Below are 56,079 nucleotides of genomic sequence, written 5' to 3'. Positions count from 1 at the left end.
GCCGGCTTCCACGCTGCACTCGAACGGCTAACCAGACGCGAAGAAGAAGAGATTTCCTCAGCTGCGCAGCGGCTCTTGTCCGAATTGCACTAACGCCCTCTCGCGTTGAAACGATAACGGGGCCGGAACCAATAGCAGCGGTCCCGACCCCGTCGATCGAAGGATCCCCCGTCGAAACAGTGGATAGACAGGCTCAACGCGTTAGCGACGATTCCGGTCCACCACCCCCGTTATACGGTTCATCCTCAATTTCCCATGAACGAGCCGTTCCGGCCGTTCCGCTCGCCATACGGCACGCCACCCGAAGAACTTCACCCGAAGGACATCAACCCCGAAGTGACATCAACATGACCGTCATTGCACTCTCGGCTCATCGCAGTTCGCTCGCGTCATTCGAGAACGCCTACGCCGTCGCCATTCAGCTTCGCGAAAATACTGGAGTCGACCAGTTTGTGGTCCGCACCGACAATCCCATCCAGCCCTTCCGTGTCTCCCGGTGCCGGCCACACCACCCGGAGAGTCTTCTCGCCCTGGTCGCCTGACCAGGTTTCCGTTGTCAGCCGGCGCTCGACACATTGGTTATGATCTGCGCGGCCGTGCGGCCTTCACACAGTTCAGCGTTCGTCGCGTACAGCACCGGTAGCTTCTGCTCGCGCATAACGTTGCACATCCGGCCACGACGGTACGTCAAGCTCTGCAGCCAGGCCAAATCGGTGATCGCCTGCTCGATCGGCGTGTCGTACAGCAGATACCAAAGGCGCATCTGGTACGGGTTCTTGTCGCGCAGGATCTCCTCGATATCCTTGTAGCCTTCACCGTATCCCGTCGTGTTGCGGACGTCGCTCGCGAGCGCGGTAAACGCCTCCTGCAACTCCGTGATCGCGAGATAAGCGACGTCGAGGCCGATGCCGACCGTGGCGCCTGCAAGCACCCTGCGATCGACCGACACCTGCGGATCGCCGTTGTCGTCCTTCTCGTTGTTGTTCAGCACGTCGAGCAGCGGCAGGTCGTAATCGTACCCCCGCATCATGTCCTGGACCTTCATCATATTCTCCTTCGGGTGAGGCCTCGGACTTCCTCCGACCGTCACGCGCCCTGTTTCATGGCCGCATGACGAACATTGACAAATCCGCCACCTACGGCAATGTCTGTATGTCACGACAAATAAGGTCAGCCCGAAATGCAAACTTTTTCCAGTCGCGACTTCAATCGCGAACCGGGGCGCATCAAGCGCGCGGCCGTGGACGGTCCCGTCATCATCACCGAGCGCGGTCGGCCGATCATCGCGGTGATGCCGTTCGCCGAATATGAGCGGCTGAAAACACCCCCCGGCAACATCCTCGACGCGCTGGACATGGACGAGGTCGGCGACATCGACGTCGACTTCACGCGACCGCAGTCCTTCCCGCGGCCGGCAGTATTTGACTGATGTACCTGCTCGACACCAACGTCCTCTCCGAGCTGCGCAAGCGTCGCAGCGGAAAGATCAATCCGGCTGTGGAAGCATGGGCCGGCAGCGTCGATCAGGCCGACATGTACCTCTCGGTCATTACGATCATGGAGGTCGAGCTCGGCATCGCGCTTCTTGAACGACGCGATGCCAGGCAGGCCGGCGTGTTACGGCTCTGGCTTCACGAGAAGGTTATGCCAGCGTTCTCCGGTCGCGTCCTGCCTGTAGACACGACGATCGCCCGGCGCTGCGCGCGGCTGCACGTCCCGGAAACCAAAAGCGAGCGCGACGCGTGGATCGCGGCGACGGGGCTTGCGCATGATCTGACAGTCGTCACCCGAAACATCGCGGACTTCACGGGAACCGGCGTGACGCTCCTCGACCCCTGGACCTTCGCCGACTGAACAACTCCACTCCGAGATACGCAGACCCAAGGGTTGCGACGCGGATCCGGCGCACGCTTTTGGAAGCGTTCATCAAATGCCATCTAATCTCGATCAAGGTATTGGAGGTTGGATGACTGACGCGCTTCCGGACTCCCCTTTTACCGATCGGCAGCCGGTGGATGTACCGCTGAACCTGATGAAGATGGCACTGGTGGTGCTTGACCAAGAAGTTGGGGCGACGCTCGCTGCAGCTCGCCTTGCGGAGGCCATCGAGGTAGGAAGTCGAGCTATGAGAGGAAAAGGGCATCAGCAATAATAACTGGCCCGTTTTGCCGGCTGTCGTGTTCTGTCTAAATGACAACCTCCACAGTCCCCTACCGCCGCTAACGCGGCCGCTTCGCGGTCCCTGACCCTCACCAATCCGGCCGACGGTCGGACTTCGTCATGATGACCATAGGAGGACGAAATGCAGGTCGCGTTGTTCAGAGCACTGAAATCGGCTAATATCGACGACGACGCAGCTGCAAAGGCAGTCGTCGTCGTCGAGGAGCAGATCGACATGGCCGTGGGTCGCGCAATTGAGCCGTTGAAGCAGCAAATCGCCGGGCTTGAGCTCAAACTCGATCAGCGGATTGCCGGACTGGAGGTCAAGCTGGATAGCGGCCTCAAAGGCATGCAGACGTCGATCGATGGGCTCAAATGGTACATCATCGGGCTGGGCTCGCTGATGACTGGCGCGATCGCAGTTGGGGCAGCGCTTACGGCATACGCTCAGTTCATCAAATGACCTAGGGAGGGGCTACGGCCCCTCCCCTCACCATCTCACGACTATAGGGCCATCCGGGCAATCGGGTGGCCCTTTTCCGTGCCCTATTACACGGCCCCGCCCGACCGGCGCGCTCGCGTCGGTTCGGCCCCTACGGGCCTCCCTTGCTACGCATCGGCCGGAGGAGCGCCAGTGCGGGCATCGAGCCCGCCCCGGCGCTGCTGCCGCACCCCGCCGATCAGGCCATTTCCACTGCCCGATACGTCTCGCTCGCCTACGCGCAGCGGCCCTTGGGCCGCGCGCTGGCTACGCCTCGCCGATCGGGCTGGCGTGCGTGATTGTCAGCGTCCCGCATCCTTACCGGAGAGGAGGGAGGGAAGAGTTCGCGGTTTCAATGAAGGATGTCAGCATGACCATCACATTTCGCGTCGAAGACGGCCGTTCGATCCTACCGCCAAGCGCTGCCGTCATCACCCCTGACCAGTTGGCAGCGTTTCGTGATATGCTTGCCGAACAGGCGTTTCGGTTGGGCTTTGCGTTGCTCCTACCCGTCTACGGCGTGACGGGTGATCCGTGGTTCGAGTTCGATGCGCGCGTCTGTCATCTGTCGCTGGCAACGGTCGCGCGATGCTTCGATCACGATCCCTCCGTGATCGCGATTCTAGACGAGGCGCAGTTCCTTGGTCGACGGGTCCGGATCGCTCAAACCGACCGGGCGCGCGACATCGAGATGCGGTTGTCCCTGAACCCAGATGCGGCCCCGGAAATCGCTCTGGCGAACCCGGCCGCGCTCACACTGTTGGAGGGCCTTGGCATCGATCGAACGATCGCCGGAATGGTCCCAATGACAGAACTGCGGCAACGCCTGATGGACCCGCGGATCCGGCGACGCCTCGATGCCGATCCGGGGATAGCCGATTGCGTTGAGACACTCTCCAAAATGGCGGCACTGAAGCCCGTGGACGGCGAGTATCTGCTGGCTTGGATCTGATCGCCTGCCACAACGAAACAGGACGCAAGGGACGCCCAGCCTAACGGCTGGCGCGTCCCTTTTTTTGCTTGATACCGCCAAGCCGGCTTCGCCGCTTTCCGGCTGAAAGAGAATGGCCGCACAGGGTAGCAAACCCGTGCGGCCATTGAGGCGGGCCTCGGCCTCGAAACGTCGCCGGCTTACGCCGTCAGCCGCTTCTCGACCTCATCCACGCCCAGCGTCTTCACCGCCTCCATAATCCGCTCCAGTCGATCCAGTGGGAGCTTGAGCAACCCTACCTTCTCGACCTTGTCGATCGCCGTTTCCCGCAGCTTCTTCAGATGCGCCTTTCGACGATCTGCCAGCTTGCGTTCCTCGGCCTCGATCGCGGCCATTTCAGCGTCCAGTGACTTCGCCATATTCTTGCCTTTTGGTCAGGCTGATCGGGCTCTGAACAAACCCGGTATAACCGCCACTCGACCGATAGAAAAGGCCGAGACCAAGGCTCCCAGCATCACCCACGGAGACCCCGATGACGATCATCGAAGAACGGACCCAAGACACCCGCGCGGAGCGCAGGATCGGACAAGCTTTCCGCCGGCATGGCGGGGCCTTTTCCCGTGGATCACCGGAGGACCTTCACATCGAACCGGACGCACGAGGAGATCAGAGCAACAATGATGGATCGGGACTACAGTAGAGCACACCCTTGCAAGCTGCGCTTGCTTTTCCCGTGGCTTTTCAGTGGCTTAGGTTAGAGAAGGGCGCGCACCGGTGCGCACTCGTTTAGCAACCGCTTCGCACCGCTTTGAAAAAGCGCGGTTTTCCGCCAATTTTTACGGTGCGAAGCGGTGCTTATTTTTGCACTCGCCCACCACGCATAATTGCCAAGAGGCTTCCAGTAGCCTATCAAATCAACCGTCGAAGCGCTCACCATCCTCCCTGCTAGGAGGTTGGTTTGAAACTTTCCAAATATGCTCGGACCGTTCGGTTCGAGCCTGAGCATTATGCCCGCCTAGAGAAGCTTGCCCTTGACCAGGGTAAGTCGATGGCCGAGCTCGTGCGTACCGCAATCGTCAGTTTCCTCGACGGCCAGCCGAAGCTTTCTGCAAGCGAACGGCGCCATCTGCGAGTGACCGAATACATGCAGGTCGCCCTCGACGCGATCATCCGGGAAAACCACCCGGAACTGCGCGAAACGCTCGTCCTCGAAACCGACCGTCGTATGAAGCTTCATCATGGCGCGTGATGACCCCAAAGCGCCCCGCCAGGACATCCGCAACGACAAGCGGCCGATCCCCCAGGAACACCATTCAGCCCGCGGCGCTGCACCGCGCAATTCCGGCAACTTCACCCGCGGGAGCCAGCTGCTTAATACGCAGGTGCTCATGTGGCTGCAGGGCATCAAGATGCCGGTCTACATGTGGCTCGGCGTGTTCGTCATCGCGTACACGGCGATCCTGTCGCTCAATCGCACTTCATGACGCTCGGCACCACCGGCTTAGGTAAAACAACCGTGTTCCGCAAGCTCCTCGCCCAGATGCGAGAGCGTGAAGATACCGCCGTCGTTTTCGACCTGACCGGGGCATATGTAGAAGCGTTCTACGACCCCGAACGCGACACAATTCTAAATCCGGCAGATGCCCGTTGCCCGGCTTGGACGATCTTCAACGACTGCCATTCCTATAGCGATTTCACCGCGGCAGCCGGTGCGCTGATCCCGTCCGATGGCGGGGCGGCTGACCCCTTCTGGGCGCTCGCTGCACGGACCCTGTTCATCGAAATGTGCATGAAGCTCATCGAGAAGAAGCTGACGTCCAACAAGGCTTTGGCAGACAACCTGATGACCGCTGATCTGAAGCTGGTCCACAAGCACCTCGCCAACACCATCGCCGACCCCATTACCGCCCCGGAGGCGGCCAAGGTGGCGGAGTCGATCCGCGCCGTTTTCAACACGAATGCGCAGGTCCTCCGCTTCCTGCCCGATGACGGTCCTCAATACTCAATCAGGGACTGGATGACGTCGGAGAAAAAGCCCGGTTCGATCCTCTTCATCACGTCGAATTATACGGACCTGGAGATGAACCGGGCGCTACTCACGCTGTGGTCGAACCTCGCCATCCACTCGCTGATGACCATGCGGAAAACGCGCGATCTGCGCACCTGGTTCGTGTTCGACGAACTCGGTGCACTGCATCGTCTGCCTGCGATCGAGAACGGCCTTCAGACCGCCCGAAACTTTGGTGGCGCGATGGTGCTTGGACTGCACTCATTCGACAAGCTTGTGCAGGTCTATGGTGAGGAAAACGCGCGCAACCTATCGTCGCTGGCGCGGACAAAACTGATCCTCGCCGCGGCCGACCTCGACACCGCGGAACAGGGCTCTCGCTACATCGGCAACAGCGAGATCCGGCAGATGGATGAGGGCTACAGCTACGGCTACAACAACACCCGCGATGCCTCAACTCTGACACCACGCAAGCAGATCGAGCCACTGGTCATCCCTGACGACATCATGAACCTGCCCAGCCTGCATGGGTTCGTGAAGTTTCCTGACGGCTTTCCCGCTGCGCGCATCCGTCTTGAGTGGGAGCATTACCCCACCGTCACTGATCGCGACTATATGCGTAATACGAACACGCAATGGGGTCGAGCCACTCGCCTGAACGCCGCGCCGACCGACGGCATCATCCTCGAAGCAAATATGGGTAGACCGAGAGCATCCAACCCTCGGCCTCGGCGCCGACGGATAACCATGCTGGTGCTGTGGTTAACTGGCGGGACGGCAGCCTTCACGGTCCTATGGGCGATCGCCTGCGCGATGGTCGGCGCACAATGGCAGGGCCAAGGCACGACATTCAGGCCCATCGACGTGCAAGACAAACCAACCATCGTGGGGAACAACCATGGAGCACGCTAACCGGGAAACGGCTTCGGCCGAGCCGACAACCCCAGATGTAATATCCGAAAGTGATTTGGCGGACAGTCTTCGAACCCAGTCATTTCACCTAATGCATGAGCATCCGATCGCGGCTGCGCACCTGGTACTGGCAGCCGCTTCGATCGCTCCGACGTGTGACGCCGAACAGGACGTTGCGGACCAATTCTCCTACGTCATTGTCGACTTTGCCCAGCGGCTAGGCGTCCTACACCGCCGTGCGGTTAAGCGACCATTGACGCTTCTACGGATGGTAGGTCGCCAAGGACTGTACCGACTTTGCAACGTGATCGACGTCATAGGGGCAATCTACGGCATCTCGACGTCCCTCCTGATAATGACCTTCATCATCTTCGACATGGATGCGAAGACCTTCGCGAAAGCGGTAACGATTCTGCTTTTCGTGGTAGGCTCACTGCTCGCAGTCGACGGGACGCTGAGCTACCGCACAGGGATAGACCGGACGTGGAATGTGACGCGTCGAGGGTCCGTCGCTACGCTGATGGTCCTTTGTAAGATTGCTTCTACGGTCTTTGGCCTTTGGTTGGTGGTGATCGGCGTACGACTTTGAAGGTTGGGAGGATGCTAGCATGTGCTACCTTGAGCTAGCTTGCCTAAACCAGCTTAGCGGGAAACAGGTTAGCATATGCTATCCCGTGCTAGCATCAGATATCGAGACATAGCCCAAGCTACGACAAGCTAGGATAGCGTAGGAAATGATATCATAGCGTAGGATATTGTGCGCTAGCGTAGCCTACGATACGAAACCGTAGGATATTGGGGCGTAGCACGTGCTAGGAAATGCTATCAGGAGGGGCCGATGGCCGTTGTGACGTTTGCAAACTCGAAAGGCGGATCGGGAAAAACTACCTCCGCCTTGATCTTGGCATGTGAGCTAGCGGAGCATGCCAGCGTCTGCCTGATAGACGCAGACCCGAGACGACCGCTGACAACTTGGTCGACGCTCCCGGGAAAGCCCAAGCGTTTGACGGTAGTAACGAACGCTTCCGAAAAGACGATCTTGGACGAGATCGATGCGGCGAGCGCTGACAACCAGTTTGTCATTGTGGACCTGGAAGGAACGGCATCACGCCTGACAAGCTACGCCATCAGCCAGTCGGACTTAGTTGTGATCCCAATGAAAGAGCAGCAGCAGGACGCGCTTGCCGCTATCGACGTCATTCAAGAGCTCAAGCGAGACATGAAGGCGGTGCGGCGCGATATCCCGTTTGCGGTGCTTTTCACTCAAACTCGCGTCGTCGCAAAGTCGCGTACAGCTCGGTTCGTATCTGGGCAGTTCAAGGCAAATGAGAAAACACCCGTATTTGCCACTGAGATTCACGACCGCGATGCCTATTCAGCGCTGTTTTCAGTCGGCGGTGGCCCGCGCGGGTTGTCCGCAAAAGATGTTAACAATGTCGAGGCTGCAGTCAGAAACGCGGCCGACTTCGCGGCCGAGGTCGTAACCATGCTGCGCTCTCATAGCGCAGGTCAGAAGAGGGTAGCATGACGGACTCCGCACGGAAGGCCCTGGACTTTGGGAGCCTAGACGACTTTCAGCCGAGTCGACCGATCGCACGGCCAGAGGCGTCGGTTGACGAGCAGCGTCGGGTTGTTGATCGGGCGTCTGCATTCCCCAGCCGTGAAGCTGACGCAGAAGGGCAGCTGAACATTCGGGCACCGAACGACATGCTCACGCGCTTCAAGGCGGCTGCCAAGAAGGAACGGTACACCTACGGTGCCTTCCTCGAGATCCTGCTCGATCGTTACGAAAAGGGTTGAGAGCTAGCGAGCCAAGGCTGATCCAGTGACCTTGGCTCGCTAGGCAGGGGCTGGCTATCCCGGACTTGGCGCCGACCGACGCTGCACCTGCGTGGTAGCGATAAGCGTAATTCCTGCTACTACGGAACGCTGCTGAGAATCCGGCTTTAGCGGATGCGGAACAGTGATTGTCGATTTGCCGACTGGGTAAGTTTCACACTGCCGGCGTCCTTCAGCTCTACCTTGCGCGGAAGATCACCATCGGCGCACGAAAGGCTCGCGGAATCGCAGTAGCCTCGGACGACGAGGGGATCGAGGCCTACGGGCACAGCGTCGAATCCGAACTGGCCAGGCCCCTACAGCCTCATCCAGCAAAGGATCTAAACGGCGCTGAAAGGCCGGATCGCTACGGCGTCAAGGGCAGGGGCCTTTGCCAAGGCGCGGACAGACAGATCACCACCCCTTGGCATCAGCCCAGAGAGCGGACCGTCGTCGAAAGCACGAAGTCGTCGGCGCACAGCAGGACCGCCGTGGCTTGGGCTATCGGATATGCTCAAGCTTCAAGTTCTTGACCTTCACCTTCTTCCATTCGCGATCGGCGGTGAGGGCAGGGACTCCCAGCTGCACAGCGAGAGCGAGACAGGATCGGTCACCTAGCCCGCGGCCGTATTGACGTGTCTGGGCATGCAGAGCAGCAGCGGCATAGGCCGCTTCGGAATCGTGGGCGCGAACGTCTAGACGAAGCTCGTCAAGCAGTTCGCGGGTAGTCACTTCGTCGAGGCCGCTGAGCAGCAACTCCTTGATTACCTCCTGAAGGTTGACTGCTGAAACTGCAGCACGCCCAATGTGGGGAGCAACCTTGTCGGCACCGGGCTCATCTCGGACTAGAGCCAGCACCGCGGATGCGTCGAGAACGACGGATGTCATTATGCGTCTCGATTCACGGCGTCGGGCGCGACCTCCCCGAGATCAGCCGCAGCTTCCGCCTTTCGCTCCTCGAGGAAATCGTCAGTCGTGCGCGCATGCTTGGCATGTGCCCGATAGAGTGCCTGCGCACGCGATACACCATGCCCGATCGGCGACAAACGAACCTGATCATCCTCAACTGTTAGAATGATCTTCGCATCGCCGTGCAGGCCCATCGCTTTGCGCACTGATGCCGGAAGAACCATCCGCCCATTACTGGCAACGTTGATATCTATGGTTTGCGTGGCCATTGCTGCAATCCTCTCGCCTGTGACTTAATCGCCATATGCCAGAGTTAGGGATATGCCACAACCTGATGAGGGCTATCGGGCTCGGAGTGGCAGTGCCCCTTATGTGGTGAACCTTTGAGGCACGAGTTGAGGAACGGCACTCCCAATGGCTAGAATGGGCTGGTCAGCTTGGCTAGGCTATCAGAGGTCGCTACTATCGGTTTGTAGCTATGACCGATCTGTTTGGCTACTGTGGGTATACTCATGGGAGCCGAGAGCGATGAGCGAACAATCGAAACGAGATACGATCTGCGCAGCGAGGGTCTATTTGCGGGTAAGTACCGATGAGCAAGACCTGACGCGACAAGAGGCAATCGTGGGGAGCGCGCGGGCGGCTGGTTTTTACGTCGCCGCGGTCTATCGCGAAAAAGCCTCGGGCGCGCGACCGGATCGCCCCGAACTGCTGCGCATGGTTGCTGACCTCCAAGCCGGTGAAGTGGTAATCGCCGAGAAGATAGATCGTATTAGCCGCTTACCGCTGGCCGAGGCAGAGCTTCTGGTCTCGACGATCAGGGGGAAGGGGGCTCGCCTTGCTGTGCCAGGCATCGTCGATTTGTCGGATCTGGTCGAGGACAGTTCAGGCGTAGCCCGGATTGTGTTGGAAGCGGTGCAGGATATGCTGCTGCGTGTTGCGCTGCAAACTGCTCGCGATGATTATGAAACTCGTCGTGAGCGGCAACGCGAAGGGATTGAACTCGCGAAGCGGGCAGGGCGCTACACAGGGCGAAAGCCGGATCTGGCGCATCACCGGCGCATCATCGGCCTGCGAGATGCAGGCATGAGTATTGCCAAGACTGCAGAGTTGGCGGGTTGCAGCATTGCCCAGGTCAAGCGCGTAACCGCGATCGCCCGTGCCACACGTGCTGCATCGTCTTCGGCAGGTGACCCCATCTAAGATTGATCAGCGATTAATTGGCCGATTTATAGCGTAACCCACGTTCAGCGCCCGCGCTTAAGCTATAAAGCCTACAGTACATTCGAAGCGCATATTCGGATGGGTCGTAGGGTGTTGCGGCACCAGCCTTAATCGTAAGGCACTCGATTACTGTCCTCCGTTGGTAACCGTGAAAAACTCCTTGCCTTGACGCCGTTGCCGTAGAGGTTCATCAGACTCTCGGTTGCTCTTGAGGAGCCACGCTATGTTAGTCAGATCTACGATGAGTTTATAAATGCCCTCTTACATATTCAGTTTTGCTGGACGCGAGAAAGCGTACAAGACATTCAAGTGTGAATCTCTGTCACATGCACGAAATGAAGCAGTTAAGTACTTAGGCTCATATCTTGTTGACCATCCCGGTTTTGCAGATGACGGCCACTGGCGGGTGAACGTTGAAGACGAGGCTCACAATGAGCTTTTCCATATTATCGTGGCGACAGTCACTTCACGGCACGCCAAGCGGTTAAATAGCTCTGCCGACTTATGATCATTTAAACTTATGCACTAAACGGGGGTGCCGATCGGACGAGGTGGATTGGCCGATCGGCGTGACCATGCTTCTAGTTAGTAATTGGATGTAGCGCCTTTTTCGGTCGATAACGCAGCGCCGCGCCGATGACCCCAAAGCCCATAAGCATAATCAGCCAGCTTTGCGGCTCTGGCACCGCTTGCGCCATCGTCAGTCCAAACTTGCGGTCCATGTCTTTGTAACCAGCAGCTTGCACTGCTGCTGTTACGTGTACTCCGTCAAACGAGAAGAAGCCCGCACACCCATTCGATTGCGCGCCGGCTGCAACGCAGTTGGTGTCAAAACGCAGCGGAGGAAGATCGAGCGAGGCGGGATTGGTGAGGGCTCGTTGGTTGAGATCGCTGAGACTGTACTGGAACAGATCCGTGCCAGTGCTCAGCGTCAGGCTCTTAAGCGCCGTATTGAGATAGCCATTAGCTTCGATTGTAAGCGGGTCGCCCGCCAGAGGGAAATCGGTAAACAGGATGTTTCGAGCGCCGAGGTCGTTGAGCTCCTGGATCCCGCTTACATATTGCTGGGCAGCTGCCTGCAAGTAGCTGCTAATATCAGGGTATGATCCGATCGCACCCACTGGGCCAAACACCCCTTTTGCGCCAAAGACATCGTTGCCGCCAAAGTTCAGGATATACAGACCGTTCGCGTCGAGGCCGCGCGGGGACAGCTTGAAGGCATTGATCTGCGCCTGCAGGTCAGGGATGCTGTCGCCCGTATCAACGATACGAGCGCCACCAAATGCATAATTGCTGCCACCCCTTAGAGACGGGGTAGTCGGCTTTCCAAACAGATCGATCGACAGCAGGTCGGGGTAGTCATAGCCGTTGGTAAAGCGGTGCTCGAAGTACCCGAGAGCCGGATCAGGCCGGGTGCCGCCGTTCGCAATAAACAGGTTTCCTGCGTCTACCAGGCTGTCACCGAACACCGTCAGCGACGTATAATGTTCCGTAGTTCGACCGGCAGAGGCGGGGGTGGCTGCGAGGATACCCAGGATACCAACTGCGAACGCCCACTTTTTTGCCATCTGCGTATCTCCTGACGATCAACCGGTTAACCCTAAGGTTAACGCGATGGTCGAAAATCAAAGGTTTGAACAGCGTACAGAGGTGACGCCGTGTCGATCACGTCAGAACTGTCTGCAAATTGTCACGGTCGACGTCGAACGATGGCTACGGGCACGTCACCTTTGCGTCATGGCATAGCAATTTGGGTCGCAAGGGGTACCTCATGAGGCACTGCCGTTGCCGATAGGTGAGTAGCCCCTAGATTTCTGGACGCCTTCGATCCTAATTTTGAGGACAGGAGGCGACGATGGGGAAGCCCAATTTCAGCGATGAGTTCAAGCGTGACGCGGTGGCCCAGATCACCGACCGCGGGTATCCGGTAGCGGAGGTTTCACAGCGGCTCGGCGTCAGTCCGCATTCGCTCTATGCTTGGAAGCGGCAGCTGGCGGGTCAAGTGTCGGGCGATGCTGGCAAGGATGCGCAGATCCGCCAGCTGAAGCGCGAGCTGGCCCGGGTGACCGAGGAGCGCGACATCCTAAAAAAAGCCACCGCGTATCTCGCTCGAGATGCAAAGTGAGATACGCGTTCATTGCTGAGCATCGCGATTGTTTTGGCGTACGGGCCATGTGCCGGTGCCTCGCTGTGCAGCCAAGTGGCTACTATGCATGGCAAAAGAGCCCGCTGGCTCAGCGGGCTCGGGAAGATGCTCGGCAGACGGAACTGATCCGGCGGGCCTGGAACGACAGTGGCAAGGTCTATGGCTACCGCAAGCTGCACGACGACCTGCTGGATCACGGCGAGACCTGCTGCCCGAACCGGGTCGCCAGATTGACCAGGCTGGCGGGCATCAAGGCGCAGATCGGCTACAAGCGCAGGCCCGGCGGCCATGGCGGCAAGCCGTCGCTGGCGGTCGACAACACGCTGGACCGTCAGTTCGACGTGGCTGCGCCAGACCGGGCTTGGGTGACAGACATCACCTACATTCGCACCTTGGAAGGCTTCGCCTATCTGGCTGTCGTGATCGACCTGTTTTCCCGCCGCGTGGTCGGTTGGTCGATGCAGAGCCGGCAGACCACCGATGTGGTGCTGCAGGCGCTGCACATGGCGGTATGGCGCCGTAAGCCGAAGCAAAGGGTACTGATCCACTCGGATCAGGGTTCGCAGTTCACCAGCATGGACTGGGCTGCCTTCATACGCGCTCACAATCTTGAGCACTCGATGAGCCGCCGCGGCAACTGCCATGACAACGCCGTCGCCGAGAGCTTCTTCTCCTCGCTCAAGCGCGAACACATCCGGCGGCGAACGTACAAAACCCGCGAGGAAGCCCGCCAGGACGTGTTCGATTATGTCGAGATGTTCTACAACCCGGTGCGCAAGCAGGTCAGGAACGGGATGCTGTCGCCCGTCGCGTTCGAACGGCAGCAGATTTTGAAAGCTGAAGGCGTCTAAAAAACTCGGGGCTACTCAACCGGCTGAAATAAGGGGGACTGCAACGTGGAGAACGTGAGAACGAGCCGCTGGCCTCTTCTAGCCATGACTCCGGAGATGACGGGCAAATCGCCTCTACATGTCGGGATGCTGGCGTTTCCGGGCTTTACCCTTCTTGATCTGGTCGGTCCGCTTACCGTCCTTCATGGCCCCATGCGGACGCATCTCGTCTGGAAGACGAAAGGCCCGATCGAGTCAGACATCGGGATAAAGGTCGAGGCGACGATGTCCTTCGATCAAGCGCTGGAGTCGTTCGACATCATCTTCGTCCCTGGCGGCCCAGGTCAGATCGACGTCTTCAAGGATGAAGAGACACTCGACTTCCTCAGGCATCATGGCGCGCGTGCGAAGTGGGTCACGGCGGTCTGCACTGGTTCTATGATCCTCGGCGCCGCAGGACTGCTGAAGGGCTACCGTGCGACCACTCACTGGGTGGGACGTCAGATGCTACCGCTCTTCGGTGCCGAGCCAATTGCGGAACGCGTCGTCATCGACCGGAACCGCATCACGGGCGGGGGGGTGACGGCGGGCATTGATTTCGGTCTGGTTCTCCTGAACACGATCTTCGGCGATCATGTCGCGAAGACCACGCAGCTCCTCATGGAATACGATCCCGCTCCCCCGTTCAACGTCGGCGATCCTGACCGAGCCGGCGAAAAGGCCGTAGAGGCCGCCTTCGAGGTGCTGGCGCCAGTTGCCGAAGCGTCCCTGGCCGCTTTGGAAGGTCGGTTCGGAGGCTGAACAGCAAGTGAGCTACCCGGCTTGACCCGAGTCGCTCAACGATGCGGGGTTGCGAGGCAATCATTGAAACGAACGGCGGTTAATATGCGCAAAGCGTCCTTGTCGTTGAAGCTTCGGTTCGTTCCCGGACAATATGCGGTTGCCCGCCTGGCGGCTGACAGCACCATTCCTGATTGGGCGTCGGGGCCGGGGTTCCATGCGATCGTGCGCGCCGATGACGAGCTGACGATCGTATGCTCTGCCGACGTGGTTCCCGACGAAGTCGAAGCTGAACGCGAGTGGGCCTGCCTACGAACCGTCGGCCCGTTCGCGTTTCAGGCGGCGGGCGTCGTCCTGACGCTCATCGCGCCGTTGTCTTCGAACGGGATCGGCGTCTTCGTCGTATGCACCTTCGATGGAGAACATCTGCTGATAAAGGAAGGGGATCGTCGCAAGGCGGTCGAACTGCTGGTCGCCAACGGTCACCAATTCGTCACTTGATCGTTCATGACCCTCTGTCTGTATGGAAGTGCAACGCGCATTTGGTGCAAGCCGGTGGCTGATGCCAGAGTTGCTTTGAATAGAGCGGTGCGAGCATTTGGTCATGACCATGTCTTTTGGCAGTTCCAAAAACTCGGTAGATAAGCCAACCACAGGCCGGACATCTTAAATTGAAAACCCACGTGGCAGGCATAGCTAAGCAAACACCGACGAGAGCAGTCGAAAATGATCCCATAAGGCCCGCCAACACAACGATGGCTATTCCGCTATAGCCAAGCCAGCGAGCCGCTACCTCGTATCGCTGCGCCAAGCGGAGCTTTCGCTCCGCGGTAGCTGTCAAATTTCCCACTGTCGTCTCATGCATTAGCGGAGGGTGGGGAAGTGCATAATGCCACGATAATTTAGAGTGCCAATGTCCGCAATTGGGCGCTTGCGGACTGGCAGCTTTCCCGGCCCATAGCTGCCGGTCGGCTTTTAGGCTCGATGGACTCCCGCGAAGGGCCTGAACGGCAATAGGCGGTGGAAAGCGGGCATTGTGGATTAGCGGGTTCAGTATCTCTCTGAGTTGCAACGCTAGACGCCTGTTGCGATACGTTTGGTTGCTGGTTCCGATCGTGATGAAGGCTTCGAATTATGATGCTACCTATCCTTTCTAGGTATCCAGGCAACTGTAACCGGGTCACCAATCCCGCCCGCGCCTCGCCCGCTTCCGCCGTTCACACGGGAAGTTGAGGCCGTTGCCCGCCTCAAAGGATCGAGGGTGAGCGCCGCCTATAAGGTGTGCAGCGATGCTCGCACGAATGCTGATGGGCGGTGGGTCGACGCGATGGGAACTCCGCCACATTCCAAAGCATGGAATATCGCGACTTTTGCTCTGAAGCATTCACTGACCGTATGTCAGGAGCAGCGGCAAGCTCTACGCGAACAAGTCGAGTTCATGGAGAACATCATCGTTGATGGGTCGAGTCACGATAGTGAGGTAGCCGCCCAGATGGTCGATGGCGTGGTTTCGGAATTGAAAGCAGGCGAGCAGTATTACGCGACGGAGACACCGCGCTACCGTCACCTGCTCGTAGTGGGTTGGGGGAGCCCTCATTGCATCCAGCATGCTGACGGCTACACACCAAATTCCAGCATATGCGCGGCGGGTGAGAACCCTCTTCAACCGTGAAGGGTTAATGTCCGCTATTCGGCGCTTCCTGCCGAAATCGCTGCCCAAGCGCTACCGTGAATCTGTGTCCGAGTAATGTACAGGGGCCTAGAGACGTCGCCGTCTCCAGATCGCCGTTTCTAGGCGAGGCCCTTCGTAGGCAGTGTATTCGCTACGCAAGGACGGCGTCCGAAGTCGCTCGGCTTCGATCGATCGCGGTCCGGACGCTTGCGTCCGGCTACCGGAACCGATCCCTCGGACCCGCACGTCACCGGAAGCGGAGACGGCATGAAGATCGAGCTGATCCTGCGTCGAGGCGCTCAGGGAAAGGAAGGGGCTTCATCGATCATACGAATAGACTCAGCATAAGAGTGAAGAAGAGGCCGAAGACGCCGACGAGCGTCTCCATCACCGACCAGGACCGGAAGGTGTCAGCGAGGCTCAATCCGAAGTATTCCTTGAACATCCAGAAGCCGGAGTCATTGACGTGGCTGCACATCAGGCTGCCGGCCCCGATCGCCAGGACCATCAGGCTAGGATCGACGTTCTGCGACGCCACCAGCGGCTGCACCATGCCGGCCGCGGTGAGGCCTGCGACCGTGGCCGATCCGAGGGCCAGCCGGATGACCAGCGCGATGGTCCAGCCGAGCACGAGAGGCGGGACGTGAAGACCCGTCAGCCAGCCGGCCAGGGCGGCGTCGGCACCGCCGTCCACGAACACCTGCTTGAGCGCGCCGGCCCCAGCTATGACGAGAAGGATGCCGGCGATGTCCTTGACGGCCTCCACCGATCCTCTTGAAAGGTCGGATCCCTTCCGACCCTGTGCGACGCCGAGCACGGCCGTTGCGACGAGCAGCGCGACGAGCATCACGACGTTTGCATCGCCCGCGACGGCGGCCGCCAGCAGGACGCCTGGTCGAAGGCCGTCGAACGAGGCGACCACGGTGGCGCCGGCCAGCAGTGCGATCGGCAGAAGCGCGACCCCGAAGCTCGCCACGACCCCAGGCGCGTCGCGATCCGGCGGCCCCCCTTTTTGAAGATCCGCGACCGGCCGCGCGACGACGCCGTTCAGCGTCCGCGCGAACAGCGGACCCGCGATCAGCAGCGTCGGAATCCCGACCATCAGCCCGAACAGGAGGGTCCTCCCCATGCTCGCGCGGAACAGGCCGACGAGCGCGGTGGGGGAGGGGTGGGGCGGCAGAAATCCATGGGCGATCGAGAGACCGGCGAGCATCGGTATGCCGAGATACACCGCAGGCAGGCGCGAGCGCTTCTGGACCGACAGGATCAGCGGGACCATCAGGACGAAGCCGACGTTATAGAAGAGCGGGATCCCGACCAGAAAGCCGGCTGCGGCCAGGGCGATCGTTATCCTCTTCACGCCCGCGACGCGAATGAGCGTGTCCGCGATCCGCCGCGCGGCGCCGCTGTCCGCGACGATCCTTCCGAACATGGCCCCGAGGCACAGGATCGCGGCGAGCGATCCGAGCATGTCCCCGATCCCGTGGTTCAGGCTGGTGGTGATGCTGCCCACGGGACGTCCTAGCAACAGCGCGGCGACGATCGCGGCGATCAGGAACGCCACGAAGGGGTGCAGCTTCACGACGGCGATCAGAAGCACCAGCGTTCCGACCGCGACCAGGACGGCAAGAAGAGTCATGTCGAACTCCAACGGACGGAATTTTCCGAGCGGCAGGTCCCGGACGCACGTCGTTCAAGACGCGGGGTCGAACCGCCGCCGAACGAAGGCGGCCTGCAAGTTGCGATCAATTCCCCACCCCCCGGACGACCGTGTAGGCCGTCAATGATCGCTGACCGGTCCGGGTCAGGACATCCAGCTCCCCGCCAATGTCGTCGACGATCTTCGGGCAGAGCACCCCCTCCGGCATGAGGCGATCCTCGATCAGCATCGCGGCGGCGCCGATGGGGATCGCGTAATCGGGCTCTGTCGCGGGGCATATCGACGATCCGCCTCCGCGAAGCCTGCCCAGCGCCCCGGCTAGATCAACCGTCACGAGATCCGTCACGTAGACGCCCACGTACAGCGTAGCGGGCACCGATCTGCCGTAGGCCTCGTGCAGGGCGAGATGCAGATCGCCGGCGCAGTCGGCCACCCGCGCTATCGCATTGGATGCGGACGCCTCGCTCCGATAGGGAGGGACTTCCAGATTTATCCCGTGCAGCATGACGCACCGTCTCCACCGCTAGTAGAACGTCGCGGTCCCCGCCTTCGCCGACGAACCGAGACCTGAACCGGCGGTCGCAACCGTCGGCGGCTTGGGTCAACGAAGCCTGACGACCGCACCGACCACGTTCCATCCCCTGATCGACACCGCGGACGCCTTGGTCGGCGCGTCGTCGCACTGGATGTTGACCGTTTGCGTCTCGCCGGGGAGCAGGTTGAGATAGTTGTTACTGTAATACGCCGGCAGCACGCGCTCGCCCCGCGCGTTCAGCACCGTCATCTTGATGCCCAGAACCGGCTGGTCGCTGCGATTGGTCACCGTGACGCCTATCGAGGACTTCGCGTCGACCGCCGCCTTCACGTCGATCCTCTGCGGCACCAGGTCGTTCAGCTTGCGATAGGCCGCGTCGTCGACGCCCTGCCAGTAGAAGTTCCGGCTCAGCTCCTTCCCCGCATCATTGACAAGGGTCATGGACACGAAGACCAGCCTCTCGCGATCCAGGACGGGCTGAAGCCTCAGGGCGGGGAGCGTGGTGGTCGCGTTGGCCGGGGCGTCCACGATCAGTTCGTCCGAAAGTAAGACCCTGCCGTCGCCCGAGGCCACCTTAGTCGTCAGTCGAAGACGGGATCGGCGTTGCAGCGTCGTGTTGACCACCGCCAGCGAATAGTCGGGCAGGTTCATCTGAGCATGCATCGGCTCCAGCGCCGACTTCGTTCCGAAGTAGGCACCGGGAGTGTCGTAGTCGTAGCTATACATCTGCCAATGGTTCGAGGGCCACGCCGGATGGGTCATCCACAGCATGCGTCCGCTGTTCTTGGTCCAGAGATGGGCCGACATGCCTTCGAAGATCGCCTTGTAGTCGGCGACGTTCATGAGCTGGGCCTTGCGTTCGAAGTCCTCGAGGCTCGTGGCCTTGCCCAGCTGCGCGTCCATCGTGTCCATGAACGTCTTGACGTCGCCGTTCCCGCCGAAGTGCCAGTCGTGATACGCGAGAGTGTCGCTGATCGGCCAGAGCTCAGATTTCGGCATCATCGCCTTCAGCGCCTCCAGGGTGTTCAGCGACGGAGTGCCGGTCTCGACCGAGAAGCCCGACGCAAGGTTCGTGAAGTAGCCGACGGGAGGCCGGTAGTTGTATGGGCCGGAACCCTGCAGTCCGACGGCGTTCGAGCTGGGCATGTAAAGCCTGGTGCCGTCCAGCTCGTGGACGAGCGCGTCCATCCCCTCGTTCATCAGGGGCGGCGGCACGCCCTCGTTGCGCCCGAACCAGAGAAGCACCGACGGGTGGTTCCGATAGCGGCTGACGACGTCGCGGACGTTCGCCAGGAAGAGCTGCGGATCCTCGGGTTCCACCTGGAAGTCCTGGGTGGACATAAAGAAGTCGTTCGTGATCAGCATGCCGTATTCGTCGGCGAGGTCGTAGAACACGTCCTCGGTGTTCTGCCCCACCCAGTTGCGGATGATGTTGACGTTGGCGTTCCTGTGCAGTTTGAAAAACGGCTCCAGCCGTTTGCGCGGCACGCGCTTCATGAAGTCGTCCATGCCCCAGTTCCCGCCGCGCGCGGCGATATTCACGCCGTTCACGAACACCGTCAGGTGCGGCAGCGCCATCGTCTTCTCGAGCGGCCGCACCGCCGGCGAATTCTCGCCCGCGGGGGTGAGTGATTCCACCCATCCCTCCGACGTCCGCTTGATGGCCTCGTGCCGCGGATCTACCAGCCGCTCCTTGGAGTCCGTCGGGGAGACGAAGACGCGGCGCAGGGATCCCGCCCGGTCGAAGAGCGATAGCCCGTAGCTGAGCTCGCGCATTCCGAACCGCAACGTCCTGCTGTCGGAAGGACGACCGCCCTGCGACGCCGAGACCTTCAGCGTGTAGAGGTTCTGCAGTCCGTATCCGTTCGGCCACCACAGGCGGGGATTGCGCACGTTCAGCGCCGGGAAGTCCGCGGGCGCGAACTCGACGGTCGTGCTTCCAGGCGCCAGCACCACGTCCTTGGACACGGCGACGCCATCGAAGCTCGCGGTGATCCGGGACGCAACAGGTGCCGCATCGAGGTTCGTCACGGGAACGCGCACCGTGACCGCAGCGCTGTCGGTCCGGGGCAGCGGGAGATCGGTGACGACCTGCGCGTCGCCGATGCGAAGCGCCTCGCTCGTTTGCAGTTCGACGGGCTGCCAGATGCCCATGTTTCGATCGCGGACGCCGGGGATCCAGTCCCATCCCTCGGACGCCACGAACGTCGGTCCGTCGATGGTCAGGTTCCCGCCGTTCATGCCTGGACCCGCCGCGATGGATTCCTCATGCGGGATGCCTGGATGCGGCGGTCGAACGATCTTCACGGCGACCGCGTTTCGACCCGCGCGCAGCAGCGGCGAGACGTCGAACTGCCCTCGGACGAACGCGCCGCGGACGTCGCCGACACGGGTGCCGTTGACCCAGATCTCCGCTGCATAGTTGATGCCCTTGAAGACCAGGAACCGCTTTCCGCCAGCCTCCGACGGCATGTCGAACTCGGTGCGATACCAATAGTCCTGGCGAGCCAGACTTTCCGGTATGGCCAAGTTGTTCAGGCCGAACGCGGGGTCGGGATACACGCCCCGATCGACCAGCGTGGTCAAGACGGTGCCGGGGACCGTCGCCTTGAACCACTTCTCATGCGGGAAGCCCGTGGCGGACAGCTGCGCGCCCGTCGCAGAGACGCCGTCCGCGAACGCCAGGTCCCAATCGCCGATCTGCCAACGGTTCTCCGCGAGCCGCGTCATGGACGGCCGCGCGCCGAGCGGTCGGGCGACGGGCTTGGTGGGAGGTGTCGCGCTCTTCGGCAGGGTCCAGTAGTCCTGCGGCTGGAAATACCCCCGCCACTGCTTCTCCTGCCACTCCCAGCCCACTCCGGGCTTGACGAGCTGGGCGGGCATGACCTCCGGCGGCCGCGTCGGCGACTTCGACGGCGACGCATTCTTCGCTTGCAGCCGGAGTTCGAAGACGTCGCCGCCGAAGTGCTGAGCGTTGCTCGGAGAACCTTCGCCAGCGGCCGGGGCCAGGGCCAGCAAGGGCGCGATCGGCGACAAGCTTGCCGACGACGTCCCCACCATCACGCCGTCGGCGAACAGTCGGACCGATCGGCCGTCACTCGACGCCGTGACGAAGGTCCATCGGCCGACCGGCATCGCCGCCTTCGTCCGCGCTGGTTCGCCTCTTCCGTTCCAGAAGGCGAGATCGCCGTCGTCCAACACGATGGCGCGGACCGCGTCCCCGCGTCCCACCTGCACGACGACGCTGCGTCCGGTCCGCTTCACGCTCGGCCTGATCCAGGTCCACATCGTCCATGGGGCGCCCGCCTCGAGCCCGCGAGTGTTCGCGGGAAGCTCCCGTTCGAGGCCGATCCCGTCGGCGAGGATGGTGGCGCTGTGCGGCCCCGTGGCGGCGGACTCGCCGCGATCGACGACCTCGGACGGGTCCTGAGCGCTGCCCGGCGAAGCGCCGAGACCCAGGACGACGCTGCCGCATAGCAAGGCGATCCGAAGGCGCCGTTGGTGGAAGTTCATCGCATCCCTCTCGATCTCTAGGCCGTCCACGCCGGTTCCCACCGACCCTGGACGATCAGTTGTAAGTGGCGGCGTACCGTTCGGCCGACGCGTCCAGAGCGTCCAAGGCCAGCGCGAGCGAGCCGAGCGGACCGGCCGCGTCCCCTAGACCCGGGGCTACGAGCAGCGTTTCTAGCTGTGCCGCGATCTCGTCGGCGCCGGCGTAGCCGCCCATCCGCAGCTCCAGCCGGCTGCGGATCATCGGGATGAGGAACGGACGCCTGGAGGGAACGCCGCCCCCCAGGAGAATGCGCTCGGGCACCACCGTCAGGAGCATGTTGTGCATCATCGTCGCCAACGCGTCCGCGACCGCTCCCCAGACCGGATGGTCGTCCGCGACGGCGTCGCCCGACATGCCGGTGCGCCTCTCGATCGCCGGCCCCGAGACCAGACCCTCGACGCAGTCTCCGTGGAAGGAACATGCGCCCTCCCAGTCGTCACCGGGCTCTCGCCTCACTAGCATGTGTCCCGCCTCGGGGTGGCCGAGCCCGTGAACCGTCCGCCCGCCGACGACGATGCCGGCGCCGACCCCCGTCCCTACGGTGACGTAGGTCCAGCTCGAAAGCCCCTGGGCGGCCCCCCATCGACCTTCGGCGAGCGCTGCCGCATTCACGTCCGTATCGGCCATGGTCGGAACGTCGTAGCGTCGCGTCAGCCGCTGGACGACGTCAGCGCCGTGCCATCCGGGTTTGGTCGTCTTTCCGATGTGGCCGAAGTCTGCGGACGCCCGGTTCAGCTCGATCGGCCCAAAGCTGCCTATGCCGAGCGCCCGGACGTTATGCGTCCGCATCCAGCCATCGAGCGCGTTCTCGATGCCGGCGAGCGTCGAGGCGGGATCGCGCGTCAGGAGCCGTCTGGTTTCCAAGACGTCGTCATAGCCTCGAGCCAGCGTGCAGATGATCTTTGTGCCACCAAGTTCGATTCCGACGATGCAGCCCTTGCCGTCCGCGTCTTCGGTCGCTCCAGGTCGAAGCGTCTTGGCGTAGGTCTCCATCATCGTACCGCCACGCTCGAAGGCGTCACGTTCCATCCGCTCAGACGGACGCTGACCGGACCGTGCGCGCAGCTCGTCGGATATCTCACGTCGATGACCCGTTCCTCGCCCGGCAGGAGGGAGACGTAGTTGTCGGTGAAGTATGCTGGCAGGACCTGCTTTCCGGCCGCGTCGAAGAGGGTGGCCTTCGCTTCGATGATCGGCGTCTGGGAGGCGTTGCGAAGCGTGATCGTGGCCGCCGTCTCGCTCCCGTCGACCTTCGCGCTGGCCGACGCGGCGAGGCCGGCCTTCGGCATCCGCGTCATGCTCTGGAGATCCGACGGCTGACGGCCCTCCCAGTAAAAGTTGCGGGACAGGCTCACGCCCTGCGCATCCGTCGCTTCTAGGCTCACCAGCGTCACGGGATTGGCCTTCAGCGTCTTCGGCGCGATCGTCATAGCCTCCGAGACGCCTTCTCGCGCCGCATCAAGCCGAACCGAGCGATCCACGACGGTCCGGCCCTCGAGATTGGTCATCCGCACGCGAACCTTCAGCCCGCCCAGCGGCGCGCGTGTGTTGTTGACCACCACGATTTTGTGATCCGGCAGGTTCATCTGCACGTGGACCGGCTCGGAAGCCTTCTGGACCGCGTAGTATGAGGCCTGCGTGTCGTAGTCCGAACTGAAGATGTTCCATGCGCTGGAAGGCCAGGCCGGCTGCGTCATCCACAGCATGCGTGCGCTGTTGGTTTTCCAGAGCCACAGCGTTGAATCCTTCGAAAATCGCACGGTAGGAGTCGTACTGCAGAAGCTGCGCCTTGCCGCTGAAGTCCTCGAGGCTGGTCGGTTCGCCGAAGCGGACGCGCATCGCGTCCATGTAGGTCTTCACCGATCCACCCCGGTCCTGATGCCAGTCGTGGTAGGCCCACGCGTCGCTGATCGGCCAGAGGTCCTCCTTCGGGATCGCTCGCTTCCAGCTTTCGAGGGTCGGGAACGAGGGCGTGCCGAGCTCTACCGCGAAGCCCTTCGCGTGCTCGGTGAAGTAGGTCTCGGGTTCGCGCCAGTCGTAGGGCCCACTGCCGGCGAGGTTCACGTTGTTGGATGAGCCCATGTAAAGGCGCGTGCCGTCCTCCTTCTCGATCAGCGACTGCAGGGCGACATTGAGCGACGGCTGCGGAACGCCCTCGTTCCGGCCGATCCACGCCACGATGGACGGATGGTTCCGATACCGGGCGACGACGTCCTGCGCGTTGTCCATGAACAGCGGCACGTCGTCGACCTGCTGGTTGTAGTCCTGCGTCGACTCCCAGAAGTCGTTCAGGACCATTAGCCCATACTCGTCCGCGAGATCGAAGAAGACGTCTTCGGTGTTCTGGCCGACCCAGTTCCGGATGATATTCATGTTGCCGTCACGATGAAGCCGGAAGAACGGCTCTAGCCGATCGCGCTCGATGCGCTTCATAAAGTCGTCCATGCCGATGTTCCCGCCCCGAGCGGCGATGCGGACGCCGTTCACCCGGATGACGAGATGCGGCGCCAGCTCCCCCTCGCCGTCGATCCGCGTGACGGCGGGCGACGTGATCGCACCCGGCGCCAAGGACGCTGCCCAGCCGCCCTTCACCTTGCGAATCCCCTCGTGGGTCCCGTCGACGACGTGCTGACCAAGCGATCTGGCTCGGGAGAGGTCAATGCCGACCCGACGGAGCTCGCCGGCATCGTCCATAAGCGACATGTCGTAGGTGACCTGTCGGATGCCGAAGCGCGTCGTGTGTTCGTCCGAGCGTCGTCCCGCGATCGATGTCTCGATACGAAGGTCGTGGAGGTTGGGCTTGCCGTAGCCGTTGGGCCACCAGAGCTTTGGGTTCCTGACGGAGAGCGGAGGGAACTCCGCGGGCATGAACGAGACGACAATTTTCTGCCGCGGAGCGAGCCGGACGGATCGACTGACGGCGACGTCGTCAAAGCTTGCGCGCACGACGGTTTCGACGGGCTGATCCGTGAGGTTCTCTACCGGCACGCGAATCTCGACGTCGGCGACGCTGTTGTCGGATTTCGGAAGCGTCGTGACGATCTGCGGATCGCCGATCCTCGCCGCGCTGACCTGCTCGATCAGCACGGGCTGCCATATCCCAATGTTCCGATCCCGGATCGAGGGGATCCAGTCCCATCCCTCGGCCGCGACGAATGTGGGACCGTCGAGGACGAGCATGCCGCCGTTCTCGCCGGCGCCGGCCTTCAGGGACTCTTCCTGAGCGATGCCGGGGTGGGGCGGGGGAAGGATCTTCACGGCCACCGCGGCGACGGTGCCGGCCGGGGCCACCTTTGATATGTCGAACCGGCCGCGGACGAACGCGCCCTTCAGGTCGCCGACCAGCCGTCCGTTGACCCAGATCTCCGCCGCGTAGTTGATCCCCTTGAACGTGAGGAACGTGTTCGTCGCGGCTTCTCCCGCCGGCACGCGGAACTGCGTGCGATACCAGTAGGCCTGACGGCTGAGCTTCTCGGGAATGGCCATGTTGTTCAGACCGTAGGCGGGATCCGGATAGACGCCGCGATCAACCAAGGTCGTCAAGACGGTCCCCGGGACCGTGGCGACGCGCCAGCCGCTGACGTCGTATCCGGCCCGCGACAGGACCGCCCCCGGGTCGCGGACGTCCGGCGTGGCCACGAGCCGCCAGCCGTTCACCGTCCAGCGGCCGTCCGCGCCGCTCGCTAGAACCGGCAGATCCGGTATCGGCTTCGCGATCGGAGCCGAGAATGGAGCGCCCGACTTTGGCAGCGTGTCGGCGGACTGCGGCGTCTCCTGACCGATCTGCTGCTTCTTCTGCACTGGCCAAGTCGGACTGTTCGTCGTGAAGCCGACGAGATCCGCATCGGGAACCCGACCGGCCTCGGACGCGATCGACGCCACGGGGACTGCGGACCGGTCCAGTCGAAGATCCGCCATGCGGCCTGCGAACGCCTGATCGCCGGACCGGCGCGGCGCGACGGTCATCGCCCCCCTGGCGGCCAAGCCGTCGAGGCGACGCGTCCGCCCCGCGCTCCTTCCGTTGACGTAGAGGACCATGCCATCGGCATTGTTTCTCACCGCTAAATGGGTCCATCGCCCGACCGGCATCGTAGCGTCGGCGGCGATCCTCGTCGCGCCCGCGATGACGGTCGGACGTCCCTTGACCAAGTTCAAGGCGAACTGCACCGTCCCCTGATCGGCTACCGCCACTAGCGACGAGTCACCTGCCGAAGCGTCCTTGGGCCAGACCCAGCCGCTGAGCGTGAAGTCCCCGGCCCGGTCGGTCGCGTCCGGGGACGTCATCGGGAACGTGACGCTGTCGCCGCCGCGCGCGATATCGATGTTGATCGGACGGCCAAGCGCGGCCAATGGCTCGTTAGCCGACACTTGCCATCCGCTCAGCGCAGTTGCCGCAAGCGCTACCGCCAAATACTTCATGCTTCCTCCCTCGGGCGTCAGAACCATTTGCCGCCTCCTTGTTCCGGGGCAGCCATGATCGATCGTCGCCGACCGGCATAGCAGCCATCGCAATTTATTCAATCAAATTGAATAAGTCTTGAGCTCGATGGCATGGTGTGTTCCTCTGCACCCCTAAGACAGGGCTTGGACACCGGTCGATACAGGAGAGGACCCGACGCCGCGCCAACCGCGGCGATCGTCCCATCTTGTCCGATCGACAAAGGGACGACATACAATGCGAACGGGAACACATCTCACCGTGATCCGGCTGCTGGCTGGATCGGCCATCGTCATGATTCTTCCTGCCGCCGCCACGGCGCATCAGGTCGGGACGCCTCTCGTGCAGGAGGACGTCGCTCAGGACATCGTCGTGACAAGCGTCGGCCTATGCGAACTGGTCACGAACGATCGTAGCCGAGAGCCTTTATCCCGCGCACCCTTGGCCGCTGTCCCGCCGGATGGCGTAGCGTTGGGGCAACGCGTGGAACGGACATGAACGCCGGCGCTGGTCACGGCCACCGAACGGCGACTTGGTAAAAACCGGGCAGCCGACAAAGCGATGTTGAGCCGGGGTGGGCGCATTCCAGGCCTCCTAGATCAAGACCGGTTCCGGAGCACGGCGAGCGACGCCGCACTCACAAGACGTCGACGCGTTCCAATGGGCCTAAGCGGCGCCAAAAAAGACAAATTAGCCCCGCCGAAATTATATTCAATCAAATTGAATAAGTATTGCAACTTATCCTGAAAGCTGCTTTTGGAGCCGGACCAAGAGGGCTTGGAAAGAGCCGAGTGGGGAGGAGCATGAGACGACGCCGCAGCGCCGTGCGTGTTTCAATCCCCCTGGTCAGGACGAGGGGATGAAAGAAGTGCTTAGAGTGACATCGCTACGATCGATTCTGTTCACGGCAAGCTCCGTGGTCGCGCTTCTCGGCGCCCAGTCCGCGACGGCGCAGCAGACCACGTCCGACGGCCCGGCAGCCGCCGCGCCGGACGCAAGCACGCCGCCGGTGCAGGAGGCTGTCTCTAAAGAACAGGACATCGTCGTCACCGGCGTCCGTGGCGCGCAGCAGAAGGCGATCAACGTCAAGCGCCAGGCGTCGCAGATCGTTGATTCGATCGCCGCCGAAGATATCGGCAAGCTGCCCGACGTGACCATTGCGGACTCGCTCCAGCGCGTCACCGGAGTGCAGATTACGCGTTCTGCCGGTCAGGGCGCTTCAGTCAACATCCGCGGCCTCGCCAACGTCCTTACGACGCTGAACGGCGAGCAGTTTCTTGGCGCTTCGAACATCACCGGCGCGCAGCCGAACCTCACGGACATCCCGTCCACCCTCTTCGCCGGCGTGGACGTCATCAAATCGCCGACGGCCAGCGATCTCACCGGCGGCAACTCGGGCATCATCGCGCTCAAGACCCGGCGCCCCTTCGACCTTCACAAAGGGCTGACCGCCACGGGCGCGGTTCAGGACACCTATGGCAGCGGAACGAAGGACTGGAGCCAGAACGCCTCGGCCCTGGTCGCCTACAACGGCAGCCGCATCGGCTTTCTGGTCGCCGGCTCGTATGACAACGAGATCCTGAGCAACAAGAACCCGCGCGTCACTAACGGGATCCTGAAGACGACCGACGCGCAGGCCGGCTTCGATGTCCGCAAGGACGGCGACATCACGAACAGCACCAAGCTCGCCGACAAGGACTACTTCTACAACCCGGTCGCGCTCGAGTTCGACAACGGGCAGACGCAGCGCGAGCGCATCGGCGCCAACGCTTCGGTGCAATACGACGTTACGGATTCCATCCAGCTCATCGGCGACGTCGCCTACACCCGCTTCCGCAACAGGAACTCGGGCAACACGGCCGTGCTGCACGGCAACTTCTCGAACGACAGCTATCTTTCGTCGTCGATCATCGACAGCAACGGCGTCGTCCAGTTCGCCGACCTGAACCTGTCGCGGTTCCAGGTCCACACGCTGAACGCTTACAGCAAGGCTCGCTCGATCAACACGAACCTCGAGGCCCGCTTCAAGAACGACGGACCGTTCAGCGCGACGCTGCGCTACGTGCACGGGGATTCTCGCAACGACTCGACCCAGACCGACATCGACTCCTGGGCTACCCGGGCAGGCGTCGTTCCCCGTTCGCTTCCTACCAGCTGCGCCGGGACCACGATCCCGGCCAACTGTAGCTACGCCAATCCGGGCGGTCTCGCGGCCGTCCGCGCAACGGTGGACTGGCGTGGATCCGAACCGTCGGTGAACTTCCTCACGGACGTGACGAACCCGGCCAACTACTCCCTGACCTCGACCTGGTCGCAGGGCTCGAAGCAGAAGGCCACGCTCGACGTCTACCGTGCGGACGCTCAGTACGACACCGATCTGGGTCCGCTAAAGAACATCCGCATCGGTGGCCGGTATGGCACCCGCGAAGCAGGCAACGATGCCTTTCGCTACCTGTCCCCGATCGGGCCAGCTGGGCATCTCTACTTCTACAAGGATCCTTTGATCGTCGACACGGTTGGCTACAGCGTGGTCCCGATCCGCAAGTTCAATGATCTTCCAGGGCTCGTGGCCTCTGCGGGCGGCTTCAGCCCGATCACCGGCATCCCGAACGTCCCCGGGATCGCGCCGAACGCTCTAAATGACGTCAACGCCTACAACGCCCTGCTCTTTCCGGGCACCAAAGCCTACCTCGATCCCCAGAACAGCTACCGGGTCACTCAGCGGCAGGCCAGCGCCTATGCCGAAGCCAACTTCGACGGCTCGCTGGGCTCGCTCGAATTCACCGGAAACGCGGGCGTCCGCTATGTGAAGACCAAGCTCGGGATCTTCTCCTTCCCGACGAACGGCCAGTTCATCGGCGATCTGTCGTTCAACGGCGTCGCCATCGCGACGGGGACAACCAGGTCCAACAACGACAGCGACGACTTTCTGCCCGACGCTAACCTCAGCCTGCACGTGCGCCCGGATATGTATCTCCGGTTCGCCTACGCCAAGACGCTCGGCCAGCTCGACCTCTCGCAGTTCGGCCGTGGTCTGGCATCTTCTTATGCGGTGAACGGAACGCGGACCTATCAAGGGGTGGCGCTCGATCCAAGCCTCCAGCGCTACAGCTCCGGATCTGCGGGCAACCCCAATCTTAGACTGCCGCGATCGGCCAACTACAACGTTTCCTACGAGTGGTACTTCAACCGGAGCAGCCTCCTCTCGGTCGCGGCCTTCTGGTTCGACGTGAAGAGCTTCCTTCAGACGAACACGCTGATCGAGGCGCAGCCGGATGCCGACGGCGTCGTCCGCGAAGGCGGTCCGGTCACGCGACCGGTCAACGGTAAGGGCGGATCCATCAAGGGCGTCGAAGTCGGCTTCCAAACAGTCTTCAACTTTCTCCCTGGCGCGCTCAGCGGCTTCGGCGGCCAGTTGAACTACACCTACTCGGACAGCGGCAGCTCCAACGTCGATCTCTTTGGCAAGTCGTTGCCGGTGCCGGACAACTCGAAGCATCAGGCGAACGCCGTGCTGTTCTATCAGAAGGGCCCGGTCCAGGGTCGAGTGGCATACAACTACCGCAGCAAGCGCTTCGGCGGTTTCGTATCCGCGGCGGACGACAACCTGGCGGTCTGGAACCGCGCGACCGGCTATCTTGACGCGTCGGCGAGCTACGACGTCACGCCGAAGTTCACCATGTTCGTCCAGGGCTCGAACCTGACCAAGGAGCACGAGGAGCAATACGCCCAGTTCAAGAACTTCTGGTATGGCTCGAACATTTTCGAACGACGTCTGACGTTCGGCGTCCGCATCCGCAACTAGTCTTTCCCCCCCGGTACCCTCGGCTGGTCACTCCTCCCGCCCCTCCCGACCAGCCATCAACAGGGTTTCCTGCGGCCGCAGCGACATATCGCTGCGGCCGCATTTTTGTTCGCGCGGCCGGCCCCGTTTGGTGCAATATAGATGAATGGATGATAGCGGTACCGATACGATGACGGGGACGACTCCCAAGGACGACGGCATGAGGGGCAACGACCGACAGCCCCGATTGACGGTAGGTCTGTCTGGAAGCAACCTGGTCCGCGTCAGCGATTTCAACCAGCGCGTGGTCCTGCAGGCCATCCGCGTGGGGGGAGGCGAGGTCTCTAGGTCGGAACTCGCGGCCGCGACCGGACTGACGTTCCCGACTATCGCCAACATCACGCGCCGCCTCATCGAGGACGGTCTCGTCCACGAGACCGCCCGCATCAAAGGTCCGCGAGGGAGCCCGGCGTCGCGGCTCGCGATCGATCCCGACGGCTGCTTTTCGTTAGGGGTAAACATCGATCGGGATCATGTCGCTGTCGTGATCCTTGACCTCGCGGGGGGCGTTCGCGCGCGATCCGTCAAGGAGGTCGATTTCCCTAGCCCCGAGATGGTCGTTGACTACGTGCAGGATTGGTACGCCGAGACGACGGACGCATTGAAGCTGGACCGCGAACGCTTCATCGGCATCGGTCTTGCGATACCTGACGATATTGGAACGATCGCGCTGCCCAAGATGCCTGAGGCATACAGCGTCTGGACAACGACGAACGTCTCACTCCTACTTCAAGACGGACTGGGGCTGCCCGTCTTCCGCGACAACGACGCTGCAGCGGCGGCAATCGGGGAAGCGCAGTTCGGCAACGGACGGCAGTTCACCGACTTCTTCTACGTGTTGATCAGCGCCGGACTGGGCGGTGCTGTTGTTGTGGATAACGAGTATGTGCGCGGCGGAAACGGGCGAGCAGGTGAACTCGGACTGCTTCCGGCGGACTTCAACCATCCCGCAGGGCCGACCGTCCAAGACTGCGTGTCTTTGTCTGAACTCAGGCTCAGACTGGAGAAAGCCGGATATGCAGGTAGCGTGGCGGAACTTCGCGCAGGCGTCGAACGTCACAATCCGGTCGTTCGCGCTTGGTCCCTATCGGCGGCAAAAACGCTCACCCTTCCCATCATGACGGTGAACGCCCTACTTAATCCGACCGCGATCTTCATTGGCGCGCGACTGCCGTCGTGTCTGCTGGACAGCATCATACTCGAACTGAACCGTAACATCGCAGCGCTTGGAAGCGCGGTCCCAAATATGGCTTTGATTCAAAGAGCGAGTCATGACGAGGACGCTGTCGCAATTGGCGCAGCCATCCTGCCGTTCATCGCCCATACGCTGCCGTCACACGCAGCGCTCATGAAGATCATCAGCTGACGCCATGCTGCGAATGTTTGAGTTACGACATAGCGGGGTGGTAGAAATCCAACGTCAACATCACGGACTGCAGGAATAGTGCCGCGTCGTAGCGTGGCCCTTGCCTCTCAGGAACGAATGCTACGCACTTGCCTCATGCCTTCGTAGCGCGCATCTACCTCCTCCAACAAGGCAAGGATCGTCTCCCGTCCAGTATAGAGGACGTGAGGATCATGCCGCCCCTAGACAAAGATGATTCCGACCTTCGAGTCCGCGATGTGCTTTAGGCTGTCAACCGACCGGCCGTCGTCGAGCGTGCCCGAATGGACGTCGGTGGTGCAGAGCAGGCGGCCGAAGACATTTGAAGATCGAGTGCAGCTACGCCAACTTCGTCGGCATGACATTGATCGAGCGAGCGGCAACCGACAAGGCATCGGCCGCGGCCAGCTGGACCGACTACGAGCGGAAAAGCACGAGAGATAAAGTCAAAGTCATCCAAAAGATGACTGGCGCGGAAATCAACTGGAACAAGCGGCGGCCCTATGCAACCATCGGCGAATTAAACGAGCTTCGAAACATGTTCGCCCATCCTAAGCCACACAAGCCAAAGGTGCGGGAGTGGGAAGCAGTCGGCACAGTTGGTGAAATTCGGAAGCAATTACGCGACTACCGTCCCGAGTACGAAGAACGGCTCACATGGGAATTTTTGTACGCGTGCCTATGACGACGTAGTGGCGATCTGGCAGCACCTCCTTGAGGTGGCAAAGGTCAATCCCTTCGACGCACTGAGCAGAGGATCACAGGGGTTCGAGCTGCTCGCCTGGGTGGATGAGAATGGCAGGGAAACGAAGGCTTAGGCTGGATGCGGCGTCAGGGCACCTATCGAGATGAGTGACGCTCACGCGTGATCCGAGGATCCTCATATAGATCACGTAGCGCACGGAGCCGAAACGCATTCCACCAGCGTTGCCAGCGATGTTCGGCCGCATCGTGGATCATGTGGCAGCGTTGGCACAGCGCACGGAGGTTTCCGGGGGCGCTGTTGCCCGGATCATGATCGAGGTGCGCGCATGCCAAGACGACATAGGTCATCCGGACGCTCGCGAGAGTGAACCCGGCCATCATCGAGACGCGCTTGCCCTGGTCCGATCGCCAGCACGACGTATCAGCGTCCCACCAGCGACCATCGCCGAGATGTGCGACCCGCCGAAGGTGCGGTCGACGACATTGCTCGCAGCGCCTGCCAGCACGCTCGAACCGGATCGTCCCTGACAGCTGCTGCCAGTCGATCGGGTAGAGCCAGCGATTTTCGGCGCGGATCGGCATCCCATTTCTATGAGTCACAACGCCGACCATGGAAAGCAGAATTTCACGCTTTGTCGCTGCTTCGTAGTGCGTGCGTTCCACCCTGAAACAACGAACCGAGACGATCGGGCTTGCAATGTTGGATTTGGTAACGGAACATAAAGGGAACGAGTAGAGTCTAGAACACGATGTCCGCCCTTGATTCCTTCGCGCCCAGCATAGCACGATCTTTCCCGTTTTCCGTTGCCGATTGGCCATTACCGGAAAGAGCGATTGGGAACAGAATTTGGGAAAGTCAAAACCCGCAGGCGTCCGTCAGCGCGATCGAGGCGGCGAGGTTCCGACCCGCGTTCCTTTTGAGAAGGCGTTGACCTTTCCGCAAATCTTATTTTTGCAAGTGGAGCGGCCGATGCCATCGGCTCATTGCATAGCTAAAAATGCCGTATTATCAGAGCAATACGGTCGGTTCAAAATTGAAGCCGCCGACATTGAGGATGCTGAATGTCAGGACGACTTTGCCCCAATTTTACGGTCATGCGCGCTTTTATTGTAATGAGCTTGATCCTGTGTGCCCATGCCGCGAACGCTGCGCCACAGGCTTCGCAACCGACATTTATGGAGCGCCTGACATCGGCGGAGCAGCCGCTGCAATTGACAGGGATAGCGCTGAGTGGTCCCGGTGAAGCGGTGTTGAGCAGTGCCGTCAACAAGGCTCGGTACGTTCTTATCGGCGAGGACCATCTGTCGAGGGAGATACCGCGGTTTACGACCGCACTCTGCCAGATGATGGCACCGCAAGGGTTGCAGGCACTTGCTGTCGAGATCGGTCCCGAGGCGGCGCGGATCGTCAACGATAATCTTCGCCGCCCCGATCGAATTGATCGCCTATCGCGTTATATGGCTGCACATCCCGATGCGATAGCGTTCCAGAACGGCCGTGATGAAAGCGACATGGCCGCTGCATGCGCTAGGTCAGCCGGTCCGGCGTTTTCGGTTTGGGGGCTCGACCAAGAGTTTTTCGGAGCGGCAGGTAGTCTGTTTGAGGCAATGATTGCGGCCAAGCCGGGGCCGATTGCGAAGGCCGCAATCGAGAGGTTGATGGCTCAAGATCGCGTCGACACCGCCGCGGCGCTGGTATCGGGCTCACCCAATCAGCTTTTGATTTACTGTATGACGGACGCGCAAGTCGCACAGACGCGCGCCGCGATCGTGCAGGACGGTGGTCCTCGCGTCCGGCAGTTGTTTGATGGACTAGCCGAAACCCGCGCTATATTTCTTGCGTCGGCAACTGGCGAGGGAGACCCGAACGGACAGCGTGCGCGTCTGATGAAACGGACGCTTGCCGGATATTTTGCTGCCAAACCGACGAACACCGGCCGCATCCTTTTCAAGTTCGGCGACAATCACATGGGCAAGGGCTTTAGCGCTCTTGGGCAACGGGATCTGGGCAACTTCGTAGCGGAACGAGCGGAAGGCGAAGGGACCGCATCGCTTCACATGGTGGTTTTGGGCGGCAGAGGTGTCCATGCCTTTTACAACGGTGTCGGCCGACAAGCGCGACAAGAGCCCTTCGTCATGAGCGATGACAAGGACTATGCGTGGGCAGGTGATGTGCTGGCGTCACGTCCAAAATCAGCCTCAGCGGAAGATTGGCTGGTTGTGGATTTGCGTAAGCTGCGCGATGGCCCGTCAGGCGACATGACTGCGCAGTGGCGTGAGCTCATCCGACGGTACGATATCCTTGTTATGGCTCCGGGACTGACGCCATCCATGCTGGTCGGCACCCGCTGACCAACACGCGATCAATGAATCAACTAATTCTCAGGAGGCCAACCCTTTCGGGATAGGCCGCAGCATCAGGAGACGTCTGCTAACGCCGTCTCCCGCCCCACTAGCGGACGGGCCGCTTTCCTTCCCTATCACGACATTCGCGAGCGGATAGCCGGGCTTCAAAATTGGTCATTCGCAAGATGAACCAGCGTCCGAAATTGGGAAGCGAGGGAAGGGGCGTGAACGTCCAGTTCTGGGTCGAGCCGGAACGGTAGCTACCGACTAGGTGGCGACGTTCTCCTATCGGCGGCGAACCACCGACAAGCAGAGTCTGCTGTCCCCGCTGTCAAAATTGGCTGATCCGCAACTTGACTATCTAGGCCGTCCAGCGGCGAGATCGCAAGTCCTCGAAGTGGCCGTTTGTTCCTGCAGTGCTTTCGCCTATGCTTCGGCGTCGCATGCGTCGTTGGCCTGCACGTGCCCTTCCTCGAAGTTGCGCGCATATAATAATCCCTCTGCTACCGTTTCAACTGGTTTGGGTACAATGCGCCCGAAATCGCTCTAGTTGGCCTAGAAAGCAGCGGATCACGAAGTGGCGGCAGCGGGCGGGCTGACCGGCGCACTCAATTCGATCAGTAGATGCTGACGAGTTCGTGCATGTTGCGCAACGGCTGGCTCTCAAACTCTGCCGCGGTCACTATTAGGGGGTCGATCGGGACACCAATGAGCTGCTCGAGTTCGAGCAACGCTGTTCTGATGGCGCGGGACGTTGAGAGCAACCCGGAATCCGCTCCGCTGGTGACAACGATGAGAATGTCGACGTCACAGTATTTCCCGTTCCGGAAGAAGGAACCGAAGCCCCAGACGCTTTCTACGCGTTCGAACGTCTCGAGCCGGGCCCGGATCGCGGCCTTAATCGCGCTTGACGTAGTTCCAGAAGTCATTGCGGTGGAGCGCCCCAGACATTTCCTTTGTGTTGAATAGGCCGATCTCGGCCTCCAAGCAGTGCCGCTTGGCATCGCCAGTGTAGCTGTTCCACATTCCCCCGACGTAGATCAGGTTCACCCCGGGAAACTCCTCGCAGACCTCGAAGACCTTGGCGATGCTGCAGGTGTATTCGTCGAGACAGACGATCCGGACGGGCCCGCCTCGACCGCGTTCGACGTCGAACTGAATATCGTTTGTCCGTGTCACGGCTATTACGTTGGGGTGCCCGGTCAGCATTCTGTTGAGCCAGGATATCTGCGCGAAGGTGACGCCATGGGCGTTCGATCCGTTAGTCATGCCTGTACTTCTCGACACCCTCGGCGAATGACGCCGGGAATAGTTCGTAATGGTCTAGTCGCTCGTATTGGTGCTGCTCGTAACCCGCGGCGTGATCGCGGAAGAGAAGGACGGCTTTCCTCATGTCCGCCGGCACCAGCTCGGCGTTCGCGTCGAGCGCGGCGACGATCTTCCTGTTATTCGGCAAGATCGTGTCAAGCCGGCGGGCGAGCCAAATTGCATAAGCCGATGATGAGGGATCGCGCACGGCAACCGCCGACCTTGGCCCGTATTGCTCGAAATAGTGGTGATTTTCTACAAGCAGCGCCGAGATGAACTCCATCAGCTCCTTGGTCGATTTCATCCTCTGCGACTCCGCCCAGCTATCGACCCACCTCTCGTGTTCCGATTTCCAGCCCAGCAGCATGTCGACGGGGAAGTCGCAGGGCGCCTTGTCCACCTTCGTATGGCAGGTAGGACAGAGCAACACCAGGTTCTCGTACGTGTCCGGGCCGCCTACACCGTCGCCGCGCGGACCAGCAGCCTGACGAGCGACGATGTGCGCCATCTCGCCGGTCAGATAACTCTCGCCCGTCTCGCTGGTTATGGCGACGCGTGAACGGCAGTCCGGGTTGCTACAGTAGCCGCCCGCCAGCCCCCACAGCTGCTTAATGTCCTTCTCTGCAATCGCCACCCGGTTCTCCTGCTATCCGTGCAGTCGGATACTATCGGACGATTGCCGTCAAACGTCGAGCGATCTGATTCACCCACGCCGTTGATCCAGAGTGTGTGCCGAGCGAGCCCATCCATACTTTTAAGCTAGGGTGTTTCGCCGCGCTCGCGTTAACGAACGACCGATAATCCTATCACCGTCATCTTCGGCGCCGTGGAGCCTGCGTATGGCCGAAGCTGCGCGATAAGCGGTCAATCGCCCGACAAGCTACGAAAGTCCGCAAAGTCCCAAACTTCGCCGTCAGCCGCGATTGTTTGGCCCGATGGAAAGGCAACGCGTGGCACATGAACCGATGTCCGCTTTGCGAAGGTCGTAATCGACCGAGAATGGCGGGGATTTGGTCATCGCGGCGAAGGCGAGGGCGGCAGCTCTCGCCCAAACTAGGGACGCTCAGGTGAGGAAATCGAGCTCCCGAAAGCCATTCACTCAGCGTCACCGATTCCCGATTCCAGCTCGTTTACGGTAGCGGAATCGTCCCTCTACGTCGCCTTGTTGACCACCTTGTGCTTTCACGCAGAGATCTGTTCCGCGGACAGCTGTGTCATTCGCTCATCAAAGTCGGCCGCGATATCGGCCAGCGACACATCGGCCAGACGACGAAGTAGCAGCAGCTCTGCTTCGTGCAGTGCGCTTTCCAATGAACCGTTGACGGCCTGCTCTACAAGACACGTCGGTGTGGGATCGGCGGGACCTAGCGCGAAGATGCGGTTCTCGCCCAGCGCGCGATGAACATCGAGCATGGTCATGCCGTTGAGGCCCGCGTCAGTGACCATGCGGTCAGCGATGGCTTCACGATCGACCTGTCGGGTGGTAGCGAGCACCGGGCAAGACGCCTGATTTTAGCGACAGGTGTCTCAGATACCTTGCCGTCGATCCCGGGCATGAGCGAGCGTTGGGGTGAAACCGTGCTCCACTGTCCTTATTGCCATGGTTACGAGGTGCGTGACGTGTCGCTGGGCGTGATTGCGGCTCAGCCGATGTCAGCGCACCAGGCGCTGCTCATCCCCGATTGGGGGCCGACCACCTATTTTACGCAAGGCCAGTTTGAGCCGGAGACGGCTGAACTGGACGCCTTCGCCGCACGCGGCATTATCGTCGAGCGGACGCCTGTAGTGGAGCTGATCGGCGATGCGCCGGCGCTGGACGGCGTGCGCCTCGCAGATGGCCGCTTCGTAGAGGTGGCAGCGGTGTTTACCGCACCCCAGACGAAACCGTCTTCCCCGCTCGCCGAGATGTTGGGCTGCGCGCACGAGGACGGGCCGACTGGCCCATACGTCAAGGTCGATCAATGGGGCGCGACGTCGGTGCCGGGCGTATGGGCGGCCGGCGATGCGGCCACCCTGATGCACAACGCAACACTCGCCTCTGCGACCGGTGTGCTGGCAGGCATCGGCGTTCACCAGGCTTCCGTTCGGGCAAAGGCAGCCTGAACAGCGCCGCCCGGCCGAGCCGCGCCACTCGGCCGGGAAGACACATGACTTCAACCTACCGTATGAGCGGTGATGGTGTAGCCAAAAGGATCGCGGAACGCGAAATAGCGTCCGAACGGCCCATCCTTCGGCGCAAAAGCGATCGGCGTGCCGCGTTCGACCAGTTGTTGATGCAGCGCGTCGGCATCGTCGCAGCCGAACCAGAGGGCTACGCCTTCACCAAGCGTATCGGTGTTCCGCAGCTCTGCGATCGGCGACCGCACCGCGAACGAGACCGGGCCGGTGTCGAACACGACGGCACCCGGTGGGCTGTGCGGCGCGAGCTTCAGCCCAACAACCTCGTTGTAGAAGGCGCGTGCCGCATCGAGGTCGTGCGTCTGGATGCTGATGAAGTCCGGTCCGATAAGATGGGCCATAGTTCGCTTTCCTCTTGTCGCGTGGTCGTGTATCAGTGCCCTTATAACAACATCAGGGCACTGACATGTCAAGCAATCAAAAAGCACCTTTTGAAATGGATGACCCATTCGCCACCATCGGGTTCGCTCTGAAGCTAGCGCAGCAAGCGCTACGGACCCATATGGACGGTGCTCTTCAACAGATCGGTCTGACGACGCCGCAATATGCGGTGCTGAACTTCCTTCGGACCGAGCCTGGTGCTTCCAACGCCGAACTGGCGCGGCGTTCCTTCGTCACGCCCCAGACGATGCAGGGGATCGTGGTCGCGCTGGAGCGTTCGGGTTTCGTCGTCCGGGCACCGCATGCCAAGCATGGTCGTGTTCAAACGACCGAGCTGACCGATCAAGGCCGCACTGTACTGGCGGCCGCATCGACGATCGTCGCCGGAGCGGAAGCTCGCTTGCGCGCGGCGTCGGCCCCGCTCGATCCGCAAGCGGTCACCGCTACCCTGCTGAGGCTGGCAGAAGCGCTACGGTGAACGGGCTATCACTTAGGGGCGCCGTGATCTGATCGTACCGCAGAGGCGCCTGTCAGGCTGAAATAAGAGACCGGATGCGCTCCGCCACGGCAGGATCGACGGGGTTGTACACGATCATCCCCAGGTCGGGTCGGCCATCGACCGCGAAACCCGAATACTCCATCTCGATGAGGCCGAGTTCGGAGTGACGCAGGCGCTTCGCACCTTCGCCGTGGAAGCGGACATCGTTGTCGGCCCACAGTGCCGCGAACTCCGGGCTGGTCCCGCACAGCTCGGCGACCAATTCACCGATCTCCGCAACAGCGCCTGCGCGCGCGGCGTCCGCGCGAAAAGCGCCGACGACGAAGCGTGCCGTGCTCTCCCAATCCTCCTGCGACCCGCGGATGCGATCGTTGCGAAAAACAAGGCGCAGGATGTTGCGTTCGTGGAGCGGCAGTTGGCTGTAGTCGGTCAGCACCAGGGCCGCTGCCTTGTTCCACGCGACGACGTCCCACGTTGCCGTCTTGATGATGGCGGGGCAGCTCAGCATCGTGTCCAGCAAGCGCTGCAGGCGGGGCGTGACGCTGTCTGCCGCCTTGTAGCGAACCTCCGGTGGGTGACCCAGTGCGAGCATGAACAGATGCTCGCGTTCGGCTTCGGTCAGCATCAGTCCGTTGGCAATGCGGTTCAGCACATCGGGAGAAGGCGCGCCGCCCCGCCCTTGCTCGAGCCAGGTGTACCAAGTCGGGCTAATGTTACTGCGCTGCGCTACCTCCTCACGACGAAGACCCGGCGTACGGCGCCGCTGCGCCGGATAACCGAGTGCAGCCGGATCAAGCCGGCTACGGCGATCGCGTAGATACAGGCCCAATCGGTTCTCGGTTACAGTCGCCACATCACATCCTGTCAGCGATCATAATAGGATCACGTCACTACTTTTACCCGCTTAGCCGTGTCCCGACAAAGGCTGCATCTGCAATGGAGAACGTCAGATGCGTATTTTCGTCACGGGCGCAACCGGGTTCATCGGTTCGCATGTCGTTTCTAAACTGATCGGTGCCGGGCATCAGGTCCTTGGTCTGGCACGATCCGATGCTGCGGCTGACGCATTGATCGCGGCCGGGGCCGAAGCGCACTGCGGCGATATCGAGGATCTCGACAGCCTCCGGTCGGGCGCAGCGCTCGCCGACGGCATCATCCACACCGCGTTCGACCATGACTTCTCAAAGTTCGTGGAAAATTGCGAGAAGGACCGCCGCGCTATCGAAGCACTCGGGACCAGTTTCGTTGGCACGTCGAAGCCGCTCGTCATCACGTCCAGCACCGTGATGGGATCGGCCGCGCCTGGCGAACGAGCGTCGGAGGATGTGTTCAACAGCGCCGGCCCAAACCCGCGCGTGGCGTCGGAGCTAGCGGGGCAGGCGCTGCTCGATCGCGGCGTCCATGTCATCACCATACGCAACTCTCAGATCCATGATGCCCGGAAACAAGGTCTGGTGAGCGACGTGCTCGCGCTCGCCCGCAACAGGGGCATTTCTGCCTATATTGGGGAGAGTGCTAACGCTTGGTCAGCCGCTCATATCTCCGATACCGCCCTCCTTTACCGCTTGGCACTGGAAAAGAATGAGGCGGGGGCCCGCTATCACGGCACCGAAGAAAGCGCGATCAGCTTCCGCGATATCGCCGAGGCGATTGGCAAGCATTTTGGTCTGCCGGTACGTTCGCTGAGCACCGATGAAGCAAGCGATCACTTCGGTTGGCTGGGGGCTTTCGTCTCCAAGGACATGTCGGCCGCTAACGCTCTCACCCGCCAGCGCCTCAGTTGGAATCCTCAAGGACCGACTCTGCTTGAGGACCTACGCGCGATGACTGCTTAGGTCATTGTCGCGAGATGAACGAATGGCAGAAGTTGGGGAGCCGAAAGAAAGTCTGGAATGACCGCAAATGGGTCACGGACGCGCGGCAGCTCGCGACCAAAGTCAGTCGTTCGCTACACCTTCGGTGAACGTCCGGTCCTATCGAAAGCGGCCGATTAGGTTGGCCAAAGCGGGTGAACAGCCGCCACGCCACCTCCGGGTGCCGAAAAGGCGCGGCAAACTTCCGAAAACCGACTTCGTTGTTGGCCATATATCCCGACAAAGATTAGCGGCCTGACAGACGCTTGACCTGCCCTAGTCCTGCTCCAGCAAAATAGCCTCAGCCGTCTGGAATCGCTCCGGATGCTGCTGTCATTCCTCCCGCACGCGGTTCAGCCAAGTGTCGTAGCTTTCGCCTGCACCGAAGAGTGGCGCTCGCTGCTAATGCGCTGAAGTTGGTTCGCCGCAGGCTCATCGCCGGTGTCTTGCTAAACCAGTCTACCGCTTGGCGGATCAGTGACTGGATCATGGCGTTCATCGCGGATCTGCAGTCGATTGCTAAAAATCGAGGCTTTCTAACGGCCATGAAACGGTAGATTACTCAATTTGATATAGGCAACCCTGTAGGCGCTACAGCTAATTTTTTGCAGTACCGTAAGAATGTCGCAGTGGTTGAACCATCGCGACATCCTTGCCCGCAATATTTGCGGGCTGCGTTCGTCAACAAGGGAGAGTCGTTATGAAAAATTTTGTAATCCTCGCATCCGCTGCAACTGCAGCATGCCTCGCCAGTGCGCCGGCCTTTGCCGAAAGCCTGACCGTTCAGGGCGTCGTCGCCCCCTATTGCAACGTCGCGTTGAGCAACGTGTCCAGTGGCACCGCCTCGATCGCCATGGCGAACCAGCAAACCGTCGCCAACTTGCGGTTGTCCTGCAATTCCGCATCCGGCACCAAGCTGATCGTCGGATCGACCAACGGGGATCTCACGCAGGTGGTCGGCGGCGTCACGCAGCGGATCAATTATGATCTCATCCTCGATTCCCCCAGCGACAGCGCTTTCGCGATCGCCGCGCACGACACCTTCCCGGGGAGCGGGCAGGAAAACGTCAACCAGTTCACCCGGTCGCGCACCGGCTATACCCAGGGGATCGCCAACGGGATTCCGCTGGTCCTGTCGCTCAACATGAACGTCGCGGCGGATACCAACAACACCCCGACGTCGCAGAACTTCTCCGCGAACGCTGCACCCGCGGGCACCTACACGGAGACGTTCACCTTCACGGCAACTTCGGTCTGATTGGCTGATCGAACTGGCGGGAGCGCGGGGGCGCTCCTGCCTTTGTCTCGTCGTGTACAGGGGAATGATCGTGACCACAGCTTTCGTACGGGGGTTCGCGACGCTGCTCGGTGTAGCAATGCCGGTCGCCAGCGTCGCGCAAGGATATCAGGTCCAGCCGATGCTCGCGACAATCGCGCCGGCCGGTGCCAAGGCGCATCTGACGATGGCGATCAAGAATTCCGGGTCGGTGCCGATCACGCTTGAACTGACTGCCTTCCGGGCCACTGCCGACCGCGCGGGAACGCCGACTCGCGTGGACGAGGATAAGGACATGCTAGTGTATCCGGCGCAAACCTCGATCGCGCCGGGCAAGGAACAGACCGTGCAGGTTCGTTACATCGGGGATGCCGCGTTGACCGAAGCGCGGATGTACGGTGTCCGGGTGTCGCAATTGCCGGTCGCCGCGCCGGGGGCCATGCTGGCGAAAGGCGCGTCCGGTGCCGCCTCAGACGTGAAGGTCAGCTTCAACTTCCTCAGCCACATCATCGTTTCGCCCGACGCCGCCAAGCCGGTGATTACCGTCGTGGATACCGGACGCGCGGCCAATGGCGACCTGTTGCTCAAGATCGACAACGAAGGCACCGGCATCGCGATCCTCAACGCCACCGATGTCAAGCTGACCGATACCGCTGGCAAGACCGTAACGGTCGTGTCGGACGATCTCCAGGTCGGCGGCTTTTCAGCGTTTATGCCGCGCCAGTCGCGGGATGCCCGCGTTCTTGCCAAGAATCTGACCGGCCTCGTCGGTACGATCAAACCGACCATCACCGTCCAGTGAGCCATGACATTCGCGGGGGGGTGTCGACACCCGGTCCAGCTTGCGGCGGCGCCGGTCATTTGCGCCGCCCTCATCGCCGCCTTTCCCGCCGGTGCCCTCACGCGCGATACGACCGCAGCCGAACCCCAGGCGAACGGCGCACCCAACGCGGCCTCGGCACTCGGCCGGATCGCGCCGGTCCGCATTCCGCTGGAAGTGTCGCTCAAGGTCAATGACAAGTTCCTCGGCACGATCAGTATCGCGGTCGATCCGAAAGGCGACGGCGAGATCGACGCGGCGCGGTTGCTGGCGTTGCTCAAGCCGGTCGTCGGCGCTGAACTGATTGCGGCGCTTACGGCGAGGATAGCGGGACGTACAAAGGCCGATTTCGCCGATCTGCGCATCGATGGCTTCGCCATCGCGTTCGACAGTCTCGCGCTCGAAGTCGTCGGTACGCTCGCCGCGGATGCGACCTTGCCAGCGACCTTGCGGCTGGGGGCGCAGCAGGCGGTTCCCGTTCCCACCGACTTCGATCGCCCCGCCGGTTTTGCTGCAGGCGTCAACGTCGGCATCGGGCAACGGTATGTCTACGGACGGGGCGGCGGGCTGCAACCGGTACGCGCGGACGTCGACGGGATCGTCAACGCCGGCGGGTTCGACGGTGTGACGTTTACCGGTGGCGCGACGTTCGACGGGGATCGCTGGCGCCGCCGCGAGTTTCGGGCGACGCACGACCTGTTCGACCATGCCGTGCGCGCGACCGTCGGGGAGTTCACCCCGAGTTCGACGTCGTTCCAGGGTTCGGGACGGATCCTTGGTATCGGCGTGGAACGCGCCTACTCCACGATCCGCCCGTTCCAGAATACCCGCCCGATCGGCCGGCAGCAATTCACGCTCGATCGCGAATCGAGCGTCGACGTGCTGGTCAACCAGGTCCGCGTGCAGACCATCCGGCTTGCGCCCGGGCGCTATGATATCGGCGACTTTCCGTTCGCCAACGGGCCGAACCAGGTCCAGCTCGTGGTCGAGGATATTGGCGGAAAGCGCGAGATCCTCAACTTCGACGTGTTCAACACGAACACCCTGATCAATCCCGGGTTGACCGAATACGGCTTTGCCCTTGGCGTGCGGGACCGTGGTCAGCTTCGCTACGGCCTTTCGCCGGCGCTGACGGCCTATGCGTTCCACGGCGTGTCCGACACCTTGACCCTCGGCACCAATGCCCAGGCGACCACGCTGGGCGTGCAGGTCGGCGGCGTCGCGGTCCTCGGCACGCGAATCGGGTTCGTTCAAGTGGAAACATCCGCAAGCAAGGCGCGACAGGGGGGCGGAACGGGTTTTGCCGCATCGCTCGATTACCGCGGGGAATTCTCGCTCCGCACCAAGAGTGACCTGCGGATCGCCGGGTCGGCGGTGTACCGCAGCGCCGCCTTCCGCGATGCGTTCGCGCGCGACGTGCAGAATTTTCAGGCCTTGGAGGCAGGCCTGCAAGTACAATGGATCGCACCGTTCGCGATCAGCACCGGCGTGGGCCTGGGCTATAGCATGGCACGCTACGGCGGCGCCGACAGCTACCGCGTCGATCTGTCGCTGGGGCGGAGCTTCGGACGATTGGGCGCCAACGTGACGGGGGCCCGCGTAGTGTTCCGCGACGGACGCCGCGCCGACAGCCGGGTCGCACTCGGCGTCTCGCTGCGGTTGGGCCGACGCGATTATGCCACCGTCCGCTACGACAGCGGCACCGGTCGAAAGGAAGTCGAACTTAGCCGCACCCCCGAGGGACGGCTCGACGAGCTCAGCGGCGCCATCCGCTATACGCAGGACCAGGACGCGACTGCGGTGTCGGGCCGACTCGCCTACGTCAACAATCGCTTCGATCTCGTCCTCAACCATAACCGGCTCGAACGGAAGGGTCCGAGCGGCGGCACCGTTAACGCGTCCGACTGGAATATCCGCAGCTTCGTCGGCTTTGCGGACGGCAGTTTCGGGGTCGGGCGGGCAGCGAGCGAAGGATTCATCATCGCACCGGTCCACCGGACGTTGCGGGGATCGCGCGCGGCGATCTTCTCGGGCGACCGGGTGGTTGCACGGTCGGGGCTGTTCGGACCGGCCGTCATCCCGATCGGGCGGGCTTACGGAGTTGGGCGCTACGACCTTCGCGTCGATCCGCTCCCGATCGGGTATGATCTTGGTCAGGCGACGATCAACGTCTTCCCGGGATATGGCACAGGATATCGCTTCCCGATCGGTAGCGATGAATCGCTAATCGCGGTCGGCTTCCTGATCGGGCCGGACGGGCCGGTCGCACTTGCCGCGGGCAGCATTGAGCCGGTCGACCCGGTGCGGCGCAAGACCTGGAAGGAGCGCAGCTTCTTCACCAATCGTGGCGGCAGGTTCGTCGCCGACCGGCTCGCGCCGGGCAGCTATCGGCTGCTGGTCGACGGAAAAGCAGTCGCCGCGTTCGAGATTCGCAAGGGTACACAGGGGATGGTCGATGTCGGCAAGCTCATCGTTCGTTAAACGCGTCGCCGTGGCGCTCACGCTCACGGTGCCGAATGCCGGTTTTGCCGCGACGTGCAACGCTGCGCTGATCCCAACCGCCTCCATGGCCCGGCTCGACTACGACCCTTTTGCGTTCACTCGTCCGCTCGAGCAGATCACGTTCGAGGTGGAAAGCCGTGCAAACGCCGCTTGTGAAGTCGAATTCGTCCTGCTGGATCAAACCCGCACCGCCGTGTCGAGCACAACGATCGGCAGTTCCGGCGTGCAGGTCGGCTTCATTGCCAGCACAGGCGATGCCACTCTGGTCCCGACCGCGGTGCCCGGTACGTGGCGCGCAAGCCTGCAGCCCGGCACACGGACCCGCCTCGCGATCCAGGCGATCGTCACACAGGATGCGGTCGCCTCCGCTGGCGAGCACGTCACGCCTCTAACGCTGGAACTACGCGATGTCGGCGCGCTCGCCACCACGGTCACGCCGATGCTGGTCTCTGTCGTGCTGGCTGTGGTCCCGCGGGCGCAAATGAATATCGTCGGTGCGATCGCAACGTTTGGGCAGGGGCAAGGCATTGCGCAGGTCGATTTTGGCGTGCTGGCCAGTAATGCCACTCGTCGCGTCTTCCTTCAGATCCGCGCCGATACAATCGCGCGGCTCACGATTGATTCAGCCAACGCCGGGCGGTTGCTGCCGGAAGGCAACCTGCGGGGAATGGACAGCATCGCCTATTCCGCTGCGCTAAGCGGCGTTCCGGTCGACCTGACACAGCATTGGGAAAGGATCGTCGATCCGCCACGGACGTTGGCTGGTACGTCGCTCCCGCTGGACATTTCGCTTGGCGCGCTCGGTCAGCATCTCGCTGGCAAGTACAGCGACACGCTGACGATCGTCCTCAGCGCGCTCTGACTGCCATCCTTTTCATGGGTAGCAGATGTAGGGAAGGAGCTTTGAGAACATCGCCTCGCGCGAGTTCACGTCGACCTTGTTGTAGATGTGGCGGATATGCGTCCGCACCGTACCGACGGACATATGCAAGCGATCCCCCACCTCATCCGCGGTTTCCCCTAGGAACAACGATTCGAGCACCCTGCGCTCGGTCGAGGTCAAGCGGAAGGCGGTTTCCAACGCATTGCCGTACAGAAGATAACGTCGGGTTGTTCGCCGCAGGGTCAGTCCGGTGAGATGCTGCAAGGACGTGCCAAGCAAGCGCTGCGCAGTAAGGAGCAGATGTTCGCCAAAACTAACATGCAGACAGAATGGCACGATGCCGTCACCCGACCCCCGGACGAATTGCAGGAACGGATCACATATCTCACGCTTGGATATCCGCAACTTGCCGTTCGTAATCCGGATCGCTTTGGTATGCCACAGGATCTCGTCGGCTGCGGCATTGATCCAATTCACCACGAGGTCGTCATCGACAATCATGCGTGCGCAACTGTCTCGCTCCAGCCAATTCAGGATCGGTTCTCTGGATGACGGACTGAGCGCATCGCAAGCGAGCATCGTTGCATTCCCCCCTGATAAAAACGACCCGGAGTGCAACCAATGGCTGTCTATCTCTGAGACATTAGGACCGTTACGGCTTTGTCAGTGGGCATAATCTGCTTCGGAATGCGATGAAATGCGCGCTAATAACTAGGCACTTTTGCGTAAGCCATCGAGTCTGATGGAACCGGTCCACGATTTGGATACAGCCGTTGGGGACATCCGGTTTTCCGTTGAGATGGGAGAAGAGATAGTCATGTTACGCCCGCTCTGCGTCGGTCGCTGGATCGTTGTCGCTGATAGGATCCTGCCAGGCAAGCGTCGCTTGAAAACGCTGTGTCGGCTGACCCGTTTTGCGCCAGAGGTTCGTTCGGTTGCGCGAGCGATCGTGCGGGGATGATCAAGTCCACCGTCAGCGATGAGTTGGTCGTTGTCGTTCTGCGGCAACAGCGAAACGTCGCGAACGCGGTAAGGGCGCTGCTGACACTGACGAAAACCAGTGCCACCGGTGCCAACCCACGACGGGGTTCGTTCGCAGGAGCCAACGGTGGGACAATAGACTCACCGGGTGGCGGCCAGGGGCGACGGGCAACAGACCCAAGCTTCCCCGGATCGCAGTCGACATGCCTCATTTTTGAGCCGTCGCTGGCGGTCATCGTGCTGACCGCGGACGAGTTCTTTTCGGCATCGATGCATGCCTCCGGCCCCGACCTGTTCGAGTCAGATACAGAATCGGCAGCCCGCGATGCCCTGATCACCGCAATTCGTTCTGCGATAGTGCAAGCACCAGGCCGTAGTGAAGCAGCCATAGCCGCCGCCGAAACCTATTTACTGACGGTGCGCGAGCGTGAAGTTCTCGAACAGATGATAGCCGGTGAAACAAGCAAGGCAATCGCGCGCATCCTGCGCATCAGCCCGCGCACCGTGCAGGTTCATCGCAGCCGGGTCCTCTTAAAACTCTCTGCGCGAAACGCTACTGAGGCAGTTCGTATTGCGCTTGCCGAAGGCAGAAACGCATAACCTCGGATAGAGAATTGGAGATTGAGTCCGGCGCCAAATTCCGTTTTCCGTACTTATCAAATACGGACCGGGCCGAGCCACTGTAAAGGCTTCAATGATGGTGCACCCGACTAGATTCGAACCAGTAGCCTCTGCCTCCAGAGGGCAGCGCTCTGGGGAGGTAAAGGACGACAGCTGTCGTAGTGTTGTCACTCCAAACCCGGCATTGCGCTGACGGCCAATCCTAGTCGTTCCCCGTTCGAAGTCCGACGCGCCTCTCCTGTCCGATTCAGCCGAAAGCCGTCGTTCGCTGCCTGAGCTGCGAACGACGGCTTCGTCCCACTTTTCGTCATCCCATTGCCGCTCGTCGAGGGGGCGATCGGACATTAACGGATGTCCGAAGTTGGGGAGCGCTCATCGATGGCTGAATGTCGTCTTGTGGGTCATCGCCGCAATAAGCCGGCTTAGTGGCTCGCGGCCACTTGCGGACACACGGCAAACGCGATCTACCTCGCACAAATCGAGACTGGAACCGTCAAGATGCCCGATTTCGCAACGCCCAACCTTCCCTCAAGGAAATTCGAGAACACAGCCCGCTTTTATGCGCTGATTGGGTTTGAGGAGACTTGGAGAGACGCTGGATGGATGATCCTGAAACGCGGTGGTCTCACTCTAGAATTCTTCCCATTTCCCGATCTCGATCCAGCTCAAAGCTCGTTTAGCTGCTGTTTCAGAATGGACGACGTGGACGCGTTCTTCAAAGGCGTTTTAGCGGGCGGTGTGCCCGAAGCTACCAAAGGCTGGCCACGGGTACATCCTCCAAAAAAGGAACCTTGGGGCGGGATCGTTGGAGCGCTGATCGATCCGGATGGGTCGCTGATCAGGTTTATTCAAGCGCCAGTCTGAACGGAAGTGTCGTAGCCACCTAATGCCGATCGGCGGCCGGATCGCACGCCCGCGAAGCTCGTAGCGTCGGTCTGAACGAGCGGCGGAAGTTGGGGCGCCGAAAATCGCCCGCGAACGTCGGATCCTGAGTCTTCCCGTCCTAGAAAGCAGCCGGGCGGCTAGCGCCCAATCTCAGTCGTTCCGCCGATTGATCTGCCCCCCGCTGAGAGGCCCAGAGACTATGATAGTCTGGACCACGAAAGGGACGACAGATGCCATTCAAGAAGCACAAGCCGGAAGAGATCATCGGCAAGCTGCGTGAAGTTGAGATCGTGCTGGCACAGGGGGCATCGACGGCCGACGCGTGCCGGCGGATCGCTGTCAGCGAGCAGACGTACTACCGCTGGCGCAAGGAATATGGTGGGCTGAAGACCGACCAGGCGCGGCGGATGAAGGATCTGGAGAAGGAGAATCTGCGGCTGCGCCGGGCGATCTCGGACCTGACGCTGGACAAGCTGATCTTGCAGGAGGCAGCCCGGGGAAACTTCTGAGCCCTGCGCGACGACGGCGCTGCATCGATCATGTGCGACGAGAGCTTCCGGTGTCCGAGCGACGGATCTGCCGGGTGTTGGGTCAGCATCGATCGACGCAGCGCAAGGTGCCGCGTGGGGCGGATGACGAACAGGCGCTGTCCGAAGACATCATCGCGCTAGCAAAGCAATATGGTCGCTACGGCTATCGCCGGGTGACGGCATTGCTGTGCCATAGGGGCTGGACGGTGAACCATAAACGGGTCGAGCGGATCTGGCGGCGTGAAGGGCTCAAGGTGCCGCAGAAGCAACCGAAACGTGGGCGGCTGTGGTTGAACGACGGCTCGTGCATCCGACTGCGCCCGGAATATCCGGGGCATGTATGGGCGTACGACTTTGTCGAAGGCCGCACGCATGATGGCCGCAAGTTCCGCATCCTGACCATCATCGACGAGGCCAGTCGAGAATGCCTGGCGCTGGTCGTGGCACGGCAGCTCAGACATGAAGACGTACTGGCGGCGTTGGCCGACCTGTTCGTCACACGGGGACCACCGGCGCACATACGGTCGGATAATGGCGCCGAGTTTATCGCGAACGGGGTGCAGAAATGGCTTGGCCAGATCGGCGTGAAGACGCTCTACATCGCACCGGGATCACCATGGGAGAATGGCTATAATGAGAGCTTCAACGGGTCGCTGCGCGACGAACTGCTGAATGGCGAGATCTTCTACAGCCTCGCCGAGGCGAAGGTGCTGATTGAAGCCTGGCGGCGGCATTACAACACCGTTCGCCCGCACAGCAGCCTTGGCTACCGACCACCGGCCCCGGAAACGGCCTTACCGCCATATCCGGCCTCCGGTTCCGCTTCGCTCCACCTCCGCCCGGATATGGCAGCGGCGAGCATAATCCACTAACAATCAACACGGTCCACTCGACGGGGGCAGGTCAGAAGCATCCGGTGGATCATGTGATTGGCTAAACAGTTTGAGCCTTTGCCCCATTTTAACCTTTTGGCGTGATGTGGAACCGAATGGCAGGATTGATTTCGCGTCTGAGACGACTGCGCCATTCGGATCAGGCGGTTGCCGCGCATGTGCGGGAAACGCTGACCCAGTCGCTATACGCATCTCCGCAGTCGCTGGTGATTGGCGCGATGACAAGCAGCGTGATCGTCGTAGTGGTTGCTGTGATAAGCGATCGTGCTGTAATGTTGGCGTGCGCATTGGCAATCCTAGTTGTTGCAGGCATTCGCATTGTTGATGCATTGCGGTTGTTTCCCTTGCTCAGCAAGGATCGCGCAAGCTGCTTCGGCGGCAAGCGGCAGGAACTATTATATCGCTTTGGTGCGCTTGCATACTCGGGCCTTCTCGGCACCTTCGGCTTCTTGACGCTTATCGGGACCGACGACGGGGATCTGCAGCTGCTCGCGGTGACGACGGCGGTTGGATATGCGGCTGGGATCGCAGGCCGCAATGCCGGTCGCCCCTGGATCGCGTTGTCCCAGTTGTGCTTGGCCGCAGTACCACTTGCTCTGGGCCTGTTCCTGACGTTCGAGCCGTTGAAAGCGGTTCTTGCCCTCGTCATCCTGTTCTTCGTCGTGGCAATGATGGACATCACGCTTCAGACTTACGGCGTCATCCTGCGCGCCACCGTGGCTTCGACGGAAAAGACCGCATTGGCAGAGCATCATGCTGCGGTGGCACGGCGAGATGATTTGACCGGAGTGGCCAATCGCACTGCCTTTCGTGAACGCTACGAGGCTCAACTGGAAGCGCTGATCTGGTCGGAAGAAAGCGAGCGCCAAGGCTTGGCCATCTATTGGCTCGATCTCGACAAGTTCAAGGAGATCAACGACAGCTTTGGACATCTGGCCGGCAACGCGCTCTTGTCAGGCATCGCCAGACGGTTGGACGAGGCCTTTGGTATAGATGGAATAGTGGCGCGATTGGGGGGTGACGAATTTGCTGTTGTCTGCGCGATCCGCGACAAGGAAGAGGCAATCGGCATTGGCCGTCGCATTCTTGATCTCGTAGAATCTCCCGTGCATCATGATGCCCGACATTTGAACGTCAGTGCCTCGATCGGTATCGCCATTGCCCCGGCGGACGGGACAGACGCGGACACGCTTCTGAAAAACGCGGATCTCGCTCTTTACCGAGCCAAAGACAGCGGACGGGGCGTTATGCGTTTTTACGAACCCGTAATGGACGAAAAGATCGAACGTGCCCGTGATTTGGCCGCCGAGATACAAGGCGCTCTTGGTCGCGGCGAATTTTATCTCGTGTTCCAGCCGATCTTCAACTTGAATGGCGGTGGGGTTCAGTCCTGCGAAGCCTTGCTGCGCTGGAACAACCGTAGATACGGGCAGGTGTCACCGGGCGAGTTTATCCCGATCGCCGAAGGTAACGGGTTCATCGTCCAGATTGGCGGCTGGGTAATTCAGGAAGCGTGTCGCACCGCAAGCCAGTGGCCCAACGGCGTCACGATTGCGGTAAACCTATCCCCGATCCAGTTGCGTTCCGCCAATCTGCGAGCTGTCATTGTGAATGCCCTGGCGGCAAGCGGCCTAGCCGCCGAGCGGCTGGAACTTGAGGTCACGGAATCAGTGCTTCTCGAAGACATTGATGGCTCGCTTGGAGCGTTGCAGGCTATCAACCTGCTGCACGTTCAAACTACGCTTGATGACTTCGGCACGGGATATTCCTCACTCAGCTACCTTTCCAAATTTCCGTTCCAGACGCTCAAGATTGACCGCTCCTTCATTGCCGATCTCGACCAGAGCTCCGCGTCAGTGGCGATCGTGCAAGCGGTGATCGATCTTGCCGCCAAGCTCGGAATGCGCACCATAGCAGAAGGGGTCGAGACGGCCGCTCAGCTTGCACAGCTTCGTCGGACACAATGCGATGCGGTGCAGGGATACTGGCTGAGCCGTCCGATACCGGCAAGCATGGTTACGACGATGCTTGCCGGTGAGACCCCCAACACCGGCTGCAGGGCGTCTCCGGGCGCTAGCCCAAGTTAGGGATGGGACGGCTTGTTAAGAAGTCTGGTCTGCGCACCAACTAGCCTCCGCATGAGCTTCAAATCGGTCTCACTGAGACGCAGTGCAGCATCTGCCCAGAGATCCACAACTGCCTCCAACTCGCACAGCGATAGCGGGTTCACGGAGCGCGATGCTTCATAAATAGCACAATGTCCGCTATGACGCCGTCGGTTTTGCCGCACGTACAGCTCTACTTCCGCACGGCCATTTCCGCGGTCCGCAAGACCGTGGACGATCCCGAGATCGTACAGTTCTTCAGCTGAATAGGATCGACCGCTCAAGATCATCTGTTCGGCCCGCGCAGCACCGAGCCGACGGGACAGGAAGCAGTGAGCGCCCATGCCTGGAAACAGTCCGAAGGCGGTTTCGGGCAAGCTAAACTGGGTTCCACGCTCGGCGATGACGACGTTGAACGATAGCAAGGCCTCGAACCCGCCTCCCAAAGCGTCCCCCTCCACCAGGGCGATCGTTACGATGGGCAGGTCGAGACTGAGCATGTTGCGATGAAGAATGCGTACACAGGCTCGTCCGTACCGAACCAACGCTGCTTGATCCCGCGCACGAATATGTGCCTCAAACAGATCCAGATCGCCACCAAGGGAGAACACGCCGGGAAAGCGCGAACCGAGCACAAGATACCTTACCGGTACCGCACCCGATGCCGTGGCTATCGCAATATCGTTTTGCCATTGATCAAATTGGGCAAGCAGGGTTGGATTAAAACTCGGTCGAACGCGCTGATCCATATACGTCCATAGCGTCTCAAGGTTCGGGTCGAAGCTAACGTCGAGATCGTCGTAGTCGAAATGCGCGATGCTTCTGTTGGCGTTGCTGTCATTTAGCACCGGAGGAACGGAATGATTGCCTGCCCGAACAATTGGAGGGTACTGAATTGACATGATAGTTACCTTTCTACGTGCAGCGTATCGCTGCTCGCAAACGGTAGGCCGACACAGATAAGAAAGGCGATGCCTGGGATCGCAACAGGCTTGGACAACCAGATTGCCACTGAACGACTGTACTAAAGTTTATTCGCAGCCTCGTTCGCAGCGGGCAGTTGGTCTGGTCGGAACGTCTGCGTCCCGCCCGGCGGTGGACGTTACGTGCTACTCGCCGTGGTAACAAACGGTACCGGGTATAAGCACGCTGATGGCGCGTGGTAAAACCGCCAGAAGCCATCTTACTTTTATTCATCGGCCAGCTCGTTCCATCGACGGGCGGACGGTTACTCGTTTCTCGGCAATGAACGGTGGCCTAACTTCGCGTACAGCTCAACGTAAGGCGTCTAGTGCATAAGCATAAGGCTGAATCACCGGCCATCATGGGCACGGCGGTAAGTTTTATGCGGGAGAACCAACATGGATGATAAAGGAGAAGTTCGATCGTTATGGATCGTTGCGTTTTTCCTACCGTTATGGGTGTTGTACTTCGCTGCGAAAGCGTTTGTTAGATGGATGGATGATAACATTTAATTTGAAAGATAGTTGTTTGACCCTATGCGTCCGTCTGCCCTCTGTGCCAGCAGCTCCGCACAGGCCCATCGTAGATAGCAGCTAAGCTTTCTAACGGCATGCTACCGCCCCCCCCCCGTGGGGCATGGCCGGTCGCAGCATGGCCCGATCGCAGGGCTCGGAGGCTGCCTCGCTCAACGAGGTAGTGACAATGCTTGTTGATCGCTTGTCGGGACCGCCGCGCCCCCCGCGGGTAGGGGCAACTGACCGTCGAGCGCAACCTACCTGAAGAGCCGAGCACAATAGCAAGGCGGCCTACCGGCCACGCTTACAGCGCAACGTCAATCATCGCGTTCCAACGCGTTACAGCGAAATTTCGATCGAAATTTGCCACAGCCGACATTTGTAGGTCTGGCTCGCGCATGGCGATAAGAACGAAACGCGCGGTCAGTTCAAAGCTTCGCCACATCGGCTTTCCGTTATAAACGGTATTCTCTGAAAGACCGTCCGCTCTGCACAGAGTGCGTTCTACCCGCTCAATCATATCCATATACGATCGCCGAGACAAATTGCTTCTGGCGCCGTCTCAGTCAAACAGAGTACGAGCATTTTATTCGGGCTACCGTTCGGCACACTACTGCGATGACAGCCGTCACCGTTCAGACTGCCGAGGCGATCTGAATCAGTAGGCAAAGCGTACACTCTCGAATATTTCTGCCAACTTAATGTCGATATGCAAAAAGTGCGCAGGGCGGCGCTTCGTATGGCGGCAATCTGACCTTTATTCCGTCGGCAGTTCCTGAGACCGCCACCTGGATGATGATGCTAGCAGGCTTCGGCATGATGGGCGCAGGCCTGCGCTATCGTCGTCGTAGCTCGACTGTCGCTTTTGCATAAGCGTAACGCAGGAAATGCCGCCGGTGAAAACCGGCGGCATTTTTTGTCTGTCAAAGATCCGTCAGGAAGATCTTTACCAGCGCGTTGCCGTCCATCGTGCGCTGAATCGCGTCGTCCGAGGTCAGTTCCTCGGCCAGCTCCAGCGCATCCTCACGCGAGAAAAAGAGCGAGTATAGCGACCGCGGTGTCCTGTCGGATATCGCATTGCTCGTTGCGGCCTCTATGCGCGGACGAATGCTCGCAATTTCCAGTCGCATAAGCTGCGACGGCGCTGCAACGCTTTCGTTGGTTCGCGGGGCGCCGATTGGCTTGAAACCAAGCATCGCTTCGTAGAAGCGGCGATGCCGCGGATTGACCTCGATAAACAGGTCGGTGCAGCGATGGTGGTGGTATCCGTAGATGAAGACAATGTGAAACAGAGCCGCCAACAGAGGCTTGGACGGCAAGTTCGTCTCGAACGCCAGTCGACTCAGTTCACAAATCTTGCGTCCCTCGGTGTGACGGAACGCATCAAGCTCCTCGGCAAAGATTTTGTCAGCTGCCAATCCGACATCAGAGTCAACTACGAGCGTGACCGTACCAAGCACCTCCGACTGCGCAGACGCTGTAAAGGTGGCACTGGCACGGTGGGACGGCAGAGCATGATGGCTGCCATATCCCCGCCAAGCGTAACGCTTGTTGATCAGCGAGCACGCACTGTCACGTCGATCACTTGTGTCAGCAAGCTCGATATCCACGGCCTGACTGAATACGCTTGGGACAAGTTTAGCGCGCTGTTCGTCTGGAAGACGATCTTCAAACCCTGGTTTGGCTTGCCCCATTGCTGCGGCAGAGAAACGAGCTTCAGGTTGAATAAACACCACAAACCCCCGGAAAAGTGCAGCGCGCGTCGCTGATCACGGACTTTATCTGAGGTATGGGTCCATAAGAACGGATTGATGGATTGCCTTACCAGACAATCCACCCTGCTCATTCATGGTTAACGAGCACTAGCACTGTAGATAGCGATTTCGGTCAAACGTGCTAATTGTGGGATTAACGCATTTAGATCATAGGGAATTTGGCTAAGCGTCATCAAAACGGAGGACTTTCAAAATGCAAGACTTAGTGCAGCGTCAGAACGCTTCCGTGAGGAAGCCAATAACTGACAATCGAGTCAGCAATTGTCGGATCGTTATAACATGCACCGTCTAACCACGCCGTGATGCGCACGTCATCCGCCACAACGGTTGTGTCAGCGGTCGCAGTTCCCGAATGGTTCGCTGCAAACCCGGCCTCAAAGGTTTCGGCCAGTTCGTCGAGATATCGATCACATAGCATGGCGTTGCAACGATACGGTTACAGGCTTGTTCCAGCTAGAGCTAAGTTTCAGAGAACATTGCATAAACATCGCACAAATGCCTCTGACAGTGGAGCGTTGCGCCGCCCTATACCGATCCACGCCAGTAGCAATGGGAAAACGCAGCGCCTCCCCACTTGTATCGAACGACGGACATATCGGCCACGTTCGTCGCACACCGCTTAGTCTGCTGATCCCGACTTTGCCGGGCGACCACGCTTTGGCGCGTCCGCTGAGGCCGGCGGCTTTGCCGCGACTTTCTGCCCGGGTTTACGGCCAAGACCGATCTTTTTAGCCATGTCGCGCCGCATCGCCGAATAGGCCGGTGCCGTCATTGG

General features: G+C 60.8%; 56 protein-coding genes and 2 pseudogenes (1 of these 58 running past the window's edge). 35 read left to right on the top strand and 23 right to left on the bottom strand.

What is annotated here, in order from left to right; all coding sequences use genetic code 11:
* The first annotated feature begins 347 nt into the window (after positions 1–347).
* On the top strand, positions 348–542 hold the full coding sequence (locus tag ABIC16_RS20440; protein ID WP_354292732.1) for a hypothetical protein: 195 nt from the start codon (positions 348–350) through the stop codon (positions 540–542).
* A 14-nt stretch (positions 543–556) separates the two neighbouring features.
* Here the strand turns inward: ABIC16_RS20440 and ABIC16_RS20435 are convergent, their stop codons facing one another.
* Positions 557–1,048 (bottom strand): hypothetical protein, encoded by a 492-nt coding sequence (locus tag ABIC16_RS20435; RefSeq protein WP_354292730.1) that lies wholly within the window; start codon positions 1,046–1,048, stop codon positions 557–559.
* 132 nt (positions 1,049–1,180) lie between these two features.
* On the opposite strand from ABIC16_RS20435, the gene ABIC16_RS20430 reads away from it, so the two are divergent.
* The 5 genes from ABIC16_RS20430 (at position 1,181) to ABIC16_RS20410 (ending at position 3,593) form a co-directional block, all read left to right on the top strand.
* Entirely contained in the window at positions 1,181–1,429 is a 249-nt protein-coding gene (locus tag ABIC16_RS20430) for a type II toxin-antitoxin system Phd/YefM family antitoxin (RefSeq protein ID WP_277971160.1), read from the top strand.
* Entirely contained in the window at positions 1,429–1,854 is a 426-nt protein-coding gene (locus ABIC16_RS20425) for a type II toxin-antitoxin system VapC family toxin (protein ID WP_277971159.1), read from the top strand. The genes ABIC16_RS20430 and ABIC16_RS20425 overlap by 1 nt, the downstream gene beginning before the upstream one ends.
* Before the next feature lie 112 nt (positions 1,855–1,966).
* The gene (locus ABIC16_RS20420) at positions 1,967–2,152 is read left to right on the top strand and encodes a hypothetical protein (protein WP_277971158.1); all 186 of its coding nucleotides are present in this window, start codon (positions 1,967–1,969) and stop codon (positions 2,150–2,152) included.
* A gap of 150 nt (positions 2,153–2,302) precedes the next feature.
* Positions 2,303–2,623 (top strand): hypothetical protein, encoded by a 321-nt coding sequence (locus tag ABIC16_RS20415; protein ID WP_277971157.1) that lies wholly within the window; start codon positions 2,303–2,305, stop codon positions 2,621–2,623.
* Positions 2,624–2,996: 373 nt separating this feature from the next.
* Positions 2,997–3,593, top strand: coding sequence for a hypothetical protein (locus tag ABIC16_RS20410; protein ID WP_354292727.1), 597 nt, complete (start codon positions 2,997–2,999; stop codon positions 3,591–3,593).
* A 179-nt stretch (positions 3,594–3,772) separates the two neighbouring features.
* Here the strand turns inward: ABIC16_RS20410 and ABIC16_RS20405 are convergent, their stop codons facing one another.
* Positions 3,773–3,991 (bottom strand): hypothetical protein, encoded by a 219-nt coding sequence (locus ABIC16_RS20405; RefSeq protein ID WP_277971155.1) that lies wholly within the window; start codon positions 3,989–3,991, stop codon positions 3,773–3,775.
* Positions 3,992–4,620: 629 nt separating this feature from the next.
* On the opposite strand from ABIC16_RS20405, the gene ABIC16_RS20400 reads away from it, so the two are divergent.
* The 6 genes and pseudogenes from ABIC16_RS20400 to ABIC16_RS20380 all read left to right on the top strand — a co-directional run bounded on the left by ABIC16_RS20400 (position 4,621) and on the right by ABIC16_RS20380 (position 8,292).
* The gene (locus ABIC16_RS20400) at positions 4,621–4,821 is read left to right on the top strand and encodes a hypothetical protein (RefSeq protein WP_277971154.1); all 201 of its coding nucleotides are present in this window, start codon (positions 4,621–4,623) and stop codon (positions 4,819–4,821) included.
* Entirely contained in the window at positions 4,811–5,056 is a 246-nt protein-coding gene (locus ABIC16_RS21205) for a hypothetical protein (protein WP_431358435.1), read from the top strand. Before ABIC16_RS20400 ends, ABIC16_RS21205 begins: the two co-directional genes overlap by 11 nt.
* A pseudogene (locus ABIC16_RS20395) lies at positions 5,041–6,186 on the top strand (type IV secretion system DNA-binding domain-containing protein); the annotation flags it as partial. The gene ABIC16_RS21205 and the pseudogene ABIC16_RS20395, both read left to right, overlap by 16 nt.
* Positions 6,187–6,847: 661 nt before the next feature.
* On the top strand, positions 6,848–7,081 hold the full coding sequence (locus tag ABIC16_RS20390) for a hypothetical protein (RefSeq protein WP_354292725.1): 234 nt from the start codon (positions 6,848–6,850) through the stop codon (positions 7,079–7,081).
* A 249-nt stretch (positions 7,082–7,330) separates the two neighbouring features.
* Positions 7,331–8,020 carry a ParA family protein gene (locus tag ABIC16_RS20385; RefSeq protein WP_277971152.1) on the top strand — a complete coding sequence of 230 codons (690 nt, stop codon included), beginning with the start codon at positions 7,331–7,333 and terminating at the stop codon, positions 8,018–8,020.
* Positions 8,017–8,292: a hypothetical protein gene (locus tag ABIC16_RS20380; protein ID WP_354292723.1), complete on the top strand. Its 276-nt coding sequence runs from the start codon at positions 8,017–8,019 to the stop codon at positions 8,290–8,292. The genes ABIC16_RS20385 and ABIC16_RS20380 overlap by 4 nt, the downstream gene beginning before the upstream one ends.
* Before the next feature lie 519 nt (positions 8,293–8,811).
* On the opposite strand, the gene ABIC16_RS20375 is transcribed toward ABIC16_RS20380, so the two are convergent.
* A complete protein-coding gene (locus ABIC16_RS20375) occupies positions 8,812–9,198 on the bottom strand; it encodes a type II toxin-antitoxin system VapC family toxin (protein WP_277971151.1) in 387 nt (128 codons plus the stop codon).
* Positions 9,198–9,488: an AbrB/MazE/SpoVT family DNA-binding domain-containing protein gene (locus tag ABIC16_RS20370; RefSeq protein WP_277971150.1), complete on the bottom strand. Its 291-nt coding sequence runs from the start codon at positions 9,486–9,488 to the stop codon at positions 9,198–9,200. Before ABIC16_RS20370 ends, ABIC16_RS20375 begins: the two co-directional genes overlap by 1 nt.
* A 259-nt stretch (positions 9,489–9,747) precedes the next feature.
* Between ABIC16_RS20370 and ABIC16_RS20365 the strand changes: the two genes are divergently transcribed.
* Both ABIC16_RS20365 and ABIC16_RS21200 read left to right on the top strand, forming a co-directional pair.
* Positions 9,748–10,422 (top strand): recombinase family protein, encoded by a 675-nt coding sequence (locus ABIC16_RS20365; protein ID WP_277971149.1) that lies wholly within the window; start codon positions 9,748–9,750, stop codon positions 10,420–10,422.
* Between the two features lie 274 nt (positions 10,423–10,696).
* Positions 10,697–10,951: a DUF6894 family protein gene (locus ABIC16_RS21200; RefSeq protein WP_502958366.1), complete on the top strand. Its 255-nt coding sequence runs from the start codon at positions 10,697–10,699 to the stop codon at positions 10,949–10,951.
* A gap of 73 nt (positions 10,952–11,024) precedes the next feature.
* Here the strand turns inward: ABIC16_RS21200 and ABIC16_RS20360 are convergent, their stop codons facing one another.
* A complete protein-coding gene (locus ABIC16_RS20360; RefSeq protein WP_354292720.1) occupies positions 11,025–12,011 on the bottom strand; it encodes an SGNH/GDSL hydrolase family protein in 987 nt (328 codons plus the stop codon).
* 287 nt (positions 12,012–12,298) lie between these two features.
* On the opposite strand from ABIC16_RS20360, the gene ABIC16_RS20355 reads away from it, so the two are divergent.
* The 4 genes from ABIC16_RS20355 to ABIC16_RS20340 all read left to right on the top strand — a co-directional run bounded on the left by ABIC16_RS20355 (position 12,299) and on the right by ABIC16_RS20340 (position 15,871).
* A protein-coding gene (locus ABIC16_RS20355; RefSeq protein WP_354292718.1) for an IS3 family transposase occupies positions 12,299–13,440 on the top strand; the annotation gives its coding sequence in 2 pieces (ribosomal slippage) (positions 12,299–12,539 and positions 12,539–13,440; 1,143 coding nt in all).
* A 126-nt stretch (positions 13,441–13,566) separates the two neighbouring features.
* Positions 13,567–14,220, top strand: a complete 654-nt coding sequence (locus tag ABIC16_RS20350) for a DJ-1/PfpI family protein (RefSeq protein ID WP_354292716.1) — start codon at positions 13,567–13,569, stop codon at positions 14,218–14,220.
* An 84-nt stretch (positions 14,221–14,304) separates the two neighbouring features.
* Positions 14,305–14,700 (top strand): ACT domain-containing protein, encoded by a 396-nt coding sequence (locus ABIC16_RS20345; protein ID WP_354292715.1) that lies wholly within the window; start codon positions 14,305–14,307, stop codon positions 14,698–14,700.
* Between the two features lie 760 nt (positions 14,701–15,460).
* On the top strand, positions 15,461–15,871 hold the full coding sequence (locus ABIC16_RS20340) for a hypothetical protein (protein ID WP_354292713.1): 411 nt from the start codon (positions 15,461–15,463) through the stop codon (positions 15,869–15,871).
* Between the two features lie 325 nt (positions 15,872–16,196).
* Here ABIC16_RS20340 and ABIC16_RS20335 read toward each other — a convergent pair whose 3' ends face one another.
* The 6 genes from ABIC16_RS20335 to ABIC16_RS20310 all read right to left on the bottom strand — a co-directional run bounded on the left by ABIC16_RS20335 (position 16,197) and on the right by ABIC16_RS20310 (position 26,065).
* Entirely contained in the window at positions 16,197–17,510 is a 1,314-nt protein-coding gene (locus ABIC16_RS20335) for a gluconate:H+ symporter (RefSeq protein ID WP_354292712.1), read from the bottom strand.
* 106 nt (positions 17,511–17,616) lie between these two features.
* Entirely contained in the window at positions 17,617–18,036 is a 420-nt protein-coding gene (locus ABIC16_RS20330; protein WP_354292710.1) for a hypothetical protein, read from the bottom strand.
* A 96-nt stretch (positions 18,037–18,132) separates the two neighbouring features.
* Positions 18,133–21,609, bottom strand: a complete 3,477-nt coding sequence (locus ABIC16_RS20325; protein ID WP_354292708.1) for a glycosyl hydrolase 2 galactose-binding domain-containing protein — start codon at positions 21,607–21,609, stop codon at positions 18,133–18,135.
* A 25-nt stretch (positions 21,610–21,634) separates the two neighbouring features.
* Positions 21,635–22,615: an ROK family protein gene (locus tag ABIC16_RS20320; protein WP_354292706.1), complete on the bottom strand. Its 981-nt coding sequence runs from the start codon at positions 22,613–22,615 to the stop codon at positions 21,635–21,637.
* A complete protein-coding gene (locus ABIC16_RS20315; protein ID WP_354292705.1) occupies positions 22,612–23,127 on the bottom strand; it encodes a hypothetical protein in 516 nt (171 codons plus the stop codon). The genes ABIC16_RS20320 and ABIC16_RS20315 overlap by 4 nt, the downstream gene beginning before the upstream one ends.
* Entirely contained in the window at positions 23,078–26,065 is a 2,988-nt protein-coding gene (locus ABIC16_RS20310) for a glycosyl hydrolase 2 galactose-binding domain-containing protein (RefSeq protein ID WP_354292703.1), read from the bottom strand. The genes ABIC16_RS20315 and ABIC16_RS20310 overlap by 50 nt, the downstream gene beginning before the upstream one ends.
* Positions 26,066–26,916: 851 nt before the next feature.
* Between ABIC16_RS20310 and ABIC16_RS20305 the strand changes: the two genes are divergently transcribed.
* The 3 genes from ABIC16_RS20305 (at position 26,917) to ABIC16_RS20295 (ending at position 31,970) form a co-directional block, all read left to right on the top strand.
* Positions 26,917–29,862 (top strand): TonB-dependent receptor, encoded by a 2,946-nt coding sequence (locus ABIC16_RS20305; RefSeq protein WP_354292701.1) that lies wholly within the window; start codon positions 26,917–26,919, stop codon positions 29,860–29,862.
* 169 nt (positions 29,863–30,031) lie between these two features.
* The gene (locus ABIC16_RS20300; RefSeq protein WP_354292699.1) at positions 30,032–31,267 is read left to right on the top strand and encodes an ROK family transcriptional regulator; all 1,236 of its coding nucleotides are present in this window, start codon (positions 30,032–30,034) and stop codon (positions 31,265–31,267) included.
* A gap of 340 nt (positions 31,268–31,607) precedes the next feature.
* The gene (locus tag ABIC16_RS20295) at positions 31,608–31,970 is read left to right on the top strand and encodes a hypothetical protein (RefSeq protein ID WP_354292697.1); all 363 of its coding nucleotides are present in this window, start codon (positions 31,608–31,610) and stop codon (positions 31,968–31,970) included.
* 155 nt (positions 31,971–32,125) lie between these two features.
* Here the strand turns inward: ABIC16_RS20295 and ABIC16_RS20290 are convergent, their stop codons facing one another.
* The gene (locus ABIC16_RS20290; RefSeq protein WP_354292695.1) at positions 32,126–32,572 is read right to left on the bottom strand and encodes a hypothetical protein; all 447 of its coding nucleotides are present in this window, start codon (positions 32,570–32,572) and stop codon (positions 32,126–32,128) included.
* Between the two features lie 229 nt (positions 32,573–32,801).
* Here ABIC16_RS20290 and ABIC16_RS20285 point away from each other — a divergent pair, with 229 nt between their 5' ends.
* The gene (locus tag ABIC16_RS20285; RefSeq protein WP_354292694.1) at positions 32,802–33,104 is read left to right on the top strand and encodes a hypothetical protein; all 303 of its coding nucleotides are present in this window, start codon (positions 32,802–32,804) and stop codon (positions 33,102–33,104) included.
* Positions 33,104–34,342 carry a hypothetical protein gene (locus tag ABIC16_RS20280; RefSeq protein WP_354292692.1) on the top strand — a complete coding sequence of 413 codons (1,239 nt, stop codon included), beginning with the start codon at positions 33,104–33,106 and terminating at the stop codon, positions 34,340–34,342. The genes ABIC16_RS20285 and ABIC16_RS20280 overlap by 1 nt, the downstream gene beginning before the upstream one ends.
* Positions 34,343–34,953: 611 nt before the next feature.
* Here the strand turns inward: ABIC16_RS20280 and ABIC16_RS20275 are convergent.
* From ABIC16_RS20275 to ABIC16_RS20260, 4 genes are all read right to left on the bottom strand, one after another.
* A complete protein-coding gene (locus tag ABIC16_RS20275; RefSeq protein ID WP_354292690.1) occupies positions 34,954–35,265 on the bottom strand; it encodes a nucleotidyltransferase domain-containing protein in 312 nt (103 codons plus the stop codon).
* A complete protein-coding gene (locus ABIC16_RS20270) occupies positions 35,234–35,605 on the bottom strand; it encodes a hypothetical protein (protein ID WP_354292688.1) in 372 nt (123 codons plus the stop codon). Before ABIC16_RS20270 ends, ABIC16_RS20275 begins: the two co-directional genes overlap by 32 nt.
* The gene (locus ABIC16_RS20265; RefSeq protein ID WP_354292686.1) at positions 35,598–36,278 is read right to left on the bottom strand and encodes an HNH endonuclease; all 681 of its coding nucleotides are present in this window, start codon (positions 36,276–36,278) and stop codon (positions 35,598–35,600) included. The genes ABIC16_RS20270 and ABIC16_RS20265 overlap by 8 nt, the downstream gene beginning before the upstream one ends.
* 548 nt (positions 36,279–36,826) lie before the next feature.
* A complete protein-coding gene (locus ABIC16_RS20260) occupies positions 36,827–37,063 on the bottom strand; it encodes a hypothetical protein (RefSeq protein ID WP_354292685.1) in 237 nt (78 codons plus the stop codon).
* Here ABIC16_RS20260 and ABIC16_RS20255 point away from each other — a divergent pair.
* Complete coding sequence (locus ABIC16_RS20255) at positions 37,043–37,747, top strand: NAD(P)/FAD-dependent oxidoreductase (protein ID WP_354292683.1); 705 nt, start codon at positions 37,043–37,045, stop codon at positions 37,745–37,747. The two genes, ABIC16_RS20260 and ABIC16_RS20255, sit on opposite strands and share 21 nt — an antisense overlap.
* Before the next feature lie 50 nt (positions 37,748–37,797).
* Here ABIC16_RS20255 and ABIC16_RS20250 read toward each other — a convergent pair whose 3' ends face one another.
* Entirely contained in the window at positions 37,798–38,163 is a 366-nt protein-coding gene (locus ABIC16_RS20250) for a VOC family protein (protein WP_354292681.1), read from the bottom strand.
* A 95-nt stretch (positions 38,164–38,258) separates the two neighbouring features.
* Between ABIC16_RS20250 and ABIC16_RS20245 the strand changes: the two genes are divergently transcribed.
* A complete protein-coding gene (locus ABIC16_RS20245; protein WP_354292679.1) occupies positions 38,259–38,681 on the top strand; it encodes a MarR family winged helix-turn-helix transcriptional regulator in 423 nt (140 codons plus the stop codon).
* A 52-nt stretch (positions 38,682–38,733) separates the two neighbouring features.
* Here the strand turns inward: ABIC16_RS20245 and ABIC16_RS20240 are convergent, their stop codons facing one another.
* Entirely contained in the window at positions 38,734–39,555 is an 822-nt protein-coding gene (locus tag ABIC16_RS20240; RefSeq protein ID WP_055875531.1) for a helix-turn-helix transcriptional regulator, read from the bottom strand.
* A 97-nt stretch (positions 39,556–39,652) separates the two neighbouring features.
* Between ABIC16_RS20240 and ABIC16_RS20235 the strand changes: the two genes are divergently transcribed.
* The 5 genes from ABIC16_RS20235 (at position 39,653) to ABIC16_RS20215 (ending at position 46,015) form a co-directional block, all read left to right on the top strand.
* Positions 39,653–40,537, top strand: coding sequence for an SDR family oxidoreductase (locus tag ABIC16_RS20235; protein WP_354292677.1), 885 nt, complete (start codon positions 39,653–39,655; stop codon positions 40,535–40,537).
* Positions 40,538–41,255: 718 nt separating this feature from the next.
* Positions 41,256–41,813 carry a hypothetical protein gene (locus tag ABIC16_RS20230; RefSeq protein ID WP_354292675.1) on the top strand — a complete coding sequence of 186 codons (558 nt, stop codon included), beginning with the start codon at positions 41,256–41,258 and terminating at the stop codon, positions 41,811–41,813.
* Between the two features lie 70 nt (positions 41,814–41,883).
* A complete protein-coding gene (locus ABIC16_RS20225) occupies positions 41,884–42,633 on the top strand; it encodes a fimbrial biogenesis chaperone (RefSeq protein ID WP_354292673.1) in 750 nt (249 codons plus the stop codon).
* A 3-nt stretch (positions 42,634–42,636) separates the two neighbouring features.
* Entirely contained in the window at positions 42,637–45,132 is a 2,496-nt protein-coding gene (locus ABIC16_RS20220; protein ID WP_354292671.1) for a fimbria/pilus outer membrane usher protein, read from the top strand.
* Between the two features lie 10 nt (positions 45,133–45,142).
* On the top strand, positions 45,143–46,015 hold the full coding sequence (locus ABIC16_RS20215) for a hypothetical protein (RefSeq protein ID WP_354292669.1): 873 nt from the start codon (positions 45,143–45,145) through the stop codon (positions 46,013–46,015).
* 12 nt (positions 46,016–46,027) lie between these two features.
* Here the strand turns inward: ABIC16_RS20215 and ABIC16_RS20210 are convergent, their stop codons facing one another.
* Complete coding sequence (locus tag ABIC16_RS20210) at positions 46,028–46,537, bottom strand: helix-turn-helix transcriptional regulator (protein ID WP_354292667.1); 510 nt, start codon at positions 46,535–46,537, stop codon at positions 46,028–46,030.
* Between the two features lie 456 nt (positions 46,538–46,993).
* Here ABIC16_RS20210 and ABIC16_RS20205 point away from each other — a divergent pair, with 456 nt between their 5' ends.
* From ABIC16_RS20205 to ABIC16_RS20190, 4 genes are all read left to right on the top strand, one after another.
* Positions 46,994–47,617, top strand: coding sequence for a response regulator transcription factor (locus ABIC16_RS20205; RefSeq protein ID WP_354292665.1), 624 nt, complete (start codon positions 46,994–46,996; stop codon positions 47,615–47,617).
* Positions 47,618–48,136: 519 nt separating this feature from the next.
* The gene (locus tag ABIC16_RS20200) at positions 48,137–48,502 is read left to right on the top strand and encodes a bleomycin resistance protein (protein ID WP_354292663.1); all 366 of its coding nucleotides are present in this window, start codon (positions 48,137–48,139) and stop codon (positions 48,500–48,502) included.
* Between the two features lie 251 nt (positions 48,503–48,753).
* Positions 48,754–49,925, top strand: a protein-coding gene (locus ABIC16_RS20195; RefSeq protein ID WP_354292600.1) for an IS3 family transposase whose coding sequence is annotated in 2 segments (ribosomal slippage) — positions 48,754–49,018 and positions 49,018–49,925 — 1,173 coding nt in all. Because the reading frame shifts where the segments join, the coding sequence is not laid out codon by codon here.
* 116 nt (positions 49,926–50,041) lie between these two features.
* Positions 50,042–52,033, top strand: coding sequence for a putative bifunctional diguanylate cyclase/phosphodiesterase (locus tag ABIC16_RS20190; protein ID WP_354292662.1), 1,992 nt, complete (start codon positions 50,042–50,044; stop codon positions 52,031–52,033).
* Here ABIC16_RS20190 and ABIC16_RS20185 read toward each other — a convergent pair.
* Together ABIC16_RS20185 and ABIC16_RS20180 are read right to left on the bottom strand one after the other, a co-directional pair.
* Positions 52,030–52,953, bottom strand: coding sequence for a crotonase/enoyl-CoA hydratase family protein (locus tag ABIC16_RS20185; RefSeq protein WP_277971482.1), 924 nt, complete (start codon positions 52,951–52,953; stop codon positions 52,030–52,032). The two genes, ABIC16_RS20190 and ABIC16_RS20185, sit on opposite strands and share 4 nt — an antisense overlap.
* An 880-nt stretch (positions 52,954–53,833) precedes the next feature.
* The gene (locus tag ABIC16_RS20180; RefSeq protein WP_354292660.1) at positions 53,834–54,055 is read right to left on the bottom strand and encodes a hypothetical protein; all 222 of its coding nucleotides are present in this window, start codon (positions 54,053–54,055) and stop codon (positions 53,834–53,836) included.
* Between the two features lie 212 nt (positions 54,056–54,267).
* Here ABIC16_RS20180 and ABIC16_RS20175 point away from each other — a divergent pair.
* Positions 54,268–54,402 (top strand): annotated as a pseudogene (locus tag ABIC16_RS20175) (PEPxxWA-CTERM sorting domain-containing protein); the annotation flags it as partial.
* A gap of 50 nt (positions 54,403–54,452) precedes the next feature.
* Here ABIC16_RS20175 and ABIC16_RS20170 read toward each other — a convergent pair.
* Complete coding sequence (locus ABIC16_RS20170) at positions 54,453–55,262, bottom strand: N-acyl amino acid synthase FeeM domain-containing protein (RefSeq protein ID WP_277971480.1); 810 nt, start codon at positions 55,260–55,262, stop codon at positions 54,453–54,455.
* 661 nt (positions 55,263–55,923) lie between these two features.
* Positions 55,924–56,079, bottom strand: partial view of a Ros/MucR family transcriptional regulator gene (locus ABIC16_RS20165; protein WP_277971479.1) — the 3' end only. Its footprint extends 342 nt past the window's final position; only the last 156 of its 498 coding nucleotides appear in the window; its start codon lies beyond the right edge, outside the window; it ends in the stop codon at positions 55,924–55,926.

Origin of the sequence: Sphingomonas sp. PvP055, assembly GCF_040546365.1 — a bacterium.
GTDB lineage: Bacteria > Pseudomonadota > Alphaproteobacteria > Sphingomonadales > Sphingomonadaceae > Sphingomonas > Sphingomonas echinoides_A.
The sequence above is the reverse complement of the archived record's forward strand: the minus strand, read 5'-3'. Positions and strand labels throughout refer to the sequence as shown.

Coding starts and splice junctions, on each gene's coding strand:
- ABIC16_RS20440 (WP_354292732.1), top strand. CDS start 348: ATGACCGTCATTGCACTCTCGGCTCATCGCAGTTCGCTCGCGTCATTC.
- ABIC16_RS20435 (WP_354292730.1), bottom strand. CDS start 1,048: ATGATGAAGGTCCAGGACATGATGCGGGGGTACGATTACGACCTGCCG.
- ABIC16_RS20430 (WP_277971160.1), top strand. CDS start 1,181: ATGCAAACTTTTTCCAGTCGCGACTTCAATCGCGAACCGGGGCGCATC.
- ABIC16_RS20425 (WP_277971159.1), top strand. CDS start 1,429: ATGTACCTGCTCGACACCAACGTCCTCTCCGAGCTGCGCAAGCGTCGC.
- ABIC16_RS20420 (WP_277971158.1), top strand. CDS start 1,967: ATGACTGACGCGCTTCCGGACTCCCCTTTTACCGATCGGCAGCCGGTG.
- ABIC16_RS20415 (WP_277971157.1), top strand. CDS start 2,303: ATGCAGGTCGCGTTGTTCAGAGCACTGAAATCGGCTAATATCGACGAC.
- ABIC16_RS20410 (WP_354292727.1), top strand. CDS start 2,997: ATGAAGGATGTCAGCATGACCATCACATTTCGCGTCGAAGACGGCCGT.
- ABIC16_RS20405 (WP_277971155.1), bottom strand. CDS start 3,991: ATGGCGAAGTCACTGGACGCTGAAATGGCCGCGATCGAGGCCGAGGAA.
- ABIC16_RS20400 (WP_277971154.1), top strand. CDS start 4,621: ATGGCCGAGCTCGTGCGTACCGCAATCGTCAGTTTCCTCGACGGCCAG.
- ABIC16_RS21205 (WP_431358435.1), top strand. CDS start 4,811: ATGGCGCGTGATGACCCCAAAGCGCCCCGCCAGGACATCCGCAACGAC.
- ABIC16_RS20390 (WP_354292725.1), top strand. CDS start 6,848: ATGACCTTCATCATCTTCGACATGGATGCGAAGACCTTCGCGAAAGCG.
- ABIC16_RS20385 (WP_277971152.1), top strand. CDS start 7,331: ATGGCCGTTGTGACGTTTGCAAACTCGAAAGGCGGATCGGGAAAAACT.
- ABIC16_RS20380 (WP_354292723.1), top strand. CDS start 8,017: ATGACGGACTCCGCACGGAAGGCCCTGGACTTTGGGAGCCTAGACGAC.
- ABIC16_RS20375 (WP_277971151.1), bottom strand. CDS start 9,198: ATGACATCCGTCGTTCTCGACGCATCCGCGGTGCTGGCTCTAGTCCGA.
- ABIC16_RS20370 (WP_277971150.1), bottom strand. CDS start 9,488: ATGGCCACGCAAACCATAGATATCAACGTTGCCAGTAATGGGCGGATG.
- ABIC16_RS20365 (WP_277971149.1), top strand. CDS start 9,748: ATGAGCGAACAATCGAAACGAGATACGATCTGCGCAGCGAGGGTCTAT.
- ABIC16_RS21200 (WP_502958366.1), top strand. CDS start 10,697: ATGCCCTCTTACATATTCAGTTTTGCTGGACGCGAGAAAGCGTACAAG.
- ABIC16_RS20360 (WP_354292720.1), bottom strand. CDS start 12,011: ATGGCAAAAAAGTGGGCGTTCGCAGTTGGTATCCTGGGTATCCTCGCA.
- ABIC16_RS20350 (WP_354292716.1), top strand. CDS start 13,567: ATGCTGGCGTTTCCGGGCTTTACCCTTCTTGATCTGGTCGGTCCGCTT.
- ABIC16_RS20345 (WP_354292715.1), top strand. CDS start 14,305: ATGCGCAAAGCGTCCTTGTCGTTGAAGCTTCGGTTCGTTCCCGGACAA.
- ABIC16_RS20335 (WP_354292712.1), bottom strand. CDS start 17,510: ATGACTCTTCTTGCCGTCCTGGTCGCGGTCGGAACGCTGGTGCTTCTG.
- ABIC16_RS20330 (WP_354292710.1), bottom strand. CDS start 18,036: ATGCTGCACGGGATAAATCTGGAAGTCCCTCCCTATCGGAGCGAGGCG.
- ABIC16_RS20320 (WP_354292706.1), bottom strand. CDS start 22,615: ATGATGGAGACCTACGCCAAGACGCTTCGACCTGGAGCGACCGAAGAC.
- ABIC16_RS20315 (WP_354292705.1), bottom strand. CDS start 23,127: ATGACCAATCTCGAGGGCCGGACCGTCGTGGATCGCTCGGTTCGGCTT.
- ABIC16_RS20310 (WP_354292703.1), bottom strand. CDS start 26,065: ATGGTTCTGACGCCCGAGGGAGGAAGCATGAAGTATTTGGCGGTAGCG.
- ABIC16_RS20305 (WP_354292701.1), top strand. CDS start 26,917: ATGAAAGAAGTGCTTAGAGTGACATCGCTACGATCGATTCTGTTCACG.
- ABIC16_RS20300 (WP_354292699.1), top strand. CDS start 30,032: ATGACGGGGACGACTCCCAAGGACGACGGCATGAGGGGCAACGACCGA.
- ABIC16_RS20290 (WP_354292695.1), bottom strand. CDS start 32,572: ATGCCGATCCGCGCCGAAAATCGCTGGCTCTACCCGATCGACTGGCAG.
- ABIC16_RS20280 (WP_354292692.1), top strand. CDS start 33,104: ATGAGCTTGATCCTGTGTGCCCATGCCGCGAACGCTGCGCCACAGGCT.
- ABIC16_RS20275 (WP_354292690.1), bottom strand. CDS start 35,265: ATGACTTCTGGAACTACGTCAAGCGCGATTAAGGCCGCGATCCGGGCC.
- ABIC16_RS20270 (WP_354292688.1), bottom strand. CDS start 35,605: ATGACTAACGGATCGAACGCCCATGGCGTCACCTTCGCGCAGATATCC.
- ABIC16_RS20255 (WP_354292683.1), top strand. CDS start 37,043: ATGAACATCGAGCATGGTCATGCCGTTGAGGCCCGCGTCAGTGACCAT.
- ABIC16_RS20260 (WP_354292685.1), bottom strand. CDS start 37,063: ATGACCATGCTCGATGTTCATCGCGCGCTGGGCGAGAACCGCATCTTC.
- ABIC16_RS20250 (WP_354292681.1), bottom strand. CDS start 38,163: ATGGCCCATCTTATCGGACCGGACTTCATCAGCATCCAGACGCACGAC.
- ABIC16_RS20245 (WP_354292679.1), top strand. CDS start 38,259: ATGGATGACCCATTCGCCACCATCGGGTTCGCTCTGAAGCTAGCGCAG.
- ABIC16_RS20235 (WP_354292677.1), top strand. CDS start 39,653: ATGCGTATTTTCGTCACGGGCGCAACCGGGTTCATCGGTTCGCATGTC.
- ABIC16_RS20230 (WP_354292675.1), top strand. CDS start 41,256: ATGAAAAATTTTGTAATCCTCGCATCCGCTGCAACTGCAGCATGCCTC.
- ABIC16_RS20220 (WP_354292671.1), top strand. CDS start 42,637: ATGACATTCGCGGGGGGGTGTCGACACCCGGTCCAGCTTGCGGCGGCG.
- ABIC16_RS20210 (WP_354292667.1), bottom strand. CDS start 46,537: ATGATTGTCGATGACGACCTCGTGGTGAATTGGATCAATGCCGCAGCC.
- ABIC16_RS20205 (WP_354292665.1), top strand. CDS start 46,994: ATGATCAAGTCCACCGTCAGCGATGAGTTGGTCGTTGTCGTTCTGCGG.
- ABIC16_RS20200 (WP_354292663.1), top strand. CDS start 48,137: ATGCCCGATTTCGCAACGCCCAACCTTCCCTCAAGGAAATTCGAGAAC.
- ABIC16_RS20190 (WP_354292662.1), top strand. CDS start 50,042: ATGGCAGGATTGATTTCGCGTCTGAGACGACTGCGCCATTCGGATCAG.
- ABIC16_RS20185 (WP_277971482.1), bottom strand. CDS start 52,953: ATGTCAATTCAGTACCCTCCAATTGTTCGGGCAGGCAATCATTCCGTT.
- ABIC16_RS20180 (WP_354292660.1), bottom strand. CDS start 54,055: ATGGATATGATTGAGCGGGTAGAACGCACTCTGTGCAGAGCGGACGGT.